The organism is Chitinimonas naiadis (assembly GCF_054780835.1).
Genome location: NZ_BAAGVO010000001.1, coordinates 400,750 through 455,687, shown reverse-complemented (window position 1 = coordinate 455,687; position 54,938 = coordinate 400,750). Strand labels below are relative to the sequence as shown.

Below are 54,938 nucleotides of genomic sequence, written 5' to 3'. Positions count from 1 at the left end.
CGTAGCCATGCCAGATATCGACCTCCCCCACGGTCAGGATATAGAGCCAGTGCGCCACCGCGCCTTCGCGGCTGATCACGTCGCCGGTTTCGAACGGGGCAAAACTCAATTGGGCTGCCAGATGCCGACGCTCTTCGTCGGTAAAATCGGCAAACAGGGGCACGGCCGCAAGTGCAGTCAGGCGCCGGCCGATGTCCTGCTCCTGGCGCTGCGCCGCAGTCTTGTCGTTGTCCTTGGTCATCAGCACATTGTGGCTGCTGCTGGCCAAGGGGATGCCGTGCCTGACCAGCGCGGTGACCAGATGAGCACGCACCTGGGAGTCGGTCGGATCATCGGCTGCAAAATCGGTCAGCCAGTATCGCAGGGCATAGCGCGCCACGCCGTTGTGCGCTTCCATCAGCACAGCCTGTGGTGCAGGCTCGCCCGATACCCCGCTGATACGGGCTTCGCGCACGGCCTGCTGCATCAGCTCGATCACCCGGCTGGGCGGATGCTCCCAAGCCACCTCCAGCCAGATCCAGCGCCGCCATTGCGGCGGACTGCCGTTGAAACGCTTGCCGATGATCTGGAAGTCGTTCTTCATCAGCCAAGCATTGGGCACGACCACCGTCTCGCCATTACGCGTCTCGATCAGCGTCGAACGCCAACCGATCTGCAGCACCTTGCCGGACACATCAGGCAGCTTGACCCACTGGCCCAGGTCCAACGAATCATCGAGCTGCAAGGCGATACCCGACAGGATGTTGCCCAGCGTGTCCTGCATGGCAAAGGCCAGCACCGCGGTGATGACGGCAGAGGTCGTCACGAGTTGCGACAGATCGAGGCCGGCATAGCGCAGACGCACCAGCCCCCAACCCAGATAGGCCAGCATCACCACCACATCCTCGAGTATCCGTGGTGCCTCCACCCCGATCGCCCCCAGCAGCAGTCGGAACAGTGCGAGGCCGAACAGCCGGATGATGACCAGCCCCAGCACGATGGTGAACACCTCGCGGATGACGGCCGCCGCTTCCGGCAAGCCGGCCACGCGGGCCAGCCCGCTAACCCACAGCCCGAGCACGCCCAACACAAGGAACAACAGGGTCAGCATGACATTGCGTCGTTCGGCGGGGCGGAATCGGTGCAGTGCCAGCAACAGGCCACCACAGATGATCAACAGGTAGGGCCACTCCTGGCGTGCAATGGTGTCGAAACTGGACATGGTGACAAACAGTGAGGGGACAGTTCACAGCATAGGCGAAGCCGCCCGCCAGGTGTGGCCCAGCAGGCTGCTCTCCGGCGGCCCCTGGCTCCAGAACTGGAATGGCACGGCGATTCGCCGCCGCTTTGCTACGATGAAATGAACCCCTGCGACAGAGCGGTCATGACCACCCCACAATTCTTTCTCGGGCGCCAACCCATCGTCGGCCGTCAGCGTGAACTGGTCGCCTATGAGCTGCTGTTCCGCACCAGCCAGGACAACCAGGCCAGCGTCAACGACGACGTCGCTGCGAGTGCTGCGGTCATGCAGCACGCCTTCTCCGGGCTGGGTCTCCAGTCAGTCCTGGAAGACAAGCTGGGCTTCATCAATCTATCGGAGCCGCTGCTGCACAGCGACGCCATCGAGATACTGCCGCGCGAGCGGGTAGTACTCGAGATACTGGAAACGGTGGAACTGAGCCCCGTGGTGATCGAGCGCTGTCGCGCGCTCAAGGCGGCCGGTTACCGGTTGGCGCTGGACGATGTCATCCGCTTCGACGAAGCGCAACGCGCCATCCTGCCGTTGCTGGAAGTCGTCAAGCTTGATGTGCTGGCCATGCAGCCCGAAGCAATCGCCGGCCTGGTCAAGGCGCTCAAGCCCTTTGACGTAAAGCTGCTGGCGGAAAAAGTGGATTCAGTCGCCCAGCGGGATTTTTGCCATGATCTGGGTTGCGACCTGTTCCAGGGCTACTACTTTGCCCGACCCACCATACTCAGCGGCAAGCCGGTGCAGCCTTCCGCCCTACTGCTGTTGCAATTGCTGGCCAAGGTCGCGGCCGACGCCGATACCGACGAGCTGGAGGAAACGCTCAAGCATGCGCCGGACCTTACCGTCCACCTGCTGAGGCTGGTCAACTCGGTGGCATTCGGCCTGCCGAACAAGATCGCCAGTGTGCGCACGGCACTCAACCTGCTCGGTCGAGCCCAATTGCATCGCTGGGTTCAGATCATGGTGTTCGCCAAGCAATCAGGCACGCAGTCTGCGGCCGACCCGCTGGTACAGACCGCCGCCGTACGCGGCCATCTGATGGAGAAACTCGCGCTATCGCAAAAGCCATCCGACCCGCTGCTGGCCGGACGCGCCTTTATGGTCGGGATGCTGAGCTTAGTCGACGCACTGTTCGGCAAACCCATGCAGGAGATCCTGGCGCCCCTGAATCTGGAGGACAGCGTGCAGGCAGCCCTGCTGGAGCGGGCCGGTTGGCTAGGTGCAGCGCTGCGCCTGGTGGAGGGGATCGAGCTTGCCGATCATGATGTCACATTGTCGCTGCTGGGCCAGTTTCCGAGCCTGACACCGGATCGGCTCAACTTGCTGCAGATCGAGGCCATGAGCTGGGCCGCCAAGCTGGGCCAGGACGAATCGTAAACGACAGACTGACCCGGGACGACGGTCCCGATCAAGGCGCAGGCGTGGCATTGGCCGGCGGCGTGTCGGTGCGACCGTTCTCGCGCAAGCGTTGCTCGCGCCAGCGCTCCAGACGCTCGCGACGGGCATCCAGCCGCTGTCTCAGCATATTGGCTTCGTTCGGTGTCAGGTCACCGCGTTCCAGGGCTTCGCGTATGCGCGCTTCCCTATGCTGGAATCGCTCGGCCGCCAGCGACTCGCGCGGCGCAAAGCGTGGCTCCGGTCGCAGTGGCAGCGGTCTGCTGCCAACGGGCCCGCCAGGACCTGGGCCCATGGGGCTGCCTGCCGGCGCAGCCGCAAGGGCAGGCAGGACGAGCAACAGGGCAATCAACCAGGACGGGCGGAACATAAACCGATGATGGACAGTCTTTGGACGGATTGAGGATACGCTGGCCATCTGGCCAATGTTCTGCGCAATTGTAAACGGCCTGCCTCACTCCGCGCCGCTGCAAAAGTTTTTTACATCTCTGCTGCGTAACCACGAACCGAATCGCTACACTCCGAACCATGAATACCACAACCACTCCCAAGAAAATCCTACTGATTGACGACGACCCGCGTCTGCGGGAGTTGGTACAACGCTATCTCAATGAACAAGGGTTCTCAGTCGACGCCTTCGAAGACGCCAGCAGGCTCGAGGCGCGGCTGCAGCGCAACCGGCCCCATCTAGTGCTGCTCGACCTGATGATGCCCGGCGAAGACGGGCTGTCCGTCTGCCGCAAGCTCAGGGCCATGGGGGACAATATCCCCATCATCATGCTGACCGCGCGTGGTGACGATATTGATCGCATCATTGGCCTGGAAATGGGCGCCGATGACTACCTGCCCAAGCCATTCAATCCGCGAGAACTGCTGGCGCGCATCAATGCCGTGCTGCGACGGCAGAAGGAACCTTCTGCGCTGGCGGCGCCACTGACGGAAGGCGAAACCTTCGAGTTCGGCCCCTACCGGCTGGAGATTTCCAATCGCAAGCTGCTCAAGGATGGCGAGATCATTCCGCTGACCAATGCGGAATTTGCCCTGCTACGCGTCTTTGCCGGCCACCCCCGCTCGCCGCTGTCGCGGGAACGCCTGATGGAACTGGCGCGCGGGCGCGAGCATGAAGCCTTCGACCGCAGCATCGACGTGCAGGTATCCCGCCTTCGCAAGCTGATCGAGGACAACTCTACCGAGCCACGCTACCTGCAAACCGTCTGGGGCTTTGGCTACGTGTTCGTGCCGGACGGCAGCGAGCGCTAAGGCTGTCATGCGGCTGGATCGTCTGCTACCCCAGACCATATTCTGGCGGCTGGCCTGGCTGACCGCGATTGCGCTGTTCATCAGCGTGGTGTTCGCGGTGTCCCTGTTCACCTATAACCGGCAGCAGATGATCGCGGCCCAGGTATCGGAACAGGTCAGCGAGGTCCTCGCCGACCTCGAAGGCCAGCTCGATGACATGACCCCGGCGGAGCGCGCCGAATGGCTGGCGATCAACCATCGCCCCTACGCCCCTCATCTCGTCAATATCAATACACCCGAAGCCCCGCCGGCCGCTGCGCCGCGCGGTCAGCAGACACGCGCGATTGCCGAGGCCCTGCGGACCAAGTTGGTTGGGGTCGGAGAAGTCCGCGAGGAACGCGACCCCAAGCGCCAGCTCTGGGTCAAGGTCAGCATGCTGGGGCAGCCCTGGTGGCTGGTCATCCCGCTGGGCCGCTTCAAGGGAGATCCGGTATGGACACTGGGTGCCAGCGTGACAGTATTTGCCCTGGCCGCCCTGGCGGTCGCCGCGCTCTTTGCCTGGCGTATCAACCAGCCACTGCGGGAACTGCGCGCCGCTGCCAACCAGCTGGGGCGCGGCGAACGACCACGGGCCCTTCCGGAAACCGGCCCGGTCGAGGTCAAGGACCTGTCTGCAAGCTTCAATCGCATGCTGGCGGATCTCGAGACCAACGAACGCGAACGCAACGTCATGCTGGCCGGCATCTCCCACGACCTGCGTACGCCGCTGGCGCGACTGAAGCTCGGCATCGAGATGATGCGGGACGATTCATTGCGCGAAGGCATGGACGAGGATGTCGAGGACATCGAACGCATCCTGGGCCAGTTTGTCGACTTCGTCCGCGGACTCGGCACGGAAGACATTGTCGAATGCGACCCGGCCGAACTGGCCCGTGGCGTCGTTGCCCGGTACGCCCGCACGGGTGAGCCGGTGGAGTTGCGGCTGGCCGACGATCTGCCGCTGACCCGCTTGCGCCCGCTGGCATTACGGCGTGCGCTGGCCAATCTGATCGACAATGCATTGCGCTACGGCGCGGCACCTTGGGCGCTCACCGTGCAGGCCGAGGCCGATCAGCTGCATTTCATTGTCAGCGACCGGGGGCCGGGCATACCCGAGGCTCAGCAACTGGATGCACGCAAGCCGTTCCATCGGCTCGATGCGGCCAGACGCGCCGACGGTGGTAGTGGCCTGGGTCTCGCCATCGTTGACCGGATTGCCCAGTCGCACGGAGGCGACCTGCTGTTGCACAACGACCCGGCCGGCGGCCTGGCCGCAACGCTGGCGATCCCGATTAGCCCGCACTGACGGGGCACCAGTACGGTGCGGGTCACGCACCGAAAGCTCGCCATCGCCCCCCGATACCTGGACTGAGAACCGGGGCTGAGCGTGCAGTACCGATCGCCAGCGCACCATGACATGCATGGCATGCCCCTTGCTGAAGCGCAGCCACCCCTACGCTTCCAACCGACGTCACGAGCGTCGCATCCATCATGTCAGCCACCCCTCAAGACCATCTCAACGGCCAATCCTGGTCAGGCATGCCCTGGTTGGGCAAGGCCGGCCGCCTACAACTGCGCTGGGCCACCTGGCTGAACCAGGGACGCAAGCGTGAAATCGAGCAGACCTTCGCCGGTATCGCCCATAGTCGTGCGCAACTGTTGCATACCTGGGCAGAGCAGCAGTGGACCCTGCTTGAACAGCTTGCCGGAGACTTTGCCAACGATTGGCCCAGGCTGGACCAGGCCAACCTGCAAGCTGCCCTCGCCCATTCGCCGGACCCCAGCGAGCTGCTACTGCTGGATACCGATGGTCTTGTACTGCTCAGCACGCACGCACCACATTGCGGAAAACGCATACTGCCGGCGGAGATACTGCAACGCGGCCTGAAGGCTCCGTTCCTGCACGGCCCTTATCTTGACCAGGCGACCGTGGGCATCGGCCCCAGCAGCTCCCGCTTCCACGATGCCGTGACCCTGATGTTCTATCAGCCCGTCCGCCTGGCAGGAAAGACGCTCGGTTGCCTGTGTGCCCGGGTGCCCAACGATGTGCTGGGCGATCTGATCCAGCGGGAAGCCGGGCACGTATTCCGGGACTCCGGCGACAATTACCTGTTCATGCTCAAGCCCGGGCTCGACACCCGCATCGCCCCCGGCACGGCCTTGTCACGCTCACGCTTCGAAGACGCCACCTTTACCGGCGGCGACAACCTGAAACAGGGCGTACCGACGGCCTACGGCGAAGTCAGGGTCAAGCAGCATACGGAGTTCGAACTGCGCTTCACCGACCCGGCCACCGGCAACCTCCATCCTGGCGTCGCCGCCACCATCGCGCACGGCAGCAACCTCTCGGTTGCTTATCCGGGCTATCCCGACTATCGACACATCCCGGTCATTGGCAGCGGCGTAACGCTGAGCCTGCCAGGGTCACCGGACCGCTGGGGCATGATGTGCGAAGCCGATCTCGAAGAGGTTTATCGACACCGGGCGTTATCGCTGGGCCTCGGGTTCTGGCAAATACTCAGCGGCCTCCTGGCCAGCTTGATGCTCTGCCTCTGGACGGGTGTCGGCATCGCCAGTCATGGCCTGGCGATCCTGACCACAGTCCTCGCCAGCAACCTGCTTTTCTGGCTCGTTGCCAGCAGGCCGCTGACGCAGCGTCTGCAACATCTGAACCGGTTCTTTCTGGATGTCGCGGAACGGGGCGCCCCTTTATCAGGCCGGCTGCAGCCGGCCGACTTCCCGCATGACGAGACCGGTGTCCAGGCCGGCTGGATCAACAGCTTTGTCGACAAGATGGATGAGACGCTGAAGAGCATGACGCGGGTCTCCAACGAGCTGGCGCAAGGCTCTCAGCGGCTGGGGCAAGTATCCGGCAGCGTACGGCAGGCGGCCCATACCCAGAACCTGGCGGCCGTCAGCGCCAGCGGGGCGGTGCACGAGATGGGACAGGCCATAGCCAGCGTGGCGGAAAACACCGCCCATACGGAAACAGCCTCGCACGAGACGGTCGCCCTCTCGGCAGAGGGGGAGCGGGTCATCCAGCAGACCGCAGCCGACATCAGCGCACTGACCCATGCCGTACGAGATTCTGCCGGGGCGTTGACCGCCCTGGGTGAGCGCGCCGGGGACATCGGCCGTATCGCCAATACCATCCGCGAAATTGCCGATCAAACCAATCTGCTGGCGCTCAATGCCGCCATTGAGGCGGCCCGGGCAGGGGAGTCCGGCCGCGGCTTTGCCGTGGTGGCCGACGAGGTACGCAAGCTGGCGGAACGAACCACCGCAGCCACCAGTGAAATCGGCGCCACGCTGAATGCCATCGAAAGCGATATGAGCGCCGCTAGTGTCGCGGTAGCCGCTTGCGAGACGACAGCCAGCCAAGGCCTGGAGCAGGCGGATTCGGCAAGCAAGGCCCTGCGCCGTATCAACGAAGGCGCCCGCGCCACCTTGTCCCGCATTGCCGACATCGGCGCGGCCATGCGCGAACAACAAGCCCGTACCAGCCATATCAACCATGAGGTCGGGCAAATCGGCATCGGCTCCGGCCAGAGCCTCGCCGCCGCACAGGAAGCCCAGTTGAGGGTGCAGCAACTCGGCCTGTTGGTACTGGACCTGCAGCGAACCTCGGCCCGGTTGCGCCAGCAACCCGTCCACGACCTGGGAAACTGAGTACCCGCCACCGCCGTTGCATGCTTGCCTTCCCGGCCCTGCCGCAAAACGATTTGCGGCAGGGCCGGGTGTCGTTTGCGCTATATTCCCGGCACAAACAACAAGGAGATCAACATGAAGCTGCTCAAACGCGTGGTGGTGTTCGTCGCCGGGCTGGTCGTGCTGCTGGTGATCATCGGTTTTCTGCTGCCCAGCCATTTTGCGGTACAGCGCAGCACCGTGATCCAGGCTCCGCCGGAAAAGATCTTCGCGCAGATCGATGCGCCCGCGGCATGGACGACCTGGACAGTCTGGAACCGGCGGGATCCGGCGATGAAAATCGAATACAGCGGCCCCAAGCAGGGGCTCAACGCCGCCTGGCGCTGGGAAAGCGCGACGGAAGGCAACGGCGGCATGACCTTTACCGCCATCGAGCCGGGACGGCAGCTGACCTATCGCCTTGAATTCCCCGACATGGGCATGGTGTCCACCGGCGTGCTGCGGCTGGAGCCGGAAGGCAGCGCCACCAAGGTCACCTGGACCAATGAGGGTGATATGGGTAACAACCCGATCAATCGCTACTTCGGGCTCATCATGGACAAGATGGTTGGGCCGGACTTTGCAGCGGGTCTCGCCAACCTCAAGGAAATCGTGGAAAAACAGGGCTGATCCGCCCGTCCCGGTCCGCCGGGTTAACTGATCGCGATCCAGCCGATCCTGGATCGCGATGTCTTTGCCTTTACAAAAACAGGAGACAGACTCAATGCACACCAATCAAAGCGTATTTCTGGTCAGCGGTGGCGCGTCCGGCCTCGGCGCCGCCGTGGTCCGCATGGCGGCAGCGCTCGGCAGCAAGGTGGTCATCGTTGACCGTAACGAAGCTGCCGGTAATGCGCTGGCGGAGGAACTGGGCGCCAGCGTCGCCTTTGCCGCAGCAGACGTCACCGACGAAGCCAGTTGCAAGGCCGCGATCGCCCTTGCTGGCGAACGCTTTGGCCGCCTGGATGTGCTGGTGAACTGCGCAGGCGTGGTCCATGGCGAAAAGGTGGTAGGCAAGGAAGCAGCCCATGCGCTCGACAGCTTCAAGCGCGTCGTCGACGTCAACCTGATCGGCAGCTTCAACCTGCTTCGCCTCGCTGCCGATGCCATGAGCAAGCAATCCGCCCATGACAGTGCCGAACGCGGGGTGATCATCAATACCGCCTCGGTCGCTGCCTTTGATGGCCAAATCGGGCAATGCGCCTATGCCGCCTCCAAGGCGGCCATCGTGGGTATGACACTACCCGCAGCCCGGGAACTGGCCCGCTTCGGCATCCGTGTCATGACCATCGCCCCCGGCATCTTCAAGACGCCGATGATGGCTGGTCTGCCGCAGGAGGTTCAGGATAGCCTTGGCGCCAATGTCCCCTTCCCTTCCCGGCTCGGCGAACCCGCAGAGTATGCGCAGTTGGTCATGGCCATCGTCAGCAACCCCATGCTGAACGGTGAGGTTATCCGGCTGGACGGTGCCTTGCGGATGCAACCCAAGTAGTCGACCAGTGCACTGACTGCGCCACCATGCAAAACGCCCCGATCAACGGGGCGTTTTGCATGAAGCGAAGGACTGAAATCAATCAGGCCGAGAACGAGGAACCACAACCGCAGGTCGAGGTGGCGTTCGGGTTCTTGATCGTGAACTGCGAGCCTTCGATGCTCTCGACGTAGTCAATCTCGGCACCGACCAGATACTGGTAGCTCATCGGATCCACCAGCAGGGTCACGCCATTCTTGCTGAACGGGGTGTCATCCTCGTTGGTGATCTCATCGAAAGTAAAGCCATACTGGAAGCCGGAACAGCCACCACCGGTCACGAACACGCGCAGCTTCAGGTCCGGGTTGCCTTCCTCGGCGATCAGCTCTGCCACCTTGGAGGCGGCATTGTCGGTAAACACAAAGGGGGTCGTGATGTCAGCAGGGGCGTTCATATTCGGGTACTCCAGACGATTCAATGATTTATGCGCCAATTATCCGCGCTTATCGGGCATTTGTTAACCCTTTACGTACCAGGGTCTTACCACCGGGACGGCACAGGCCGTCCACGGCGAGGAAACATCGGCCACCGCGTGATCTCGATAAACCATCCGCAGCCTGGACGCTCAACTGTCCTTCGATACTTCCTCTGCCTTTAGATGGGTCTGCTTGGCCGGAGTTTCAACCTTGGCCGCCAACAAGGGGACTTTGTCCTTGCCGCCACCGAGGTGTATCAGTTGACCGGATACCACGGCACCGGGGTGCATCTCCAGCGTCTGGTAGTGCACATCGCCCTGAACCCGGCATTTGGACTGCAGCTCAAGGTAGTGGGCAGCATAGATGGGGCCTTCCACCGCCCCATTCAGTACCAGGTGGGCAACCCGCACGGTGCCCTTGATGCGCGCCTTCTCACTGACGACCAGCGTGCTCTGCTTGTCATCGGCAGCGGTTACATCGCCGCAGATCTCGCCATCCACCCGCAAGCCGCCCGAGAAGGTCATATTGCCGACTATCTTGGTTTCCAGCCCAATCAGGCTGTCGATGCGGTTGCTGGCCTTCTGCTTGTCATTACCGAACACGGGTCATCCTTTCACATCATATGAGCGCGAGAGTTTCACGCGATTGTCGCCGTTGGCATAGATACGTATCTCTACCTGCCTGAGCTTGGTATCCGCCGCCAGTTCGGTCTCCCGCTCCAGGCGGGTGAATCGCGACACGGTCAAAGGCAGCCGCGCCGCAGGCCAGACCAGCGTCTCGCGTCGTCCAGCCCGCTCCACCACCAGCCGGAAATCCACCTCGCCCTTGAAAGCCTCCTGGCTGGATTGTCCCTGCACCAGCGTCGCTCGCAGGCGATAGTGGCCCGGCGTCAGCGGTTCGACCCGGAACTGGTCGATCGCCAGCGCGGGGGCGCGATCGGTCTTGGTCAGCAAGGACTCATAGAAGGCAATCTGCTCACGCAGGCCGCTATTGTCAGACTGCAGCTGCGACAACTGTTTGGAGAGGGTCTCTCGCGTCGCCCCCTCGAGCCGAAGTTGCTGCTCCAGTGTCTGCAGTTTTTGCCTGGACTCGCCGAGCTCGAGCAATAAACGACCATTCTGCACGGAGACGCCGTCAGCCGCCTGGCTGGATACCAGCCCGCGGCGTCCTTCCTGGGCGCCATAGTCATAGACGCCGTAGCCGACGCCCGCCAGGATCACCAGACCCAGCAGCAGCAAGCCCGCCCTGGCATACCAGGACAAATGCCGGCGTACCGCCAGCTTGGCGGTCGCCAGATGATTGCCGCGACGTTTCCAGCGCCCGATCATTAAGGCAGCAGGGGAACGATATCGAGCCCCTGGCCTTCCGGCAGACCAAAGAGCAGGTTCATGTTCTGTACCGCCTGGCCGGCGGCGCCCTTGACCAGATTGTCGATCACCGACAGAACGACGACCGTGTCCCCTCCCTGCGGACGTTGGACGGCAATACGGCAGGTATTGGCGCCGCGTACCGAACGGGTTTCCGGCGTACTGCCCGCGGGCATCACGTCGACAAAGTGTTCATTCGCGTAACGTTGTTCGAACAGCGCCTGCACATCCACGTCACGCGTCAAACGGGCGTAGAGGGTGGCGTGGATGCCGCGGATCAGTGGGGTCAGGTGCGGCACGAAGGTCAGGCCGATCGGCGCCTGACTGGCACGTGCCAAGCCTTGCTTGATCTCGGGTAGATGACGATGGCCACCGACGCCGTAAGCCTTGAAATTGTCCCCGGCTTCGGCAAACAGGGTATGGACCTCGGCCTTGCGCCCGGCGCCGGATACGCCCGACTTGCTGTCGGCAATCAGGCTGCCGGCATCGACCACGCCGGCCTCGATCAGTGGCAGGAAGCCAAGCTGTACGGCGGTCGGATAGCAACCCGGGTTGGCGATCAGGCGGGCGGAGCGGATCTGCTCCCGATTGACTTCAGGCAGGCCGTATACGGCTTCGGCAACCAATTGCGGGCTGGCGTGGCTCATGCCATACCATTTCTCCCACTCGGCCACGTCCTTGATGCGGAAGTCAGCCGCCAGGTCGATGACCTTGACCCCGGCAGCCAGCAGGTTGGCCGCCTCTTGCATGGCAATGCCGTTGGGCGTGGCGAAGAAGACCACGTCACAGGTTTCCAGCTGGGCATCGGCAGGCGTTGAGAAGGCGATGTCCACATGACCACGAAGGCTCGGGTACATCTCGGCCACCGGCATGCCGGCCTCTTTGCGCGAGGTGATCGCGTGCAGCTTGACGCCACCATGGCGCGCCAGCAAACGCATCAGCTCCACGCCCGTGTAACCCGTACCGCCGACTATGCCTACCTTGATCATGCTTGTATCCCAGACCAGTAAAAGCCCTAAGAAGGGCGATCATACAACGATTCGTTGATATGCCGGATAGATATAATCATGGCAAGAAAAAAGCCGCCAGTGAAAGCTGGCGGCTTCTTTCCGGCTTGCGCCGGCATACTCGAACGAATCTTCGCGTCGAATCTCTGGCGACTTAGCGCTTCGAGAACTGCTTGGCACGGCGAGCTTTACGCAGGCCGACCTTCTTACGTTCAACTTCACGAGCATCACGGGTAACCAGACCAGCCTTCGACAGCGTGGGCTTCAGCGCAGCATCGAATTCGATCAGGGCACGGGTGATACCGTGGCGCAGCGCGCCGGCTTGGCCGGTTTCGCCGCCGCCGGCAACATTCACCAGAATGTCGAAGGCTTCGAGGTTCTCGGTCAGCGTCAGCGGCTGACGAACGACCATACGGCCAGTTTCACGCGAGAAGTACTCATCCAACGGCTTGCCGTTGACGACGATCTTGCCAGTGCCCTTGGCCATGAACACGCGAGCTACCGAGCTCTTGCGACGGCCAGTGCCGTAGTAATACTTGCCAACCATGTTGTCAGTCCTTGTATCTGATTAGGTTAGATCTCGAGGACTTTAGGCTGTTGCGCAACGTGCGGATGCTCTGCGCTAGCGTAGACCTTGAGCTTCTTGATCATGGCGTAGCCGAGGGGACCCTTGGGCAGCATGCCCTTGACAGCCTTCTCGAGCACGCGCTCAGGGAAACGTTCCTGCATTTCGGTGAAGGAACGCTCATAGATACCGCCCGGGTAGCCCGAGTGGCGGAAATAAGTCTTCTGCTGTGCCTTGTCGCCGGTCACGCGCAGTTTGCCAGCGTTGACGACAACGATGAAATCACCGGTATCAACGTGGGGGGTGTAGATGGCTTTGTGCTTGCCACGCAGGCGGTGAGCGATTTCAGCGGCGAGGCGACCGAGTACTTTGTCGGTGGCGTCTACCACGAACCAGTCACGCTGTACCTCGTGCGGCTTTGCGGAGAAGGTTTTCATACGGCTCTTCCAGATTCGTTCGATTTACGGAAAGTCGCGCATTCTATTTGAAAAAACAACGCGATGTCAAACCAAACGATGGGATGATTAATGGGCGACCGTGTCTACAAGACAACACGCCCGCCGCGAACAAAAAAAAGCGCAAGCCATTCGGGCTTGCGCGTAATTCCACCAAAGAAGGAGGATGGAGGAGACAACATCAAAGCACACACATTGCGTGTACAGCCTCAATGCAGTTCGCATCCTACGCGAAGCTTACATTCCAGGCAAGTACTTTTTTGTGCAGTGCGCCATAAAACCGATGAACAGGAATAAAGTTACAAGAAATTTCGCTTAAAAAATCGCTTTTTCGGCCTCAAACTACAATTCTGTAAGCGTGGGGCCAAGTTTATGCAATCAGGCTTGCGCAATGCGACAAATTACCAAGCCAGCACACCAATCAGCCGGAAAGGGTCTCTCTTATGCGCGCGCGCATTAAATGGATAGAAAACGTCAGCTTCCTCGCTCAAAGCGAAACCGGTCACGCCGTACTCATGGACGGTGCGCCAGCTGCCGGCGGGCAGAATCTCGGGCCTCGCCCCATGGAAATGGTGCTCATGGGTACCGGCGGTTGTACCGCTTTCGACGTGGTGGCCATCCTGAAGAAGAGCCGCGCGGATATCGTGGACTGCGAGGTGCAACTGGAAGCAGACCGGGCCGAGACCGAGCCCAAGGTGTTCACCCGCATTCATATGCATTTTGTGGTGAAGGGTCGCAGCCTGAAGCCCGAACAGGTCAAGCGCGCGATCGACCTGTCGGCGGAGAAGTACTGCTCGGCCTCCATCATGCTGGGCAAGACGGCCGAGATCACCCATGACTTCGAGATCGTGGAAGTACCGTAAGGCCTGGCGCCCTTCCCGCATTATTCCGCCACGGCGCCCGGCTCGGCATGCTCTTCGATACGCTTGGGCAATACCCGTAGATGGCGAGCCGGCGAACGACGCAACGCATGCCAGGCCAGGGCGATGCCCAGCACCCCGATCACATGCAGGGCGCCTCGGAGGCCGAATGCCGTCGCCAGGGCGCCGCCGCATAGCGCGCCCAGCGGCGCCGGGGCGACTGTCAGGAAGCGCATGGTGGCGATCATCCGGCCCAGCAGCTCATCCGGCGTGACCGCCGCCCGGGCTGCCAGGTAGTTGATCGAGAACAGCGTGGCGCCAAACGAGAACAGGCCCTGGCAAAGGCTGAACCAGAGCATGGTCGGGCCGATATGGGTGGGAATCAAGCCAAAGCCGAGCCAGGCCAGCGACGTGGCGACAAAGCCCCACCCTACCGTCGGCCCGATACCCAGCCGGCCACCCAGCCACCCCGCACTCAGCGCAGCCGCCAGGCTACCCAAGCCACCCAGCATATAGCTGGCGCCCATGCGCCCGGCATCCAGCCCCAGTTCACGCGTGGCATACAGGACCAGCACGGCCGCCAGCATGTAGTTGAGCAATTGCCAGCACGCCGTCTGGATCGCAAACGCGCGCAGCAGTGGCATCTCCCATACCAGACGCAACCCGGCCTTGATCTCGGCCAGCACGGAGCTGTCGGCAGCCCTTGGTGCGGGTGCTGGCTCGGTGGCGCGTATGGTGCGCAAGATCAACGCCGACACAACAAACGAGCTTGCATTGAACAGGATGGCGACCGGGGCGCTCAGCCACTGGATCAATACCCCGGCAAGGCCAGGCGCCATGACCTGGGCGGTCGACGAGGTCGCCATGAACTTGCTGTGCGCCTCGACCAGCCTGTCCTTGCCGATCAGGGTCGCGACATAGCTCTGGTGGGCAGACCCTCCCACCACCTCGCCACTCAGCACCAGAAAGCCGACAACCCATAGCACCGGCATCGACAGGACGCCCAGCCCCGCTGCAATGGGCACGACCAGCAAGGCCATGGCGCAGCCGATATCACGCAGCATCATCAGCGGCATGCGTCGCACACGGTCGATCAAGACGCCGGCGTGCAGGCTGAATAGCGCGAAAGGGAGTACCTCGATCGCCGAGAGCACGCCCATCTCCATGGGCGTGGCGTGCAGCAGCACAGCCGCCGTGAGCGGCAGCGCGAGGTGCGATATATAAGAACCGAAATCGGAGATACCCTGCGCCAGCCACAGGCGCACAAAGTCGGAGTTTCGCCACAGCCCGGTGATCGGGATACGGAGCATGGATACAGCCCAGGTTATGCTGGTTTCGGATGGCGCCCCGACAGTCGTTCAGCGCCAGGCACCATCAGGACGGGGATGGCCGTGCTGCAGGCCGGCTAGATGCGGTAAGACAGAGAGGTCATCACCTTTGACATCGCGCGCATCGCCGCCTTGGCCGGCGGCGGCAGTTCAGCCGCGCCGAGCTCGATCGCCATCTCCGCATGCGCCGTCTCATCCGCGTGCATCTGCGTCACGATGGCCCGGCTGCGGGTATCGGCCTCGGGCAGGACATCCAGATGGCTGGCGAGATGCTCGCCTACCTGTCGTTCGGTTTCGGCCAGGAAACCCAGATTCCAGCGATCACCGATCAGGCCGGCGGCGACCCCCATCGCCAGGGAACCGGCATACCATAGCGGATTGAGCAGGCTCTGGCGCCCGCCCAGCTCCGCGATACGCTGCTCGGTCCAGGCCAGATGCTCGACCTCCTCGTGTGCGGCTTGCCGCAGGGCATCGCGCGCCTTGCTATCACGGGCGGTCAGCGCCTGCCCCTGGTACAGCGCCTGCGCACATACCTCGCCGCAATGGTTGACGCGCATCAGGCCCGCGGCGTGACGGCGCTGCGTGGCATCCAGCTCAGCCTCGGGCAGTTGCGCATCGGGGTGAGGACGCAGGCTTGCCGCTGGCGCGAAGACGGTACGCAAGGCGCGGTCGAATTCGGCAATCAGCTTGTCCATGGTCCACTCCCAAGTTTGAGGAAATCTATCAGCCTGCGATTGTAGAGCCTGCCATCAACTATTGCACCCTCCCGGCGCCCTTGGGCTTGATCGAACGCAAGCCCGGCCGGAGAAATGCCTATCCATGACAGGCCACCCCCGCGATGCCTGTCGCCGGCCGCCCGTTGACGCTGTGCTACCATTTCGGTCTGGTGCCAACGGATATAATCTTCGTCATCCATGAAAAAACTACTCTGCATACTCGCCATCGCCCTGGCGGCCCCCTTCTGCATGGCGGCCAACCCAGTGGTACGTCTCAGCACCAACGTGGGCGATATCGATCTCGAGCTTTACCCGGAAAAAGCGCCGATCACGGTCGAGAACTTCCTGCGCTACGTGAAAAAGAACTATTACAGCGGTACGGTCTTTCATCGCGTGATCCCCGGCTTTGTCGCCCAGGCAGGTGGCTATACCGCGGACATCAAGGACAAGCCTGCCGGCAAGACGATACAGAACGAGGCCGACAACGGCCTTTCCAACCAGTTGGGCACGGTCGCCATGGCCAGGCAGAACACGCCTCACTCCGCGACCTCGCAGTTCTTTATCAATCTGAACAACAATACCGGCCTCGACTATCGCGACAAGGAAACCGGCCGAGGCTGGGGCTACGCGGTATTTGGCAAGGTCGTACAGGGTATGGAGGTGGTGGAAAAGATCGCCGCCACCCCGACCAGTCGTATCAACAACATGAGCGACGTCCCGACCATGCCTATCGTCATCAAGTCGGCCCGCCTGCTCCCTGAGGCCAAGGCCGCCGATGTCGTGGCCGAGCCTGCCAAACCCTGATCACCCAGTCATCCAAGTCTGTCTAAGAAAGGACCTCCCCATGCGCGTTAACCTGCATACCAATCACGGCCTGATCGGCATCGAACTCGACGAAGCCCGTGCCCCGAAAACCGTTGCCAATTTCGTGCAATATGTTCAGGACGGCCACTACAGCGGCACCGTCTTCCACCGCGTGATCAATGACTTCATGATCCAGGGTGGCGGCTTTGAAGCCGGCATGAAGCAGAAGCCGACCCGCGATCCGGTCGAGAACGAAGCCGCCAACGGCCTCAAGAACGACAAGTACACCATCGCCATGGCGCGCACCCCGGATCCGCATTCGGCCAGTGCCCAGTTCTTCATCAACGTCAGCAACAACAGCTTCCTGAACTACACCGCCGCCAATGCTCAGGGCTTTGGCTACTGCGTATTCGGCAAGGTCGTGGAAGGCACCGAAGTCGTTGACGCCATCAAGCAGGTCAAGACCGGCTCCAAGAGCATGCACCAGGACGTGCCGCTGGAAGACGTCGTGATCGAGAAGGCCGAACTGGTCTGATCGTTACGATTCAATACTACGGCGCGGGCAACCGCGCCGTTTTACATTGTTGCTGCCATGCCTAAACCGTTACTGTTTGCCTCCGACCTGCACCTGTCCGATAGCGACCCCGCTACCGTCCAGGCCTTTCTCGCTTTCCTGCAAGGTCCCGTCCGGGAGGCCGGCGCCCTCTACCTGCTGGGCGACATCTTTGAATACTGGGCCGGTGATGACGACGATGACGCGCTCAACCTCGACGTTGCCGCCGCGCTGAAATCTACCGCCGAGCGCGGTATCGATATTTTCCTGATGCACGGCAACCGCGACTTCCTGCTCGGTGACGCCTACGCCGCTCGTGCCGGCGCCCGGCTGCTGCCGGACCCCACCCTCATCGATGCTTTCGGCCGACCACTGCTGCTCAGCCATGGCGACGTACTGTGTACCGATGACGCCGCCTATCAGCAGTTCCGCATTACGGTGCGGCAACCTGCCTGGCAGGCTGCGTTTCTCGCCAACCCGCTCGCGGCGCGCAAGGCCGAGATCGCCCGCATACGGGCAGCGAGCGAGATGGCCAAACAGGGCAAGGCCAGCGAGATCATGGATGTGAATACCTATGCGGTATCGCGCCTGCTGGCGCAATACCCCGGCGCCCATCTGATACATGGCCACACGCACCGGCCACAACGCCACGAGCATGAAGTGCGGCATGCGCTTCGTCAGCGCTGGGTGTTGCCGGATTGGTACGGTGGCAAAGGGGGCTACCTGCAGGCGGATGAAAATGGCCTCAGATACGTCGGCATCAATCAGGAGGCGGCCTGGGGCTGAACTCGGCGCCAAGCCATTGTCATTATTCACATCACGCCCGTTGACTTCCACGGCCAGCGGCCTAGACTGCGCGCCTTATTGCGGCGCAACATCGGCCTACAAGACCGAATAATCAGGAAGTTAACTCCCCAATGAACGCTCCTACCGCTGGCTGGGCCCTACCGGGCCTCGAGCAACAATTCGATTTTCTGAGCGAAGGTGCTGACCTCGCCAACCGTAACTTCGAGCGGCTGATTGCCACCCAGTCCGACGGTTGTCGCGACTGGTTCAAGGCCGTCACCGGGCAGACCAGCCCGAATGCTCGCCTGGAACAACATCTGGACCAGTCATTGCATCTGGGCTGCGCCATGTTCGTCGCCCAGGTATCGGCGTTCACCGACGCCATGCAACTGGTGGAGAAAAGCTGGGCGGAGCAGCAGCGCAGCCTCCTGAACCAGCTGGGCAGCCAGCCCGAAAGCGTCAGCGAGCCGCTCAAGAAGGCCGTCTGCGTGAGCAGCTGCGCTTTCGACTCCATGTCCAAGGCAACGCGCCAGGTGGCCAATTTCGCCAGCAACCGCTTTGCCGCCGCGGCGGTCAGTGCCTTCCAGCAGGCCAAGGACAAGATCGCCGAAACTGCCTGATCAAAGGCAGTTTCGCACACCGGAGCGGGCTTCGTGCCGCCTTGGCGGCGCAGGTCTGCCCTCACCTTCACGCTGCCTGCGTGAAATAGTGCCCAACAGCCTCTACAGTGAAGTTGTCACCACGCTTGAATGGAACGCGTTCGCGTGCCTGCCGCCATGCTCAGCTTTACACAACTCAGTCTCAACCGCGATGGCCGCAGGGTGCTGCATCAGCTCACTGCGACAGCCCCTGTCGGCCGGCTGACAGCGCTGCTTGGCCCCAATGGTGCCGGCAAGTCCAGCCTGCTGGCGGTTGCCGCCGGCGAGTTGGCGCCCGATGAGGGCGAGTGTGAGTTCGACGAGCTGCCGCTGGCCCGCACCCATGCCAGCACGCTGGCACGCAAAAGGGCGCTGTTGCCGCAAAGCAGTCCGCTGGATTTCGACTTCGCCGTGCGTGAGGTTGCCCGCCTGGGTGGTACGCCTTTTCCGGATATCCCGACCGGCGAACTGGATGGGTTGATCGACAGCGTACTGAGGCTGACAGATTGCGAGCCCCTCTCCAGTCGTCGTTATCTCAGCCTGTCCGGCGGCGAAAAACAGCGGGTGCAGCTGGCACGGGTGCTGGTGCAAGCCTGCGCCGCCGCAGCACAAGGCCCTGCCCTGCTGCTGCTGGACGAACCGACAGCCAGCCTGGACCCGCGCCATCAGCACATGCTGCTGGCCGGTTTGCATGAACTCGCGCGCAAGCTGCCGCTGGCGGTGATTGCCAGCCTGCACGACGTCAACCTGGCCCTGACCTACGCTGATCATGCCTGGCTACTGCAGCAGGGCCGCCTGGTCGCCGCCGGCCCGCCTCGGGATGCCTTGACGCCGGAACGCCTGACCCAGGTGTTCCAGTTGCCGGTCAGGCGTGTCGAGGACCAGTTGGTCTTCGGTTTGCCGCGCAACTAAAGCGCGCCAATGGCGGGGCGAATACGAATGCTGCAGTGCACTAGGAACAACAAAAAGGGCCAGCGATGGATTGAGGATTGCATGGTGACGATTAAGCGGTAAAAATCGACCTGGGTTCTCCCCCATGACCTCACCCGGCCCCGATCACCTCGTCCCGGTCGCTATCACGGTCTCCGCCAGCAGCCCGGTGTGATCCACCCCGTTGCTGGCGACTTTGCAATGGATAGCGATGGTCATTCGGTATTAACGCATCCTGCAGCACGGTTTTTGCTGCCCGCAACGCCACCCATTGGTTCCCTGCCTATGAAGCTGATTGCCTCGCTGACCAGCCCCTACGCCCGCAAGGTGCGCATCGTCCTGCACGAGAAGAAGATCGAATGCCCGCTGACGGTGGACAGCCCCTGGGAGGAAAATACCCTGGTCCCCCAGGTCAATCCACTGGGGAAGGTACCGGTGCTGGTACTGGATGATGGCTCCACGCTGTTTGACTCTCGGGTCATCGTCGACTATCTCGACCATGTATCACCGGTCGGACGACTGATCCCCAGCGAACATCGGCAGGCGGTGCAAGTCAAGCGCTGGGAAGCCCTGGCCGACGGTATCTGCGACGCGGCCGTTGCCATCGTGGTGGAGCGGCGGCGTCCTGCAGCACAACAGAGCCCGGACTGGATCAAGCGGCAGCAAGGCAAGGTCGACGCCGGCCTGCAGGCGCTGGCCGAGGACCTGCACCAGCGCAGCTGGTGCAATGGCGAAAGCTATGGGCTGGCTGACATTGCGGTGGGTGTGTGCCTGGGTTATCTGGATTTCCGCTTTGCGGAGATAGACTGGCGCGGGCAATATCCGAATCTCGCCAAACTGGCGGAAAGACTGGCGCAGCGACCGGCGTTTGCCGATACCGTACCGCCTACTTGAATCAGGCTACCCGATTAGCGTATAAGACCATCTGAACACAGCAGGGCCGTACCCCATTGGAGGTACGGCCCTGCGCTTTTCTCTACGCAACCAGCAAGGGCGTGTCACAAGCGCGTCGTGTTTGACCCAGAAGATGCGGCATAGAAAGGCCGCACCGGAGAACCAACGATGAAATTCCGTTTCCCCGTCATCATCATCGATGAAGACTTCCGCGCCGAAAATTCCAGCGGCTTGGGCATACGCGCCCTTGCCAAGGCCATTGAGGAAGAGGGTTTTGAAGTCCTGGGCGTAACCAGTTACGGCGACGTGACCGGTTTTGCCCAGCAGCAAAGCCGGGCTTCCAGCTTCATTCTGTCGATCGATGACGAGGAATTCATCGGAGAACCGGGCGTCGAGACCGCCGCGATCCAGAACCTGCGGGCATTTGTCGCCGAGATACGCTATAAGAACGCCGATATCCCGATCTTCCTGTATGGCGAGACCCGTACCAGCCGCCACATCCCCAACGATGTGCTGCGCGAGCTGCACGGCTTCATCCATATGTTCGAGGACACCCCCGAGTTCGTCGCCCGCAGCATCGTGCGCGAAGCCCGCGGTTACCTGGACACGCTGGCCCCACCGTTCTTCCGCGCCCTGCTGCACTACGCACAGGACGGTTCCTACAGCTGGCACTGCCCCGGCCACTCCGGTGGCGTCGCCTTCCTGAAGAGCCCGGTTGGCCAGATGTTCCACCAGTTCTTCGGCGAAAACATGCTGCGGGCCGACGTCTGCAACTCGGTCGACGAGCTGGGCCAGTTGCTGGACCACACCGGCCCGGTCGCCGACTCGGAGCGCAACGCGGCCCGTATCTTCGGCTCGGACCATCTGTTCTTCGTCACCAACGGCACCTCGACCTCCAACAAGATGGTCTGGCACGCGACCGTTGCGCCGGGCGATATCGTGGTGGTCGATCGTAACTGCCACAAGTCCATCCTGCATTCGATCATGATGTGCGGTGCTATCCCGGTCTTTCTGATGCCGACCCGTAACCACTACGGCATCATCGGCCCGATCCCGCTGGACGAGTTCCGCCCGGAGACCATCCAGAAGAAGATCGAGGCCAACCCGTTTGCCAAGGAAGCCCTGGCCAAGCGCCCTGGCAGCAAGCCGCGCATCCTGACCATCACCCAGTCGACCTACGACGGGGTGCTGTACAACGTGGAAATGATCAAGGAAGTGCTCGGGGATACCATCGATACCCTGCACTTCGACGAAGCCTGGCTGCCGCATGCCGCCTTCCACGACTTCTACAAGAACATGCACGCCATCGGCCGCGACCGTCCGCGCTCGAAGGAAGCGATGGTGTTTGCCACCCAGTCCACGCACAAGCTGCTGGCCGGTCTGTCGCAGGCATCGCAGATCCTGGTGCAGGAATCGGAAACCCGTCAGCTTGATCGGCATCGTTTCAACGAAGCCTATCTGATGCATACCTCGACCTCGCCGCAGTACTCCATCATCGCCAGTTGCGACGTCGCCGCCGCCATGATGGAAGCACCAGGCGGTACCGCCCTGGTCGAGGAATCCATCTTCGAAGCACTGGACTTCCGTCGCGCCATGCGCAAGGTCGGCGCCGAGTACGGCGACAGCTGGTGGTTCAAGGTCTGGGGGCCGGACAATCTGGCGGAAGAAGGCATCGGCGAGCGCGCCGACTGGGAGCTGCACGCCAACGAGCACTGGCATGGCTTTGGTGCCCTGGCCGAAGGTTTCAACCTGCTCGACCCGATCAAGGCCACGGTGATCACCCCGGGCCTCGACGTCGACGGTCGCTTCGATGATAACGGCATCCCTGCCGCCATCCTGACCAAGTATCTGTCCGAGCACGGCATCATCGTCGAGAAGACCGGCCTCTACAGCTTCTTCATCATGTTCACCATCGGCATCACCAAGGGCCGCTGGAACACGCTGGTGACCGAGTTGCAGCAGTTCAAGGATGCCTACGACGCCAACTCGCCGTTGTGGCGCATCATGCCGGAGTTCAGCGCCAAGAATCCGCGTTATGAGCGCATCGGCCTGCGTGACCTGTGCCAGCAGATTCATGAGGTCTATCGCGACAATGACGTGGCCCGACTGACGACGGAGATGTATCTCAGCGACATGGTGCCTGCCCTGAAGCCCGCCAAGGCCTTTAGCAAGATGGCACACCGCGAGATCGAGCGGGTCTCGCTCGACCAGTTGGAAGGCCGCATCACGGCCATCCTGCTGACGCCCTACCCGCCGGGCATTCCGTTGCTGATCCCGGGTGAGCGCTTCAACCGTACCATCGTGGACTACCTGCGCTTCGCACGCGCCTTCAACGAGCGCTTCCCAGGCTTTGAGACCGATATCCACGGCCTGGTGAAGGATGAGCAGACCGGTGAGTACTATGTCGACTGCGTCATGCAGTAAGTAGCTGACGTATCAACGACAACGCCGCATCGATTGGATGCGGCGTTGTCGTTTCAGGCTCGCGGTGAAGGCAGCGTGACTCAGTCCGCCAGCAAGGCCTTTTCATTGGCCAGCAGTTCATCCAGCGTCTCGCGACGGCGAACCAGGCGCGTCTGCCCCCCGCTGACCATGACTTCGGCGGCACGCGGCCGGGTGTTGTAGTTGGAGCTCATGGTCATGCCATAAGCACCCGCCGACAGGACTGCCAGCAGGTCACCCTGGCGGACGGCCAATTGCCGGGACTTCCCGAGGAAGTCGCTGCTCTCGCATACCGGCCCGACCACATCGTATTCACGCTTGGGCTCGTCGGCCGCAGGCGCCACGGCCACGATGTCGTGGTAGGCCTCGTACAGGGCGGGACGCAGCAGGTCATTCATGGCCGCGTCGATAATGGCGAAATGCTTGGTCTCACCCGGCTTGACGAACTCTACCCGGGTTAGCAACAGCCCGGCGTTACCCACCAGCGAGCGGCCCGGCTCCAGCACGATCTTGAGCTTGCGGGTACCAATACGGGCGAACAGGGCTTGGGCGTAATCGGCCACCTTGGGCGGCACTTCGTCGGTGTAGCAGATGCCAAGGCCCCCGCCCATGTCGACATGCTCAAGCACGATACCATCGGCGGCCAATTGGTCGACCAGCGACAGGAGGCGGTCCAGCGCGTCCACAAAGGGGGCAATCTCGGTCAGCTGAGAGCCGATATGGCAATCGATGCCAACCACGCGCAAGGCAGGCAGACCCGCAGCCACGCCATAGACCCGGCGGGCATCTTCATGGGCAATCCCGAACTTGTTGTCCTTCAGGCCGGTGGAAATATAGGGATGGGTGCCCGCATCCACGTCCGGATTCACCCGCAGGCTGACCGCCGCGGACTTGCCCAGCCGGCTGGCCACGGCACTGAGGCGATACAGTTCGGTCTCGGACTCCACGTTGAAGCAGTGAATGCCGACCTCCAGCGCCTGCTGCATCTCGGCTTCCGTCTTGCCTACTCCGGAGAACACGATCTTCTCCGGCGACACGCCAGCGGCCAAAGCTCGGGCCAGCTCCCCGCCTGACACAATGTCGCAGCCCGCACCCAACCTGGCGAAGGTACGCAATACCGACAGGTTGGAATTGGCCTTCATGGCGTAGCAGATCAATGTATCGGTCCCGGCGAAGGCCTGGCGATACTCCTCGTAGGTTGCAATCAGCTGTGCTTCGGAATAGACGTAGCAAGGTGTACCGAATTCAGCGGCAATGGCGGACAGCGCCACGCCATCCAGCGCGAGGCCGGCTTGGGAGGAAGTGAGATTCATCATTTCTTCTGGGGATCGGCCGAGGTCTTGGCCGCGTCGGGCAGGTACAGCGGCCCCTTGTAACCGCAGGCGGAAACAAGAAAGACAGCGATCAGGCTTAAGACGACAAGGCGCATGGCAGTGGGCACGGGTAAAATAGCAATACTACACAATGCACGGCAGGACCGGCCAATGACTGAAAGTGAATTTCTTAATGCCAGCGATCAAGTCTTCGATCGCATCGAGTCGGCACTGGATGATGGCGAGTTTGATGTCGACCTGAACCGCAACGGCAATGTGCTCGAAATCGAGTTCGACGATGGCGCCAAGATCGTGGTGAACCGGCATGTGCCCAATCAGGAGCTGTGGCTGGCTGCCCGCACCGGCGGCTTCCATTATCGCTGGCAAGACGATGGCTGGCGCAGTACCCGCGAAAGCGGCGAATTCTTCAGTCAGCTGGCTGAACTGATTTTCCTGAACGCCCAGCGCCGCCCGCAATTCTGACCATGCCCGACTGGCTCGTGCAGGTTCCGGCTGAATACGGCCTGGCGGGCCTCTTCCTGTCCGCCTTCCTGTCCGCCACCTTGCTACCGGGCAATTCGGAGTTGGCCCTGGCAGGTTGGCTGTACCTCCACCCGGCGACCATCTGGCCAGCGATTGCCTGGGCGACGCTCGGCAATATGCTGGGGGGCATGACCACCTATTGGCTGGGACGCCGCCTTGGCCGCATTTCGGGACACAAGGTGGAAGGCAAATTGTCCCCGCGGGCCATGGGCTGGTTACGGCGCTTTGGAAGCGGAGCGCTGCTACTCAGCTGGCTACCGCTATTGGGTGACGGGCTATGCTTCGCGGCCGGCTGGCTCGGTCTGTCGTGGCGCGCCAGCGCCCTGTGCATGCTGCTCGGCAAAGGCCTGCGCTACCTGCTGATCGCCAGCCCATTCCTGTTGCGCTAGTGACACGCAATGGCCTGAACAACACGCCCAGCCTGCGATTGCGTCGTTTTTCCAGCCTATCGTGCACACGCTTTGTTGCATTGCCGCAACCCGTCAAGTATTCACAACACCAAAATATTATCTTTAATAACAAATACTTAAACAACATCACCCTGCCCACACAAATAAATTCAGCGTTTACTTAAGCGGGGGATTCCGTTGCCTAGGGCGACACACGCCGCCTATTATGCGCTTGTAATGTTAAGCCCACCCCTCAGGGCCGCATCTTGCAATATCGTTATTCCAACCTTTGAACAAGGAAGACGCAATGAATAAGAAACTCATCGCTTTGGCCGTGTCTGCAGCTGTGATGGCACCGGCAGCCTTCGCCGCCGAGAACCAGGTCACCCTGTACGGCCAAATGAACCTGGCCCTGCAAGCCACCAAGACGCCTGGCGGCAGCGACCAGTTCGGCGTGGGCAACCTGTCTTCGCGCGTTGGCTTCAAGGGCCAGGAAGACCTGGGCGGCGGCAGCCTTGCTTTCTTCCAGATCGAAACCGGCGTGGCACCTGACGACGCCAGCCAATCGCGCTGGGCGAGCCGTGAAGGCTGGCTGGGCCTGAAGGGCGACTTCGGCTCGATCAAGCTGGGTCGTGGCAAGAGCCTCTACACCCTGGCTACCGAAGAATTCGATCCCTGGTACCAGGATCAGTCGCTGGGCCTGACCGCCAACAGCATCAACTACCGCGTTGACAACACCATTCGCTACGAATTCGCCTCCGGCCCGTGGAGCGCTGGTCTGGAAAACTCGTTCGGTGAGAACAAGAACACCCCGGCCAGCACCCGCGCTACCAATGCACTCGGCGCATCCGCCAAGTACACCGGTGAAAGCTTCTTCGTGGTTGGTGCCGTGGACTCCTACAAGGCAAAGACCGGCCCGCAACAGAAGCGTTACTACCTGGGTGGTAGCGTCGCACTGGGCAGCTTCACTGCCGGTCTGGCCGCTCAACGCCGTGATGGTGGCGAAGACCAGAAGTTCACCGATCCGCTGGTGTCCTTCGGCTACACCGACGGCAACCTGAGCCTGATCCTCGGCGCCATCGTCTGGGACAAGGACAGCTTCAAGACCCGTGATGCCCAAGGCAACCTGGTTGGCGAAAAGGCCAAGACCCAAGGCAACTTCGCTGGCTACTACGCCCTGTCCAAGCGCACCACCGCGCTGGTCGAGTACTCGAACAGCTACGCTGGTCAGAAGAACAACAACGTGCTGTCGGTTGGCCTGGCCCACCTGTTCTAAGCAACGTTTGTTCGGCATGAAGAAAAAAGGCAGCCCAGGCTGCCTTTTTTCTTTGTGGTGCGCCGCCGGCTTGACGATCGCGGTGGCGGCACCTACCGTTGCTCAATACCAACGTTCATATCGAGAGGAGAGCACCATGCTCAAGGAGTTCCGGGAATTTGCCATGCGTGGCAACGTGGTCGACCTCGCGGTCGGTGTCATTATCGGCGCCGCCTTCGGCAAGATCGTCGACTCGCTGGTCAAAGACGTGATCATGCCGCCGATAGGCTATTTGCTTGGCAATGTGGATTTTTCCAACCTCTTCGTCGTCCTCAAGCAAGGTGTCAAGGCACCAGGGCCCTACGAGACCTTGAAGCTGGCGCAGGATGCCGGCGCTGTCACGATCAATCTGGGCCTGTTCTTCAATGCCGTGATCAGCTTTGTCATCGTGGCCTTCTCGGTGTTCATGCTGATCCGTGTGCTGAACAAGCTCAAACGCGAAGAGGCTCCCGTCGCGGCCGAGGTCACGACCAAGGAATGCAGCTTCTGCTACAGCACCATACCGCTCAAGGCGGTGCGCTGCCCATGCTGCACCTCGCAACTGGGCTGATGACCTCGTAGCACCCAGCCCGGTTCGCCGGGCAATTCATGGCAGGAGCCTGGCACCATGCAGCAGTTGATCGTTCTGGGCGGTGGCGGCTTTTCCATGGAGAAGACACCGGCACTGGACCGCTACTTTCTCGCGGCAACCGGTAAGGCAAGGCCTCGGGTGTGCTTTCTACCGACGGCCAGTGGGGACGCCGAGAGCTATCTGCTGAAGTTCTACGCCAGCCATGCGCAATACGACTGCATCCCCAGCCACCTGTCCCTGTTCCGGCCATCGTGCCGGGATCTGGCAGGCCTGCTATTGCAGCAGGACGCCATCTTCGTGGGTGGTGGCAATACCCGATCGATGCTGGCGCTATGGCAGGAGTGGGGGCTGCCCCAGGCCTTGCGGGCGGCCTATGAGGCCGGTGTCGTACTAGGGGGCATCAGCGCGGGCATGATTTGCTGGTTCGAAACCGGCCTGACCGACTCGAACCCCGGCCCGCTCAGCCCCTTAGCGGGCCTGGGCTGGCTGGCCGGGGGCGCCTGCCCCCATTTCGATGGTGAACCCGAGCGACGGCCCCGTCTGCATGAGCTGGTACAGCAAGGCATCATGCCGGCCAGCTGGGCGCTGGACGACGGCGCGGCCCTGCACTTTATCGACGGTGACCTGCATCGGGCGGTCAGCTCACGGCAAAACGCGAAAGCGTGGCGACTGGGCCTCTCGCGGCAAGGCCTGGTGCAGGAGACGGCCCACGAGACGCACTATCTGGGCGAGGACCGCGCGTAGCTTGCGACTATGCGCTGTTGGACGAATTCGACCCAGGTCGTGACGGCGAGCGTACGGCGATAGCGTCCCGGGTAAACGATATGGACACCACCCAGATCCTGCTGATACTGCGGCAGTACCCGTTCCAGGCGCCCACCGACGATATCGCCTCCCGCAACCACCGAGGGTAGCAGGGCGATGCCCAAACCGGCCCTTACCGCCCGCAACACGCTTTGCGCGGTATTGCTGGCCAGCCGACCAACGACCTTCACTTCCTCCGGTCCCGTCGGGCCTTGCAGCCGCCACACAACCCGGCTGCCCACGCTGGCGACCACCAGGCAGTCATGCTCGGCCAAGGCCGCCATATTCGCCGGATGACCCCGCCGCTGCAGATAGTCGGGGCTGGCGACCAGCAGCAGGACACTCTCCGCCATCTTGCGCGCCACCATGGTGGCATCGTTGATGACGCCGGCACGAAAGGCAACATCCACTCCCTCCGCAATCAGGTCTATGCGGGTATCGCTGAGCAGGAATTCCAGTTGCACCTGCGGGTGCAAGGCCATGAATTCGGCGACGTGTTCCATGGCAAAGTGATCGAAGAAATCGGCAGGTGCGGCGACCCTGACCACGCCTTTGGGCGTATCGCTCTCCAGCAAGGCCAGCCTCGCCTGCTCGATGCCGGCGATACCCGATGCGCTGCGCTCGAAGAACTCCCGCCCCGCCGGCGTGAGACTGAGCTTGCGGGTGGAGCGCAATAACAGGCGGGTGCCTAGCGCAGCCTCCAGCATTTGCAGGCGACGACTCAAGGTATTGGCAGGTATGCCCAGGCGGCGCCCCGCGGCAGCAAAGCTGCCTTCGCGCACCACTTGCACGAAGATTGCGACGTCGTTGAGATCAAGCATGGAATCACCGTTGTACCGGATGACGGTGGCGCCATCCCCAGCGGCAATCATAGCAATGAAGCCATCGGGACAGGCGGGAGCCGGCCTGCGCCCAAGAGGCAGGTCGGCATGACCTGCTACCCCGGAAATGAAAAAAGCTTAGGCCGGTCATAAAGACCGGCCTAAGCTTTTAATTCTACTGGCGCGCCCGACAGGGATCGAACCTGTGACCTTCAGCTTCGGAAACTGACACTCTATCCAACTGAGCTACGGACGCATCACAAGAGGCGGGCAGGATATCGGTTTTGCGGCGCAACGTCCAGCGGCGACGGCCGATACCGCCATCGGGCAACCCCTGAATTGTCGCTAGGCCGCCCCGGACTGGCAGGCAAACGGGCTTGTCCATTGGTTGCGGAGGATAATCCCCGCTATAATCGCGTGGTTTTTCCCGTACCGTGTTCAAGACACACAGCGCAAATAAAAAGGATGGCAGCATGAGCGAAGCGCAAGCCGAATCCCCGATGTCGGCCAAAGCCCTGATAGGCATTGTACTCGCCGCGATTATTGGCATTCCGGTGTTCATTATCCTGGTCGTCAAGCTATTTACCGGCGGCATGGCCATTGAGCCGGGCAATCCCAGCATGACCAACGAAGCCATTGTGGCTCGTGTACAGCCGGTTGGCTTTGCCAAGCTGGATGACTCCGGCCCTCCCGGCAGCCGTAACGGCAAGGCCGTTTACGAGAACGTCTGTATTTCCTGCCACGGTGCAGGTCTGGCAGGTTCGCCCAAGTTTGCCGACGCTGGCGCCTGGGGTTCGCGTATCAGCAAGGGCTTTGCCCAACTGGTCGAACACGCCGTCAAGGGCTTCAATGCCATGCCGGCCAAGGGTGGCGCGGCCGACCTGACCGACGACGAAGTCGCGCGTGCAGTCGCCTACATGGGCAACGCAAGCGGTGCCAAGTTCACCGAACCCGCTGTCCAGGGCGCCGGCGCTGCAGCCGCAGGTGGCAAGGTGGACCCGGCCGTCAAGGGCAAGGAAATTTATGAAGCCATCTGCGTGGCCTGCCACGGCACAGGTGCGGCCGGTGCGCCGAAGTTTGGCGACAAGGCTGCCTGGGCGCCGCGCCTGAAGGGTGGCGTGGAAGAAGCGATCAAGATCGCCGTCGCCGGCAAGGGCGCCATGCCGCCCAAGGGTGGCTACACCGGTTCGGACGCCGAGTTCCATGCGGCCGCCGAGTACCTGATCGGCGCTGCCAAGTAAGCAGCCTCGCACTACCGAAAAAATGGCGCATCGACTGATGCGCCATTTTTTTATCCGGCCGTAATGCCCAACTAGATCAGGATGGGCAAGGGGCTATATCGCCCCCCAAGCGTCGCCACCCCATCGCTTTGCCAGCAGAAACGACAGGCGGCGGCGTAAAGCTCGCGGAAATCCGGACCGAACTGCAGGTTCCCTCCCTCCAGTCGCCCGAGTTCCGGCGCCCTGCCATACAGCCCGCCCCTGACCTGACCGCCCAGCACAAAATGCACATTGGCGGTGCCGTGGTCCGTACCGGCCGAACGATTCTCCTGCGGCCGTCGCCCGAATTCTGCATAGCTGAAAACCAGGGTATCGTCCCAACGTGCCAGCTCGGTCAATGCCGCCTGCAATGCAACCAGCCCTTCAGCCAGCTCCTTGAGCAGACGATCCTGCTGGCCACGCTGGCCGACATGGGTATCGAAGCTGCCCAATGTCAGACGCAAGACACCGATATGACGATTGGCCGCCAAGGCCTCCATCGCCGTCTTCACCGTACGGCCGAAGCCATGATCGGGGAAAGCGGTGGTCAACGCCCCTCCTGTTGCCAACCCCCTGGCGGCGGTGCGGATATCGTCTTCTACCTTGTAGAGATGGGCCAGGGCGGCATTGCTGTGCCCCTCTCCCATGTCGACGGCCAGACGCGCCTGCCGTACGAATGCATCGGGGCTTTGCAGCACCAGTGCACGCGCGCCCCCATCCAGCGGCCCGAGGTCGGCGCTACCCACCACGATGCCGTCACTGATATAGGTCGAAGGCAGCGGTTGCGCCATGAACTGTCGAGTCAGCCAGCCGCTCTGCAGCACCGTATCGCTATCGGACGCCGTATCCCAGATCTCGATCGAGCGAAAATGGGACAGATTAGGCTTGGGATAGCCCAAACCCTGCACCACCGCCAATCGTCCAGCCTGCCACAGTGGCATGAGCGACTGCATCGCGGGATTGAGGCCGCAATGCTGATCAAGCTGGAGGACCTGCTCCCGGGCAATGGCGATCTTGGGTCGCAGGGCGTAATAGCGCTCATCGGCATAGGGCACGACGGTATTGAGCCCGTCGTTACCTCCTTTGAGCTCAATCATGATCAGCAACCGCGGCAAGGCCTGCGCTGTGACAGCGTAGGCCACCGTGGGCGCCAAGGTCGCCAGCGCGGCGACACCGCCCAGCTTCAGGAATGCTCTTCGTTCCATGGCGGTGTCCTTATTTCAGCTGGTAGAGCGGATTCATGATCAGTTGTCCTATCGCTTCCGCCGGCGCTCCATCAGGCAGGCTGTCCGGCAGCAGGGGCAACAGCAGCACCGCAGACCGCCCCAGCCCACCCGCATCGGCCAGCCAGCGATCCAGGTAGAGGTCATAAGCCTTGCGGCCACCGATCCGCATCGTGGCCTTCTCCATCTTGCCGGCCACCGCCATATCCGTCGGCCCTGCGCTATCGGCAGCCCGGAAGACGCGCGCCAGCTGTTGCTTGCGACTCAGCAGGCTCTGCGTGTTGATCCAATCCGTATAGCCGGGCCAGCCCTTGACGTTGGGTGGATTGAACAGGTCCTGGCCCAGGGCACGATTCACGGCCAGCAATGGCCGCCAGTCAGGCGGGGTGATGCCAAATTGGCGAAAGGTACCAATCGTCAATTCCACCGGGGATTTCACCAGCACACCGCGGTTGGCGGCGGCATAGAAGGCATCGGAGGTCAGCATGGCCTGCAGCAAGGGGCGTAGCTCATAGTCCCTATCCCGAAAAAGCTTGGCCCAGCGCTTTACCAGTACCGGGTCCGGCTCGGGCGAAATGAATTCCCGCCACAGCTTGCTGGTCAGAAATTCGGCCGTCTCGGGCCGGCTCAATAGCAGACCCAGGAAGCCGTCCGGATCAAAGTTGCCTTGCCGGCCCAGGATGGTCTTGCCGCCATCGTCGTGCAGGGCGGGGCGGAACTGGTAGCTGCCCGTTGCCCTATCGATACTCATGCCGGTGAGCGCCCTCGCCGCTTCGCGAATATCCTGCTCGCTGTAGTGGCCTTCGCCGAGCGTGAACAGCTCCATGACCTCACGCGCAAAGTTCTCGTTAGGCTGACCCTTGCGGTTCTGCACGCCATCGAGATAGACCAGCATGGCGGGATCCTTCGCCACCGCATGTAGCAAGCGGCCAAAATTACCCAGGGCCTCTCGCCGCAACAGCACGTTCTGCTGGTACATGAGCGTCGGCAGTTTCACCTTCTGCAAGGCCGAGACGAAGTGGTTGTGCCAGAACAGCGTCATCCGCTCCGTCAGCGGTGAGGGCGTCGTCAACAACTCGCTGTACCACCACTGCCGCAGTTCGATGCCCAGGTCCCGCTGCTGCTCTCTCAGCGCTTTCCTCTCTTCATCACTCAGGTCGCGATAGGGACGATCGGCAATCGGCTGAGAGGCCCAGGCCGGCGGTGGCGTCAGCGCCGTATCACGCACCTGATCGAGCAAGCGCCTTACCGCTACCGCACGTTCCAGCCGGGCGTAGTCCGCCAGTTCCGCTGGCGTGGGGCCAAAACCGGTGCGAGCGAGCAGGTGGCGGGCATCGGCCTCTCCCATCGGGGCGGCGGAGGCCAGGCTGGTGACCAGCAGCAGGAGCAGGGTAAGCAAGATGCGCATGGGCAAGTCCGAATGGCGGGTTGCCACAGACTAGACCCGCATACCGGCCATCTGCCAGCCGGAAACTTTGCTTCGATCGGGAATTTACATCTGGAAACAAGCACTAAGCTTTGTAATGCAGCAATGATAGAATCCGCACCCGATTGCCCCAGCCGAGATACCACCATGGCCCTGATGATTACCGACGAATGTATCAATTGCGACGTGTGCGAGCCGGAATGCCCGAACCACGCCATTTCGCAGGGTGCGGAAATCTATGAGATCGACCCTGGCCTGTGTACCGAGTGCGTGGGGCATTTCGATGCACCGCAATGCCAGCAGGTCTGCCCGGTCGACTGTATCCCGCTCGATCCGGACCGCAAGGAAACGCAGGACGAACTGATGCAGAAGTACCAGATCATCATCGCGCGCGGCTGAGTGAGTGCCGCCAGATGCAGCAAGGCCCGCCTCGGCGGGCCTTTGTTTTGTCCGTTGTTCTCGGCAGGCATGGCTATTGCAAAGATTGCGGGCCATGCGCGCCCATCCCATCGATTCCAGCCAGGCCTTGCCCACCAGTACGCCGCAAGCCGAGCCCAAGCCCCTAGGCCAAGCGCCACCGGGGTTTGAGGCGTGGTACGCCCAAGCGCTGGCGGTCTCGTCGTTACGGCCGGACCCCGAACTTGAAAGCGGCCCGGCAGATTTCGGCCTCTGGGGTGCCTCACCAGATAGCAATGGCCGACTGGAACTGGATGAAGTGGCCGGCAATCTGCGGGCGACACTACCAACCTTTGCCGCCAACCTCGGCAGGATTTGCCGCGGGGCAGGCATTGTCACGCCACCGTTATTGCGATTGGAGGCCGGTAGCGATATCCAGCCCGCCCTGCCCTTCGATGTCCGGGCCACCGCCGTACAACAGCTGTTCGACGACAGCCCTGGGCTGGCCCGACAATTCCGGCGGCTGATGGCCGGCTTTGGCTTTGTCCGTTGCAGTGACGCCCTGCGGGCTTATCAGCGTGCCATCGCCCGGGTTGGCCCCAGCCGACTCGCGGCCATCATGGCCAGACAGGGCGATGCCCATGCATCGCCCCATCTCGCCCTGGTCTTCGACGGCTCCGCAGCCTGGCCGGAAGAAGCCGCCGGCGAGCGCTGGCGCCCGCTGGCTGGGCTGGAGCAACTGAGCCGCGAACTGATGGACTCCGCCATGGCGCCACTACCCAAAGCTGCTGAAAAATCACTGCCCATCGATCAGGTATTCGACCCGATCGGCGCGCGTCTGCGTGCTGCACGGCAACGCTGATACGCACCAAATCCTGAAATCGGATATAGCTTCGTTCGGTAGACGGGGCTATCGGCGCCGGGTTTGCTAAACTTGCGTCATTTCCCCAGACTCGAAGAACCCCATGGCCCAATATGTAATGTCCATGCTCCGCGTGAGCAAGGTCGTGCCGCCCAAGCGGCAAATCATCAAAGACATCTCGCTGAGCTTCTTCCCTGGCGCCAAGATCGGTCTGCTGGGTCTTAACGGTTCCGGCAAATCCACCGTGCTCAAGATCATGGCCGGTGAGGACAAGGAATTCGAAGGCGAAGTACAGCACCTGGCCGGTATCAAGGTGGGCTATCTGGCCCAGGAGCCCCAACTCAACCCGGCCAATACCGTGCGCGAGGAAGTGGAATCGGGCATGGGCGAGATCTTCGAAGCCAAGCAAAGGCTCGAAGCGGTCTACGCCGCCTATGCCGAGCCGGATGCCGACTTCGACAAGCTGGCAGAAGAACAGGCCCGCTGCGAAGCCATCCTCTCCACCGCCGGTCAGGATCTGGAAACCCAGATGGAGATCGCCGCCGATGCGCTGCGTCTGCCGCCTTGGGATGCCAACGTCGGCGTACTGTCCGGCGGTGAGAAGCGTCGCGTTGCCCTGTGCAAGCTGCTGATGTCTCACCCTGACATGCTGTTGCTCGACGAGCCCACCAACCACTTGGACGCCGAATCGGTAGATTGGCTGGAGCAGTTCCTGGTGCGCTTTCCCGGCACCGTGGTGGCCGTTACCCATGATCGTTACTTCCTCGACAACGCTGCCGAATGGATACTGGAACTCGACCGTGGCCATGGCATCCCCTGGAAGGGTAACTACTCGAGCTGGCTGGAACAGAAGGAAGCACGTCTCAAGCAGGAAGAGTCGAGCGAGTCCGCCCGCCAGAAGGCCCTGAACAAGGAACTGGAATGGGTACGCCAGAACCCCAAGGCACGTCAGGCCAAGTCCAAGGCGCGGATTGCCCGTTTCGAGGAACTGAACTCGCAGGAATACCAGAAGCGTAACGAGACCCAGGAAATCTTCATCCCCATCGCCGAGCGACTGGGTAATGAAGTGGTCGAGTTCGAGAACGTCAGCAAGGCGTTTGGTGATCGCCTGCTGATCGACGATCTGAGCTTCAAGGTGCCGCCTGGCGCCATCGTCGGCATCATCGGCCCCAACGGCGCCGGTAAGTCGACCCTGTTCCGTATGCTGTCGGGTCAGGAGCAACCGGATAGCGGCACGGTCAAGATCGGTAATACCGTGAAGATGGCCTACGTGGACCAGAGCCGCGGCGCGCTTTCCAGCGACAAGACGGTGTTCGATGAGATCGCCGAAGGTCGCGATATCCTGCAGGTCGGGCGGTATGAAACCCCTAGCCGCGCCTATATCGGCCGCTTCAATTTCAAGGGTGGCGACCAGCAAAAGCTGGTCGGCAATCTGTCCGGCGGTGAGCGCGGTCGTCTGCATCTGGCCAAGACCTTGATCGCCGGCGGCAACGTCCTGCTGCTGGATGAACCGTCCAACGATCTGGACGTGGAAACCCTGCGCGCCCTGGAAGACGCCCTGCTGGAGTTTGCCGGCAGCGTCATGGTGATCTCGCATGATCGCTGGTTCCTGGACCGTATCGCGACCCACATCCTGGCCTGCGAAGGCGATTCGAAGTGGACCTTCTTCGACGGCAACTACCAGGAGTACGAAGCCGACAAGAAGCGTCGCCTCGGTGAGGATGGCGCCAAGCCCAAGCGTATCCGCTATAAGCCGATTACGCGCTAAGCCAGCCAAGACCCCGCCCTGTGCGGGGTTTTTTGTGGCCGTCGCGGCGTGCTGGGCGCCTGCTCACCACCCTCTGGCTTACAATCAGCCGCTATGGAAAAGCGCGACTACGAAATGCTGGTATGGAGCCTGGAGGCCGAGGCACGGGATACGCCCGGCCTGTTCCGGCTCAAGGTCATCCTGATCAGTCTCTCGGCCTATCTGCTGCTGTTTGGCCTGCTGGCGCTGGCGGGCCTGATAAGTTGGTGGCTGCTTGGCTGGGCCCTGCATAGCCACCGGCTATTTCCCAAGCTGGCGTGCGGCGCCTGGCTGCTGACCGTCCTGCCGGTGCTGTTCCTGAGCTTGCGCATGATGTTCACGCGTCTCAGCACACCCGAAGGTCGCATCCTGCAGCAGCAGGAAGCGCCGCGGCTGTTCAAGCTGATAGACCGGCTGCGCAAGCAGCTGGATGCCCCGCCGATCCATACCGTATTGCTGACGCGTGAGTTCAACGCTGCCATCGCCCAGATACCCCGCTTCGGCCTGATGGGGGGGCACCGCAACTACCTGATCCTCGGCCTGCCTTTCCTGAATGCCATGGCACCCAAGGAAATGATGGCAGTACTGGCCCACGAATACGGCCATCTGGCTGGCAGCCACGGCAAGTTGAGTGCCTGGATATACCGACAACGTCGCACCTTTGCCAGCCTGCACGAGCACGCCAGCCAGCGGCGGGAAGGCGATCTGGTCAATGGCATCTTTGCCACGCTGCTTGATCAGTTCGCGCCCTACTACAATGCCTACACCTTTGTGCTGTCGCGCCAGAACGAGTATGAGGCCGACGCCATATCCGGCAGATTGGCTGGCGCGGAAGCCAGCGCAGCCGGTCTTGTCCGTAGCGAACTGCTGGCGGGATGGCTGCAGCAGCAATTCTGGCCCAAGCTCTATCAGCAGGCCGCACAGCGTGCCGCACCGAGCTACATGCCCTTTAGCGCCATGCGCAAGATCGTCGGCGCCACCATGCCGGAATGGGCTACCAAGGAAGCCTTGCAGGCGGCATGGAAGGTGGATTCTGGCGTGCATGACACCCACCCCTGCCTGCGCGAGCGCCTGCAGGCACTGGATCAGGCCTGCGCCCTGCCGCCCGATGTCAGCGTCAGCGCCGCCGATGCCCTGCTGGGTGAACAGGCATCCATCCTGGCCAAGGAGTTTGACCTGCGCTGGTGGGACGAGGAGCGAGCCAACTGGCAGGACTACCATCGCCGCTACAGCAGGGCAGGCAGCCGCATCGACGAACTGTCGGCACGATCGCTGGAAAGCCTGGATGCGTCGGAAGCCCAGGAGTTTGCACTGCTGCTGGCGGAATATCGCGGTACCGCAGCAGCCAAGCCGGTGCTGGCGCACCTGCTGGGACGCAGCGGCGAACGCTATCCCAAGTCCATCTATTACTATGGGCGTGTGCTGCTTGATGAGGGCGACGCCCAGGGGCTCGATTATCTGGAAGAGGCCGCGCGGCTATCGCCAGGGCTGGGGGACGACTGCCTGCGAGCGGGCGGCGAGTGGCTCTACGCCCAGCAGGGGGAGGATGCCGCCGAACGCTGGCTACAAAAACTGAGCAGTTTCCTGCGATAGCGAATGGACCCTCATGCATATCCTGATCCCCGACGATTATCAGCACGCCAGTCGGCAACTGGCTGAGTTGCAGCTGCTGGCAGATCACACGTTGACCGTGCTGGCCGACCTTCAGCGCGATCCGGGTGCCGACGCCGTTCTGGCCGGGACCGAGTGCCTGGTGCTGATACGTGAACGCACCGTGGTGGACGAAGCCTTTCTGCGCAGGACACCGAAGCTCAGGTTGATCAGCCAGACCGGCAAACTGGCACGCAATGTGGATCTGGCTGCCTGTACCGCTGCCGGCGTCGCAGTGGTCGAGGGTTCAGGATCGCCCATCGCCCCGGCGGAGCTGACCTGGCTCTTGATGATGGCGGCGCGCCGGCAACTGGTCGCCAGCGTCAATGGTCTCTATGGGGGCCACTGGCAAACCCATATCGGCACCGCCATGGCGGGCCAGAAGCTGGGCATCCTGGGCTACGGCAAGATAGGCCAACTGGTGGCGGGCTATGGCCGCGCCTTCGGGATGCCGGTCCAGGTATGGGGCAGCGAGCGCGCGCTGGCGGCGGCCAGGGCGGATGGCTTGCAGGCCTGCGCGAGCCGCGAGCAGTTCTTTGCCAGTAGCGATATCGTCTCGGTCCATCTGCGACTGGTCGCCGCCACAGAAGGCGGCATCAGCGCGGCGGACCTGGGTGTCATGAAGCCGGATGCACTCTTCGTCAATACCAGCCGGGCCGAACTGGTAGCGCCGGGAGCGCTGGAAGAAGCCCTGGACAAGGGTCGCCCCGGCTACGCCGCGCTGGATGTCTTCGAGCAGGAACCGATCTACGACCGGCAGCACCCCTTGCTGCAAAACCCGCGTGTGCTGTGCACGCCACACCTGGGCTATGTCGAACAAGGTAGCTACGCGCTGTATTTCCGCATCGCCTTCGACAATGTCCTGCGCTTTGCCGCGGGAGAATACGGCCATGTGCTCAATCCCGAAGCACTATCGAAGCAACAGCGGAACGCTTGACCGGTAGACACGCCGCAGGTTGGCTATGATCTATACATCCCCCTGCGCCGGAGACGTTCATGCACGTGGCTCAGATGCCCAGCCTGTTGGAGCGCCTGGGCTCCCTGACTTCGATACGCGATACCGAACTACTGGAACAGAGTCTGTTGAAGACCGTCCTGTCCACGCTCAATATCGCCGACTGTTCGCTTTACCGCCTGAATGACCGGCAGGACTTCCTGCGCGTGGTCCATCTGCATCGATCCAGCAAACGATCGGAGGCAGAAGGTGATAGCGTGCTGGAGCGGGCAGAGATCGAATACAGCAATATCGTACTTAGCGATGATCTGCTGGAGCTGATCGATACCGTCAAGCTGACCCTGCACCAGGCCAGCCGCAAGATCGGCAGCAAGGTCCTCAACGTCTACCCCTTGTTTGGCCGGGCCGGCATGAATGGCTACCTGGCCTTTGAATCCCGCCAGGCCATCTCCCTGAGCCACGCCTCCATCCTGAAAGGCGTACTGCAACTCTATCGAAATTACTACACCCTGCTCGACGAAAGCCAGCGGGACAAGCTGACCGGATTGCTGAACCGGCACGCGCTGGACCAGGGCCTGGACCGCATGCTGGCAGCGCTGTCCAACCGCCAACTGCAACCCACCTCCAGTGCTGAATATGGTGGCGACAAGGCTGGTGAAGACCAGCGCAAGGCAGACGACCGCCAGTACTGGCTGGCGGTGATCGACGTCGACCATTTCAAGCCGATCAACGACAACTACGGCCATATCGTCGGGGATGAAATCCTGCTGCTGATCGCCCAGACCATGCATCGCAGCCTGCGGGAGGGCGATCTGCTATATCGCTATGGTGGCGAGGAATTCGTGGTCATCACCACGACCGATAACACCAGCCGGGAACCGGAACAACTGGAGCGGTTGCGCGCCAAAGTCGAGCAACGGGATTTTCCGCAGGTCGGCCGGGTGACGGTCAGCATCGGCTACTGCCGGTTTGACAGCCTGCACTCCGCCAGTACCCTGATCGCCCACGCCGACAAGGCGCTCTATGAGGCCAAGCGCGGTGGGCGCAACCAGGTGGCCAACTATGGCGCGCTGGTGGAGTCGGGCGTGATCAAGCAGGATGCCTACGGCAGTGTGGAACTGTTCTAGCGCGGCGGCTCGTCAGTGTCGAAACGCGTATCGTGCAAGTGCCGCGCGCTGGTAAATTCACGTCGCTCGCCGCTGATCGGGTCCAGAAAGCGTATTGACCGGGCCAGCAATTGCAGGGGCTGGCTGAAGTCATCCCCCTTGTCGGGCAGGACCTCGGGATAGAACGGATCGTTCAGGATCGGTATGCCCAGACTGGCGAGATGCAGGCGCAACTGGTGCTTCCGCCCGGTATGCGGCTCCAGTCGATAGCGCGCCAGGCCGTTGCGCTGTTCCAGCAGCTCGATACGTGTCTCGCTATTGGGCTCTCCTGCCTCTTCCACCATCGTAAAGAAGCTTGCGCCTTCAACCATGCGGCTGCGGTACACCATGGGCAGGGTCAGTTCAGGGCGGTAAGCCGCGATGGCTTCATAGGTCTTGCTCACCTCCCTCCGCTCAAACAGGCTCTGGTAGGCGCCTCGGCTGGCCGGGTCCAGGCAGAACAGCACCACGCCCGCCGTCTCCCTGTCCAGCCGGTGTATGGGGGTCAGCTGCGGCAGGTCCAGTTGCTTGCGCAGACGGATCAGCAGGGTTTCCTGCAAGTAGCGGCCGGCCGGGCTCATGGGCAGGAAATGCGGTTTATCGACCACCAGCAGACGCGCATCCCGATGCAGTATCTTTTCGGCAAAGGGAATCGGCGTCTCAGTCGCCACCTCGCGGTAGTACCAGATCCTGCCGCCTTGCCGGTACGGGCTGGCAGGTGTCAGCGGGCGTCCCTGCTCATCCACCAGCTCACCCCGCGCCATCCGGTCGAGCAGTACCTGCTCCCCCAGGTGCGGGAAGCGCTGGATCAGAAACACCAGCAGGTTGGGCCAGTCGCCCTCGGGCAACCACAGATAACTGGGGGCGATACCGTCGCGGATGGGCAGGGGAGCAGACAAAAGGATGCAACTTCGTGGACCGATGGTCTGTCAGTGTACCGCCAGGCACGCGCATTGCCGATTAGAATGCCGCACTATCGAACGACCCACAGGATGCAACCATGCCGATCTTCGGCCTCGGGCTACACGTCATCGTCGCCCTCTACTTTGCCATTCACGCCTTGCGCCACAGCCAGAACATGACCTGGCTATTCGTGCTGTTCGCGTTCCCACTCCTGGGCAGCATTGTCTATTTTGCCGTTGTCTACCTGCCCGAACTGCGGCAAAGCCGGGGTGGCGTAGTCGCCAAGCGCGCGATCAGCAAACTGGTCGACCCGCAGCGCACGCTACGGGAAGCCCGGCAGGCTTTCGAGCTGACGCCGACGCTGGACAAGCGGCTCAAACTGGCCGCAGCACTGTTGGAAAACCAGAACACCGCCGAAGCGCTGAAACTCTACGAGGAGGCCGCAAACGGCCCCTTCGCCCGTGATCCGGCACTGCTGGCAGGGCTCGCCGAAGCACGTCTGAGCCAGCAGGATACCGCCGGTGCCTTGCAGGCGCTGGAACAACTGTTCGACAGCAAGCCCGAATCCCGCCGCCAGCCGGAACTGGCATTGCTGCATGCCCGCAGCCTGGCGGCCACTGGCCACGCACAGGCACGTACCGCCTTCGAAGCCGCGCTGACAGTTGCGAGCGGGGCCGAAGCCAAATGCCATTACGCCGACTGGTTGCAGACCCAATCGCAGCCAGGTGACCTGCAACGCGCCACAGCCCTGTACCAGGAGATCATCCAGGACAGCCGGCACTGGCACAGCCACGCGAAAGCGATCAACAAGCCCTGGCTGCGCCGGGCCGAGACCGCGCTCAGCCAGATGGGTCAATCAGCATGAGTGAACAACAAGCCAACAACCCCAGCCATGGCATCACGCTGGAAAAGATGCTGACCAGCCTGGTCGAACACTATGGCTGGCCGGAACTCGGCAAGCGGATCGCCATCCGCTGCTTCCTCTCCGATCCCAATATCAAGTCCAGCCTGACCTTTCTGCGGCGCACTCCCTGGGCGCGCGAAAAGGTAGAGCAGCTCTACGCCAAGTACCAGCGCAGCCAGGCCAGACAAAAGCCGCCCGCCAGCGAGGATTGAACAGGCATTAAAAAAGGGGCGTCCAGGACGCCCCTTTTTCATGCATCACACCCGCTTCAGGTGTTCTGCTCGATACCGGCCACGACCCAGCCAGCACGACCATCGTTGGCCTTGGTCAGATGCCAGGTTTCATCGAATCGCTCGGCGCTGCCCTCGGCCGTCTCGCGGATCAGACCGTGGAAGCGGACGCTGGCGACATCACGGCGTGCTTCGACCGTATAGTCCAGCACCACCGCCTCGACGTTGACCACGTCGGTATGGTTGGCAGTTCCCTTGCGCTCACCGATCTGCAACTTGATCTCGGCAAACATTTCCGGCGAGGTGAATTCGCGTAGGTCATCCAGGTCGGCCGCATCATAGGCTGCCTGCAGACGGACGAAATTGAGCTTGGCGGTACGCTCGAAAGCAGCCGCGTCAAAATCCGCCGGGAATGCGGGTGCTGCCGGCACATCGTTGGCAGGCGAGTTGACCGAGCCATAGCTGGCATTCGACTGGAACGCTGCCGGCGTAGCAGCAGGGGCTGGCGCCGGTGAGCCGGCGTACTGGGCCGCCTGAGCCGGTTGTGCCGGCTTCATGCGGCGCATCACCCAGCCGATAACCACGAAAGCCACCACGGCCAACAAGGCCAGCATCATGAAGTTGGCCATGCCTTCACCCATGCCCAGATGGGAAAACAAGGCAGCCAGGCCGATACCGGCAGCCAGGCCAGCCAAGGGGCCCAGCCAGTTACGCTTGGGTTGGGCAGGTGCGGCGGCCGGTTGCTGCTGGTTCTGGGCCGGACGATCAGCCTGGCGCTGGGGGCTGGCATCACGCGTGGGCACGCTACGCTGCATGCCGGAGGACTTACCGCCGCCAAAACGCTTGGCCTCTGCGTCCGGCACCAGGATGCCGACACTGAGGAATACGGCGAACAGGGAGTACAGAATGCGTTTCATGCGTGTGCTTGCTCCAGTGGATAACGCCCATCAGACTACCGGAAACACCGCGAGTTCCCCAAGGCCCCTCATGCGTTTATTTGGCATCGACTTCACCAGCCGTCCTACCCGCAGAAAGCCGATCACCGTGGCGGAGGGGCACGTGGACGGCGACGGTCTTTGCCTTGAGCGGGTTAGCCTGCTGGAAAGTTTTGCCGAGTTCGATGCCCTGCTGCAGCGAGCTGGCCCGTGGTTGGCGGCGTGTGATTTTCCTTTCGGCCTGCCGCGTGAGCTGGTGGAAACGCTGGGCTGGCCGCTGGAGTGGCCCGCCCTGATGACCTATCTCCATACGCTCGACCGTGGCACGCTGACAAACATGCTGCGCTCGTTCTGCGCCCAACGGCCCGTCGGCGGCAAGTTTGCCCATCGGGCCGTCGATAGCCTGGCGCGCTCCAGCCCCTCGATGAAATGGGTCAACCCGCCGGTCGCCTATATGCTGCACGAAGGCGCTACCCGCCTGCAGGCAGCGGGCCTTAGCTTGCCCGGCCTGCAGGATGGCGACCCCCTGCGCGTGGCCATCGAGGCCTATCCGGCACTTGCGGCACGTGCGGTTATCGGCAACGCCAGTTACAAGAGCGATGACAAAGCCAGGCAGACTCCGGAAAGACGCGAACGCCGGGCGCGTATTGTCGGCGCGCTGCGGGCAGGTGAGCACCCACTCGGGATAAGGCTGAAGATGGATGACCATCTGGCGGACCGCCTGATTGACGATGCCTCTGCCGACACACTGGATGCCGTGCTATGCCTGCTGCAGGCAGCCTGGGCCACCAGGCAAATCGGCTACGGCCTGCCGACGGACATGGACCCGCTGGAGGGTTGGATCGTCACTGTCGTCGCGACACCCCCAATCAGCAATACCAACTGAAAATAATGTCCAGGGCATGTAAACGACCGTAAATCGGGTCGACCACCTGCCCGCACCTTGCGTTTTATCGCTTGCAGGCCGCGACTGCGGCCAAAAAACACAAGGAGCCCTAACCATGCAACCCTCCCCTTACACCCTGATCGCCGCCGCACTGATCGGTACCGCCGCCTACGCAGCCAGCCCTGCGGAGGTCGTACAGCGCGATGCCAACCAGCAGCAGCGCATTGAACAAGGCCTCAAATCCGGGCAGTTGAACACCCGGGAGGCCGCGCGCCTAGAAGGAGAAGAAACCCATGTCGAAAAGCTCGAGGCCGGCGCACTCAAGGATGGCCATCTGAGCCAGCGTGAACAGGCACGGATCAACCGGGCCGAAAACCGGGTCAGTGCCGACATCAGCCGGGAAAAGCATGATGCCCAGCATGGCAATCCGAACTCGGCGTCTTCCCGGCGCATGCAGGCCGACGTACAGCGCAATCTCAACCAGCAGCAACGCATCGCACAAGGCGTGCAAAGTGGTCAGTTGAGCAACCGCGAAGTCGCCCGTACCGAACAGAGTGAAGCCCGCGATACCCGACGTGAAGCAGTAGCAGGACGTGATGGCCACGTGGGTGCCGCCGAGCAGCGGCAGGTTCAGCACGATGAGAATGTCACCAGCCGACAGATCTGGCGCAAGAAGCATAACGGCTGAGCGCTACCTTGCCCCGGCCAGACCGCATCCGGGGCAATGCAATTATTTTTTCACCGTCGCGAATCCGTTCGGCAACGATGCGCCTCTTAGTGAGCGAGGATGTCCTCTGTCTAACTAAGGAGTTGCACCATGCTGTATGTCAAGAATGTACCGAACTGGGAACGTGTCGTGCGTGTCGTGATTGGTCTGGCCGTCGTCGTTGCCGCCCTGACAAGTTTACCGGGCGTGATCGGCGCCCTGGTGGCAGTCTCGGCCGCGGGTATCGTGGTCTCGGGCCTGCTCGGCTTCTGTCCTGCTTGCGCCCTGGCTGGCCGTCGCCTTGCCAAGCAGGCCGGCAAGTAAGCTTTGGGTGGACCTGGCACTGTGCGAGCCTGCCAAGGCAGGCCGCGCCGTAGCCGGGAGCTCAGGGGCTGGCCTGGCGTGTCGTGCGCAATAGCGCCAGATCGAAGCCCTGCGCCATCGCTGCCGCCCGCGCGGCATCAAGCTGCTGCGGTTCCAGCTGCGGGGTCCGCGACAGTATCCACAGATACTCCCGGTTAGGATTGCCCACGACTGCCCAGCTGTAATCCGGCGCCAGCCCGATAACCCAGTAGGGGGCGGAAAACGGCCAGAAAAAGCTGACCTTGAGTTGGGCACTGCCTGTTCCCGGTACAACACGGGCCTTGCCATTCGCTTCGGCAAAGCTGCCGTCGTCGCGTCGGCAACGGTTCTTGACCATGACGGCCCCATCCTTCCCCAGACTGTATTCTGCCGTGGTATCGGCAACGCACATGCGCTGGAAAAACATCGGGAAGCTCGCTATCTCATACCACTTGCCAAGATAGCGATCGAGCTCGACCACCGGTACGGACTGGACCGGCGCAGCCCAGGCCTTTACCAGACCGAGCAACAAGATGAGCAAAGCAATACGGATACGCATACGAGACCCCAGTATTTTGTCTTGTACAAATATGGGACATATTGCATGATTTGAAAGTTGCACGCCACTTGCGGGCGCCTTGAATGAAAAACGCCGCATCGATGATGCGGCGTCGATCAGCCCCAATCCATCACGGAGCGATGATCAGGCAGTAAGGGCAAGCGGCTCCGCATTCGATAGCGCCAGTTTTGCACGATAGACCTCGCCGATCAGCAGGATGGCCGGGCCTTGCAGCTGCCAGTCGGCAACCTGCGGCAAATCCGCCAGGCTCAAGGCAAACTCCTTGCGCTGCGGCAGGGAAGCATTCTCGATGATCAGCAGCGGCGTCTGCGCGGACATGCCGCCAGCCAGCAGTGTCCTGGCTACCTCCGCCGCCTGGCGTACCCCCATATAGAGCACCGTGGTGTCTGCGGCCAGTACCGGCTTCACCCAGTCGCTTCCGGCTTCGCCTTCACCAACCCGTGCCGTGGCAAACAGGACATTGCGAGCCAGCCCACGGCTGGTCAGGGAGACTCCGGCATCGGCCGATGCAGCCAGCGCCGCGGTAATGCCCGGTACCACCTCATAGGCGATACCGGCTTCGTCCAGCGCCCCCATCTCCTCCTGGGCGCGACCGAACAGCATGGGATCGCCCCCCTTCAGGCGGACTACCGTGCCGTACTTGCCCGCCGCATCGAGCAGCATCTTGTTGATGAACCGCTGGGCGGTAGAGGCCTGTGCACAACGCTTGCCGACCGGGATCAATACCGCCTGCGGACAATAGGCCAGCATCTCGGGCTGCACCAGGGCGTCGTAGAGCACTGCATCAGCAGCCTGCAAGAGACGCATGCCCCTTACCGTGATCAAGTCGGCTGCGCCAGGACCTGCACCGATCAGATAGACCTTGCCCGCCATGCTCAGGCGCTCCGGCGACGGAACAGCGGCTGCGGCTGATCCACCGCGGCTTGATAAAACTCGCTGAAGTCGTCCAGGCCCTTGGCGGCCTCGACGATGTCCTTGTCGGCGCGAACCGCGTAGGCATTGAAACCGCAGCGCTGCAGAAACAGCAGGGTGTCCTTGAAGACATCACCCACCGCACGCAACTGTCCCTTGAAGCCATAGCGTTCCCGCAACAGGCGACCGGTCGAGAATCCGCGGCCGTCGGTGAACACCGGAAAGTCGACTGCGATCAACGGCAGCCTGGCGACATCCGCCGCCAGTTGCTCGACCTCCTCGTCCGGCGCAATCCAGACACCGACCTCGCCACGCGCCAACAAGGCGGCGCGCTGTGCCAGCCAGACTTTCAAGGGCACGATCACCGGGCCGACGGCCGGCACTTCGCTACCATCAAGCCATTGCCAGCTGTCGTCGACGATCTGCCGGTCGACAATGATGCGCTGCTTCGCATCGGTACAGTGCGGATGGGGCTGCTGCGCCTCGGCCCCGTCGGCCGGATCCTGCTCGGCGGGATAGATATGCTCAGCCATGGACGCTTTCCTTCTGATAGATACGCGCCTTGAAGGGATCGATACCGACACGGTCCACGACATCCAGGAAGCGCTCGTCATCGTGCCGGTGCGCGACATAGACCTCGATGACCTGGCTGATCACTTCCGCCATGTCGTCCTGCGCAAACGAGGGGCCGATCACCTTGCCCAGGCTGGCGCCATGGCCCTGGCGGCCACCCAGCGATACCTGGTACCACTCGGAACCATTCTTGTCGACGCCCAGGATGCCGATATGGCCGACATGATGGTGGCCACAGGCATTCATGCAGCCGGAGATATTGATGTCGATCTCACCCAGGTCGAACAGGTAGTCAAGATCATCGAAGCGACGCTGGATCGCTTCCGCAATCGGGATGGACTTGGCATTGGCCAGCGAGCAGAAGTCGCCACCGGGACAGCAGATGATGTCGGTCAGGAGGCCGATATTCGGCGTCGCAAAGCCCAGTGCCTTGGCAGCTTCCCAGACGGCGGCCAGATCGCGCTGCTTCACGTCGGCCAGGATCAGGTTCTGCTCATGGCTGACGCGGACTTCGCCATAGCTGTACTGGTCGGCAAGGTCCGCCACGCCATCGAGCTGCGCGCCGCTGGCATCACCCGGGGGAATGCCGGTCGGCTTGAGCGAGAGTGTCACTGCCGCATAGCCCGGTACCTTGTGAGCGAACACGTTGCGCTCGACCCAGCGGGCAAAGCCCTTGTTGCTGGCCTTGAGCGCCAGGTAGCCGGCGTCATCGCCCGGCAACGCTTCGTAGGCCGGTGCGGTGAAATGGCTGGCCACGCGGTCTATTTCGGCCTGGGTCAGGGTCATCGGGCCATCCTTCAGATGGACCCACTCTGCCTCGACCTTGGCGGCGAACGCCTCGGGCGTCATCGCCTTGACCAGGATCTTGATACGGGCCTTGTACTTGTTGTCGCGACGGCCATAGCGGTTGTAAACCCGCAGGATGGCGTCGAAGTAGCTCAGCAGATGCTCCTTGGGCAGGAACTCACGGATCACGCTACCCACGATAGGCGTACGGCCCAGGCCGCCGCCGACGATGACCTTGAAGCCAACCTCTCCCGCGGCGTCATGCACCACGTGCACGCCTATATCGTGCACCCAGGTGGCAGCCCGATCCTGGACCGAGCCACTGACAGCGATCTTGAACTTGCGTGGCAGGTGGGCGAATTCGGGATGGAAGGTGCTCCATTGCCGGATCAGCTCGCACCAGGGACGCGGGTCAATGATCTCGTCGTGTGCCACACCGGCAAACTGGTCGCTGGTGGTATTGCGCACGCAATTGCCCGAGGTCTGCACTGCGTGCATCTGCACTTCGGCCAGCTCGGCCAGTATCTTGGGGACGTCTTCGAGCTTGGGCCAGTTGTACTGCAGGTTCTGGCGGGTGGTGAAATGGGCGTAGTCGCGATCGTAGCGGCGGGCGATGCTCGCCAGCTTGCGCACCTGGTCGCTGCGCAGATGTCCATAGGGTATCGCCACGCGCAACATGGGCGCATGGCGCTGGATGTAGAGTCCGTTCTGCAGCCGCAGGGGACGGAATTCATCCTCGGTCAGTTCTCCGGCAAGATAGCGGCGGGTCTGGTCGCCAAACTGGGCAACGCGCTGGTCAACTATCTGCTGGTCGTAATCGTCGTAAACATACATGGTGCGGCCAATCGGGAAGCTGGCGGGAGTCTTGCAGAATAACAGTGCAGCCTTATGCGAAAAACGAACCTTTGCGTCTATTTATATCGCGCCACCCACATATAGCGCAGTTCCACGCCATCGTTGCCGGACTCCGGGCGGCGCATCCACATCCGAAGCTGCATAAGCAAACGCTAAGTCATTGATCCGATGGCCCACCATTCGGAACGACCAGAACCGATTCAGCTAGTCCTTAGCCTGCAGCACAGGTTTATAATCGGACGTTTACCTCACATGCACCAAGGCAAGACGCAGCGATCCTGCCGCCCTGCCACAGCCAGAGAAAAGACGCACCATGGCCAAACTCGACGCCAATACGCCCCAGCCTATCCAACTTAAGGACTATACGCCCCCAGCCTTCCTGATCGACAAGGTCGACCTGACCTTTGATCTGGAAGAACAGCAGAGCCGTGTCAGTTCGCGCCTGGTACTGCATCGCAACCCGGCGCACCCGGACAGCCGGGCGCCCTTGAAGCTGGACGGCAAGGAACTGGAGCTCGAGTCGATCAAGCTCGATGGCGAGGCATTGAGCGCCAGCTGCTACGAGATCGATGCCGAATCGCTGACCATTACCGTCATGCCGGACAATGCGATCCTCGAGATCGTCACCATCATCCACCCCGAGACCAATACCAGCCTCAACGGCCTGTATCGCTCGGGTGCGAATTTCTACAGCCAGTGCGAAGCCGAAGGCTTTCGCAAGATCACCTACTACCTGGACCGCCCGGACGTCATGGCGCGCTTCACCACCACCGTGGTGGCCGACAAATCCAAGTGGCCGGTACTGCTCTCCAATGGCAACAAGGTCGGCGAAGGTACGCTCGACAAGAACCGCCACTGGGTGAAGTGGGTCGACCCGTTCAAGAAGCCCGCCTATCTGTTCGCGCTAGTCGCTGGCAAGCTGTCCAAGCTGGCCGACAAGTTCACGACCACCTCCGGTCGTGAAGTAGCACTGGAAATCTTTGTCGACGCCGCTGACCTCGACAAGTGCGATCACGCCATGTCCTCGGTCAAGAAATCCATGGCCTGGGACGAACAGCGCTTCGGCCTGGAATACGACCTCGACACCTACATGATCGTCGCCGTTGGCGACTTCAACATGGGTGCCATGGAGAACAAGGGCCTCAACATCTTCAATACCAAGTTCGTGCTGGCCCGGCCCGATACCGCGACCGATGTGGATTTCGACGGCATCGAGGCGGTCATCGCCCATGAATACTTCCACAACTGGACCGGCAATCGCGTGACCTGTCGCGACTGGTTCCAGCTATCGCTCAAGGAAGGCCTGACGGTATTCCGCGACCAGGAGTTCTCGGCTGACATGGGTAGCCCCGAGGTCAACCGCATCGAGGCGGTACGCACGCTGCGTACCCACCAGTTTGCCGAGGATGCAGGCCCCATGGCCCATCCGGTGCGCCCCGAGAGCTATATCGAGATCAACAACTTCTATACCGTGACCGTGTACGAGAAGGGCGCCGAAGTCGTGCGCATGTACCAGACCCTGCTGGGCCGGGATGGCTTCCGCAAGGGTATCGACCTTTACTTCAAGCGCCACGACGGCCAGGCCGTGACCTGCGACGACTTCCGCGCCGCGATGGCCGACGCCAACGACTACGATTTCAGCCAGTTCGTCCGCTGGTACTCGCAGGCAGGCACCCCTGTGCTCAGCGTGCAAGGTCAGTATGACGCCGCCAAGCAGACCTACACGCTGGATATCGCGCAAAGCTGCCCCGCCACGCCGGGTCAGAGCGAAAAGCTGCCGTTCCATATTCCGCTGGCGCTGGGCCTGGTCGGCCCAGATGGCGCCGACCTGCCCTTGCAGCTGCAGGGTGAACCGGAAGCTGCCTACGGTACCCGCGTCCTGTCGGTCAAGAACGCCCAGGAGACGCTCGTCTTCGTCAACGTCGCGGCCGAGCCGGTACCGTCGCTGCTGCGCAATTTCTCGGCCCCGGTGAAGCTCGACTTTGCCTGGACCCGCCCACAGCTGGTTCATCTGCTGGCCCATGACAGCGATGCCTTCTGCCGCTGGGAAGCCAGCCAGACCTTGATGCTGCAGGATCTGCAAGGCCTGATCGACGCCGCACGCCAGGGCCAGCCGCTGGCATTGAAGGATGACTTCGTCGCCGCCATGCGCCGCGTGCTGACCGACGAGAACCTGGACCCGGCCCTGGTGGCGCTGATGCTGACGCTGCCGGCCGAAACCTATCTGGCCGACCAGCAGGCAGAGATTGATCCGGATGCCATCCGTGCCGCCCGCGAAGCCATGAAGCTCGGCCTGGCACAAGCCCTGCGCGCCGAATTCAAGGCCGCCTTTGGTCGCCTGCAGGACACCGGCCCCTATCGCTACGAGGCGCAGGCTGTTGCGGCCCGTTCGCTGAAGAACATCGCCCTGTCCTACCTGGCTGAACTCGACGAAGCCAGCTTCATCGAGCTGGCCGAGAAGCAGTACGGCACGGCCAACAACATGACCGACGCCCAGGCTGCGCTGATGGCCCTGGTGAATTGGCCGCAGGGTGACGCTGCCGTCGCCGCCTTTGCGACCAAATGGGCCAATGAAGCCCTGGTCATGGACAAGTGGTTCACCCTGCAGGCGCTCAGCCGCCGGCTGGGTACGGTCGACCAGGTGAAGGCGCTGATGGCGCATCCGGCCTTCGCCCTGACCAATCCCAACAAGGTCCGGGCGCTGGTGGGTGCCTTCGTGCACAACAACCTCGCGGGCTTTCATGCCGTGGACGGATCGGGCTACGAGTTCGCCGCCGACACCATCCTGGCGGTCGACAAGCTCAACCCGCAGGTGGCTGCACGCCTGGCAGGCAGCTTCAACCGCTGGAAGAAACTGGAACCCAACCGCCGCGCCCGCATGGAAGCGGCGTTGCGCCGGGTTGCCGCCCACAGCGGCTTGTCACGCGATGTTTATGAAATCGTCTCCAAGAACCTGCAATGACTTGTTAGGATAGGGGGCCTACGCCGCACCAGTGCTTGCTTGGCGGGTTCGGCGTAGTTTGGAGACAGTTGGTGAACTATCCGCTAGGTAAAGTGGCAATAGTTCACCGCAAGCTCTAGTGTTTAAGCGAATTGATACCCGGCGGCCCCGGCCTCCCCCAGGAAAGACGCATGCACACCCCTATACTCTTGGTCGAAGACAATCCGGATGACGAAGCGCTCACCATCCGTGCCTTTGGCAAGAACGGCATACAGAACCCTATCGTCGTAGCGAGAGATGGCCAGGAAGCCATCGACTATCTCTATGCACAGGGCAGCCATGCCGGCCGGGACCTGAGCGAGCGGCCCATCCTGATCCTCCTGGATATCAAGCTGCCCAAGCTCAACGGCATCGAGGTGCTGCGGCAAATCCGCAGCAGCGAACCCACCAAGCTGATTCCCGTCGTGGTCCTGACCACCTCCAAGGAAGAAGACGACCTGGTGAAGAGCTACAGCCTGGGCGCCAATAGTTACATCCGCAAACCCGTCGACTTCATGCAGTTCATGGAAGTGGTACGCCAGGTTGGCATCTACTGGCTGATGCTGAACGAGCCTGTCCAGAGCTGACCTCCAATGGACGAAATCACCCTCATCCAGAAAACGCTCAGGGTATTGGTCGTCGACGACTCCGAAGACGACGCACTATTGAATATCCTCGCCCTGCGCCGACAGGGCTTCGAGGTGGAATATCAGCGCGTGGATGCCCCCGAGGCCATGCACGCCGCACTCAACACCGGCAGCTGGGACCTTGTCCTTTCCGATTACTCCATGCCGCAGTTCTCGGCCCAGGAAGCACTGCGCGTGTTCCGGGAGTATGGCCAGGTCGTCCCCTTCATCGTCGTGACCGGTACCATCGGCGAGGAATCCGCCGTGGCCATGATGAAAGCCGGCGTCAATGACTTCATCCTCAAGACACACCTGAAACGCCTGGCCAGCGTGGTGGAGCGCGAACTGCGCGAAACCGGCAATCGCCGCGCCAAGCGCCAGGCCGAGCTGGCCCTGCGCGAGAGCCAGGAGCGCTATGAACTGGCCATCCGCGGTGCCAATGACGGCCTGTGGGACTGGGACATCCGCGACGACAGCATTTATTTTTCGCCGCGCTGGAAAGCCATGCTCGGCTACGCTGAGGATGAACTGCTCGATCCGGTACCGGAGACCTGGCTGGCACTGACCCACCCCGACGAAGGCGAAGGCCTGCGGTTGCAGTTGATCCAGCACTTGAAGGGCGAGACCCCGCACTTCGAGGCGGAACATCGCATGCGCCACAAGGATGGCAGCTGGCGCTGGATGCTGACCCGCGGCATGGCGATGATCGATACGGACACCGGCCTGGCCTTCCGCATGGCAGGCTCGCTGACCGACATCACCGAGCGCAAGCGGGCCGAAGAGCAGATGCTGTACGACGCCCTGCACGACAGCCTGACCGGACTCGCCAATCGCGCGATGTTTACCGACTTCCTCGGCTTCGCGCTCGGGCATGCCACCCGTGATCCGGACTATCTGTGCGCGGTGCTGTGCCTGAACTTGGAACGGTTCCGCTATATCAACGACAGCTTTGGCCATACGACCGGCGACCGCATCCTGCGCGTCACCGCTGAACGCCTGGCCCAGGTGCAGCGCCCGGGCGACGTCGTGGCTCGTTTCGGTGGTGACGAGTTCGCCATCCTGCTCGACGCGATCAGCGACCCCAACGAAGCCATCCGCTTTACCGAATCCATGCTGACCGAGCTCGCCAAGCCGATCGACCTCGAAGGCCATGAGGTCTATCCCGGCGCGCGGGTGGGGATTGCGCTTTCTTCGGGTGGCTATGCCCACCCCGAGGAAATGATACGTGACGCCGACACCGCCATGCACCGTGCCAAGCAACGCAAGGGCGGCAAGATGGAGGTGTTCGATCGCGCCATGCAGGGCACCATGCTGCGTGCGCTGAAGATGGAGCAGGAGATGCGCCGGGCGCTGGCCGCCCAGGAGTTCCTACCCTACTTCCAACCCATCGTGGATCTCGAAACCGGCCAGATCGCCGCCTTCGAAGCCCTGGTGCGCTGGCAGCAGCCCGAAGGCAAGCTGATCAGCCCGGCGGAATTCATCCCGCTGGCCGAGGAGATCGGCCTGATCAACGAGATCGGCCGGCAGATGCTGGAGAATTCAGCCTGCCAGGTGGCCAAGTGGCAAACCGCCTTCCCGGACCGCATGCTGCGGATCAGCGTCAACCTCTCGGGCAAACAGTTCAACCAGCTCGACCTGGTCGAGCAGATCGACACCGCCATCGCGAAGGCGGGGATCGAAGCCAGCCGGCTGGAACTGGAGATCACCGAGAGCATCCTGATGGACAACACCGACGCCATCATCGCCATGCTGCAGGCGATCCGGGCGCGCGGCATCCAGATACTGATGGACGACTTCGGCACCGGTTACTCTTCCCTGTCCTATCTGCACCGCTTCCCGTCTAACGTGCTGAAAATCGACGGCTCGTTCGTGCGGCAGATCACCGAAGACCATTTCAGCCGTGAAATCGTCCGCGCCATCATCCTCTTGGCGCGTAGCCTGGGGATGGCCGTGATCGCCGAAGGCGTCGAGACCGCCGAGCAGCTGGATGCCCTGCGTGAGATGTCCTGCCACTTTGCGCAGGGTTATTACTTTGCCAAGCCCCTGCCCGCCGATCAGGCCACCGCGCTGATTGCTTCGCGTCAGCAGTGGTGAGCTCGGATTAGTTGCACTCAATGCTGTAACTGATGTTCAACACCCGGCAAAGCCGGGTGCTAACCGGCATATGATGTGCACGCGCGCTTTGCTTTTTCACCCCCACATCCCCGCCCTCGCCACCGCGAGGGAGCCTCGCTACGCTCGTGGGTGACTTCGATCATCTGTGGCGCGCTTTCGATGCGGGCGGAGCTACGTTAGCCCTTCTGTGGTGCAGCCCTCATTTCAAAAGTGTCCGACTCCCCCACGGACCGTAGCGTGGATGAACCGAAGGCGTTATCCGCCGAATGTTGATGAGCAAGGCGGGATTGCCGGACGCCGACGGATTTCGCTAGCCGTCGGGGAGCCCTAGGATCCGGCTTGTCTGAACTGGCGCGCGGCCGTGGTCCTTAGCCCCACGGCCGGGCCAGCCTACGTGTCAGTAGCGGATATGCCAGCGGCGGTAGATGAAGCCCAGTAGCCAGGCCGGGCCGATCAGCAGGAACTTGATGTCGTCGAAAAACGAGGGCTTCTTGCCTTCGACCTTGTGGCCGATGAACTGGCCTATCCAGGCCAGCACGAAGATCGCGATGCTGCTGATCAGCAGCGAGGGCAGGACCGAGGCGATGCCCAGCATGGCGGCGGAAAGCAGCAGCATCCCGAGGGCGATGGGGAGCGACAGGCGCAGGTAGTAGCCCAGTGCAAAGATCACGAAACCGACGGCGAGCCACGGGGTGGCGGCCCATAGCATGCCCAGCAAACTGAAGGTGATCAGCGGGACGCAGATCCAGTGGACGCGCTTGTTGAAGGGGTTCTGGTGGCTTTCGCCGTATCGCTCGAACAGGTTGTCGATCGTGCTCATGACGTGTCTCCTTGTTGTCTCGCCAGTCTCGTTTCCCGGACTGGAGTAGACACTCTAACGCCACTCGCGAATCACGCGCTTGAACGATTCCACTGTCCTGTCAGCTCGTGATCGCAAGTCGGCTCAAGGTGGACGGCACCACACCGAAGGTGGCATGGAATACCCGGCTCATGTGGGCGAGATCGGCAAAACCGGCCGCATGTGCGGCGGTGGTGAGATTGGCCCCAGCCGCTAGCCGGTCGACGGCCGCCAGCAGGCGCATCCACAACTGGTAGCGACGGAACGGCAGGCCGGTATGCAGGCTGAACAGATGGCTGAAGCGGCTTTTGGAGAGGGCGACCGAAGCCGCGAGGGCATCGGAATCGAGTTCCGGCTCGACCGCGAGCTGGTCCAGCACCCGTGCAATGCGGGCATCCAGCACGGGGGCGCGATCAAAACCAGGCAGCC

Annotated in this window: 57 protein-coding genes and 1 tRNA gene (2 of these 58 only partly in view); 34 read left to right on the top strand and 24 right to left on the bottom strand. The window is 62.0% G+C overall.

What is annotated here, in order from left to right; translation table 11 throughout:
• Positions 1–1,201, bottom strand: partial view of a cyclic nucleotide-binding domain-containing protein gene (locus ACYVHK_RS02070; RefSeq protein ID WP_460527073.1) — the 5' portion only. The gene continues 308 nt to the left of window position 1, outside the view; only the first 1,201 of its 1,509 coding nucleotides appear in the window; it begins with the start codon at positions 1,199–1,201; its stop codon lies off the left edge, out of view.
• Positions 1,202–1,363: 162 nt separating this feature from the next.
• Between ACYVHK_RS02070 and ACYVHK_RS02065 the strand changes: the two genes are divergently transcribed.
• Complete coding sequence (locus ACYVHK_RS02065) at positions 1,364–2,605, top strand: EAL and HDOD domain-containing protein (protein WP_460527071.1); 1,242 nt, start codon at positions 1,364–1,366, stop codon at positions 2,603–2,605.
• A 31-nt stretch (positions 2,606–2,636) separates the two neighbouring features.
• Here the strand turns inward: ACYVHK_RS02065 and ACYVHK_RS02060 are convergent, their stop codons facing one another.
• A complete protein-coding gene (locus tag ACYVHK_RS02060) occupies positions 2,637–2,993 on the bottom strand; it encodes a hypothetical protein (protein WP_460527069.1) in 357 nt (118 codons plus the stop codon).
• A 158-nt stretch (positions 2,994–3,151) separates the two neighbouring features.
• On the opposite strand from ACYVHK_RS02060, the gene ompR reads away from it, so the two are divergent.
• The 5 genes from ompR (at position 3,152) to ACYVHK_RS02035 (ending at position 9,080) form a co-directional block, all read left to right on the top strand.
• Entirely contained in the window at positions 3,152–3,883 is a 732-nt protein-coding gene (gene ompR, locus ACYVHK_RS02055) for a response regulator transcription factor family protein (RefSeq protein WP_460527067.1), read from the top strand.
• Positions 3,884–3,890: 7 nt separating this feature from the next.
• The gene (locus ACYVHK_RS02050) at positions 3,891–5,207 is read left to right on the top strand and encodes a two-component system sensor histidine kinase family protein (protein ID WP_460527065.1); all 1,317 of its coding nucleotides are present in this window, start codon (positions 3,891–3,893) and stop codon (positions 5,205–5,207) included.
• A gap of 185 nt (positions 5,208–5,392) precedes the next feature.
• Positions 5,393–7,570: a methyl-accepting chemotaxis protein gene (locus tag ACYVHK_RS02045; protein WP_460527063.1), complete on the top strand. Its 2,178-nt coding sequence runs from the start codon at positions 5,393–5,395 to the stop codon at positions 7,568–7,570.
• A gap of 114 nt (positions 7,571–7,684) precedes the next feature.
• Positions 7,685–8,218, top strand: a complete 534-nt coding sequence (locus ACYVHK_RS02040) for an SRPBCC family protein (RefSeq protein WP_460527061.1) — start codon at positions 7,685–7,687, stop codon at positions 8,216–8,218.
• 94 nt (positions 8,219–8,312) lie between these two features.
• The gene (locus ACYVHK_RS02035; RefSeq protein ID WP_460527059.1) at positions 8,313–9,080 is read left to right on the top strand and encodes a 3-hydroxyacyl-CoA dehydrogenase; all 768 of its coding nucleotides are present in this window, start codon (positions 8,313–8,315) and stop codon (positions 9,078–9,080) included.
• Positions 9,081–9,162: 82 nt separating this feature from the next.
• On the opposite strand, the gene erpA is transcribed toward ACYVHK_RS02035, so the two are convergent.
• The 6 genes from erpA to rplM form a co-directional block, all read right to left on the bottom strand.
• Entirely contained in the window at positions 9,163–9,513 is a 351-nt protein-coding gene (erpA, locus tag ACYVHK_RS02030) for an iron-sulfur cluster insertion protein ErpA (RefSeq protein WP_460527057.1), read from the bottom strand.
• Positions 9,514–9,684: 171 nt separating this feature from the next.
• Positions 9,685–10,137, bottom strand: coding sequence for a bactofilin family protein (locus ACYVHK_RS02025; protein ID WP_460527055.1), 453 nt, complete (start codon positions 10,135–10,137; stop codon positions 9,685–9,687).
• A gap of 3 nt (positions 10,138–10,140) precedes the next feature.
• Positions 10,141–10,863 carry a DUF6776 family protein gene (locus ACYVHK_RS02020; RefSeq protein WP_460527053.1) on the bottom strand — a complete coding sequence of 241 codons (723 nt, stop codon included), beginning with the start codon at positions 10,861–10,863 and terminating at the stop codon, positions 10,141–10,143.
• A complete protein-coding gene (argC, locus tag ACYVHK_RS02015) occupies positions 10,863–11,891 on the bottom strand; it encodes an N-acetyl-gamma-glutamyl-phosphate reductase (RefSeq protein WP_460527051.1) in 1,029 nt (342 codons plus the stop codon). The genes ACYVHK_RS02020 and argC overlap by 1 nt, the downstream gene beginning before the upstream one ends.
• Positions 11,892–12,063: 172 nt before the next feature.
• A complete protein-coding gene (gene rpsI, locus ACYVHK_RS02010; RefSeq protein ID WP_460527049.1) occupies positions 12,064–12,456 on the bottom strand; it encodes a 30S ribosomal protein S9 in 393 nt (130 codons plus the stop codon).
• Positions 12,457–12,482: 26 nt separating this feature from the next.
• Positions 12,483–12,911: a 50S ribosomal protein L13 gene (rplM, locus tag ACYVHK_RS02005; RefSeq protein WP_284194469.1), complete on the bottom strand. Its 429-nt coding sequence runs from the start codon at positions 12,909–12,911 to the stop codon at positions 12,483–12,485.
• Between the two features lie 461 nt (positions 12,912–13,372).
• Between rplM and ACYVHK_RS02000 the strand changes: the two genes are divergently transcribed.
• On the top strand, positions 13,373–13,792 hold the full coding sequence (locus tag ACYVHK_RS02000) for an OsmC family protein (protein ID WP_460527047.1): 420 nt from the start codon (positions 13,373–13,375) through the stop codon (positions 13,790–13,792).
• Positions 13,793–13,812: 20 nt separating this feature from the next.
• Here ACYVHK_RS02000 and ACYVHK_RS01995 read toward each other — a convergent pair whose 3' ends face one another.
• Together ACYVHK_RS01995 and coq7 are read right to left on the bottom strand one after the other, a co-directional pair.
• Entirely contained in the window at positions 13,813–15,099 is a 1,287-nt protein-coding gene (locus ACYVHK_RS01995; protein WP_460527045.1) for an MFS transporter, read from the bottom strand.
• A gap of 95 nt (positions 15,100–15,194) precedes the next feature.
• Complete coding sequence (coq7, locus tag ACYVHK_RS01990; protein WP_460527043.1) at positions 15,195–15,812, bottom strand: 3-demethoxyubiquinol 3-hydroxylase; 618 nt, start codon at positions 15,810–15,812, stop codon at positions 15,195–15,197.
• Positions 15,813–16,031: 219 nt separating this feature from the next.
• On the opposite strand from coq7, the gene ACYVHK_RS01985 reads away from it, so the two are divergent.
• The 7 genes from ACYVHK_RS01985 to ACYVHK_RS01955 all read left to right on the top strand — a co-directional run bounded on the left by ACYVHK_RS01985 (position 16,032) and on the right by ACYVHK_RS01955 (position 22,862).
• Positions 16,032–16,637, top strand: coding sequence for a peptidylprolyl isomerase (locus ACYVHK_RS01985; protein ID WP_460527041.1), 606 nt, complete (start codon positions 16,032–16,034; stop codon positions 16,635–16,637).
• Between the two features lie 40 nt (positions 16,638–16,677).
• Positions 16,678–17,172: a peptidylprolyl isomerase gene (locus ACYVHK_RS01980; RefSeq protein ID WP_460527039.1), complete on the top strand. Its 495-nt coding sequence runs from the start codon at positions 16,678–16,680 to the stop codon at positions 17,170–17,172.
• Positions 17,173–17,229: 57 nt separating this feature from the next.
• Positions 17,230–17,976, top strand: a complete 747-nt coding sequence (locus ACYVHK_RS01975; protein WP_460527037.1) for a UDP-2,3-diacylglucosamine diphosphatase — start codon at positions 17,230–17,232, stop codon at positions 17,974–17,976.
• Between the two features lie 131 nt (positions 17,977–18,107).
• Positions 18,108–18,596, top strand: a complete 489-nt coding sequence (locus ACYVHK_RS01970) for a hypothetical protein (protein ID WP_460527035.1) — start codon at positions 18,108–18,110, stop codon at positions 18,594–18,596.
• A gap of 129 nt (positions 18,597–18,725) precedes the next feature.
• Positions 18,726–19,526, top strand: a complete 801-nt coding sequence (locus tag ACYVHK_RS01965) for an ATP-binding cassette domain-containing protein (RefSeq protein WP_460527033.1) — start codon at positions 18,726–18,728, stop codon at positions 19,524–19,526.
• A 303-nt stretch (positions 19,527–19,829) separates the two neighbouring features.
• Positions 19,830–20,438 carry a glutathione S-transferase gene (locus ACYVHK_RS01960; RefSeq protein WP_460527031.1) on the top strand — a complete coding sequence of 203 codons (609 nt, stop codon included), beginning with the start codon at positions 19,830–19,832 and terminating at the stop codon, positions 20,436–20,438.
• Positions 20,439–20,606: 168 nt separating this feature from the next.
• On the top strand, positions 20,607–22,862 hold the full coding sequence (locus ACYVHK_RS01955) for an Orn/Lys/Arg family decarboxylase (RefSeq protein ID WP_460527029.1): 2,256 nt from the start codon (positions 20,607–20,609) through the stop codon (positions 22,860–22,862).
• A gap of 80 nt (positions 22,863–22,942) precedes the next feature.
• Here ACYVHK_RS01955 and lysA read toward each other — a convergent pair whose 3' ends face one another.
• Positions 22,943–24,193: a diaminopimelate decarboxylase family protein gene (lysA, locus tag ACYVHK_RS01950; RefSeq protein ID WP_460527027.1), complete on the bottom strand. Its 1,251-nt coding sequence runs from the start codon at positions 24,191–24,193 to the stop codon at positions 22,943–22,945.
• Positions 24,193–24,309, bottom strand: coding sequence for an LPS translocon maturation chaperone LptM (gene lptM, locus ACYVHK_RS01945; protein WP_460527025.1), 117 nt, complete (start codon positions 24,307–24,309; stop codon positions 24,193–24,195). Before lptM ends, lysA begins: the two co-directional genes overlap by 1 nt.
• 55 nt (positions 24,310–24,364) lie before the next feature.
• Here lptM and cyaY point away from each other — a divergent pair, with 55 nt between their 5' ends.
• The 5 genes from cyaY (at position 24,365) to ACYVHK_RS01920 (ending at position 27,755) form a co-directional block, all read left to right on the top strand.
• Positions 24,365–24,676, top strand: coding sequence for an iron donor protein CyaY (cyaY, locus tag ACYVHK_RS01940; protein ID WP_460527023.1), 312 nt, complete (start codon positions 24,365–24,367; stop codon positions 24,674–24,676).
• Between the two features lie 2 nt (positions 24,677–24,678).
• Positions 24,679–25,125, top strand: coding sequence for a YqaA family protein (locus tag ACYVHK_RS01935; protein ID WP_460527021.1), 447 nt, complete (start codon positions 24,679–24,681; stop codon positions 25,123–25,125).
• A gap of 307 nt (positions 25,126–25,432) precedes the next feature.
• Positions 25,433–26,401: a porin gene (locus ACYVHK_RS01930; protein ID WP_460527019.1), complete on the top strand. Its 969-nt coding sequence runs from the start codon at positions 25,433–25,435 to the stop codon at positions 26,399–26,401.
• Between the two features lie 136 nt (positions 26,402–26,537).
• Positions 26,538–26,990: a large-conductance mechanosensitive channel protein MscL gene (mscL, locus tag ACYVHK_RS01925; RefSeq protein ID WP_460527017.1), complete on the top strand. Its 453-nt coding sequence runs from the start codon at positions 26,538–26,540 to the stop codon at positions 26,988–26,990.
• A 57-nt stretch (positions 26,991–27,047) separates the two neighbouring features.
• Complete coding sequence (locus ACYVHK_RS01920; protein WP_460527015.1) at positions 27,048–27,755, top strand: Type 1 glutamine amidotransferase-like domain-containing protein; 708 nt, start codon at positions 27,048–27,050, stop codon at positions 27,753–27,755.
• Here ACYVHK_RS01920 and ACYVHK_RS01915 read toward each other — a convergent pair.
• Positions 27,731–28,636: a LysR family transcriptional regulator gene (locus ACYVHK_RS01915; protein ID WP_460527013.1), complete on the bottom strand. Its 906-nt coding sequence runs from the start codon at positions 28,634–28,636 to the stop codon at positions 27,731–27,733. The genes ACYVHK_RS01920 and ACYVHK_RS01915 overlap by 25 nt on opposite strands.
• Before the next feature lie 179 nt (positions 28,637–28,815).
• Positions 28,816–28,892 (bottom strand) — tRNA-Arg (locus tag ACYVHK_RS01910).
• A 217-nt stretch (positions 28,893–29,109) separates the two neighbouring features.
• On the opposite strand from ACYVHK_RS01910, the gene ACYVHK_RS01905 reads away from it, so the two are divergent.
• Positions 29,110–29,877 carry a c-type cytochrome gene (locus ACYVHK_RS01905; protein WP_460527011.1) on the top strand — a complete coding sequence of 256 codons (768 nt, stop codon included), beginning with the start codon at positions 29,110–29,112 and terminating at the stop codon, positions 29,875–29,877.
• 71 nt (positions 29,878–29,948) lie between these two features.
• Here ACYVHK_RS01905 and ACYVHK_RS01900 read toward each other — a convergent pair whose 3' ends face one another.
• Entirely contained in the window at positions 29,949–31,100 is a 1,152-nt protein-coding gene (locus tag ACYVHK_RS01900) for a DUF1501 domain-containing protein (RefSeq protein WP_460527009.1), read from the bottom strand.
• Between the two features lie 10 nt (positions 31,101–31,110).
• Positions 31,111–32,526, bottom strand: coding sequence for a DUF1800 domain-containing protein (locus ACYVHK_RS01895; protein ID WP_460527007.1), 1,416 nt, complete (start codon positions 32,524–32,526; stop codon positions 31,111–31,113).
• 165 nt (positions 32,527–32,691) lie between these two features.
• Between ACYVHK_RS01895 and ACYVHK_RS01890 the strand changes: the two genes are divergently transcribed.
• The 6 genes from ACYVHK_RS01890 to ACYVHK_RS01865 all read left to right on the top strand — a co-directional run bounded on the left by ACYVHK_RS01890 (position 32,692) and on the right by ACYVHK_RS01865 (position 39,320).
• Positions 32,692–32,943 (top strand): YfhL family 4Fe-4S dicluster ferredoxin, encoded by a 252-nt coding sequence (locus ACYVHK_RS01890; RefSeq protein WP_460527005.1) that lies wholly within the window; start codon positions 32,692–32,694, stop codon positions 32,941–32,943.
• 94 nt (positions 32,944–33,037) lie between these two features.
• Positions 33,038–33,802: a hypothetical protein gene (locus ACYVHK_RS01885; protein WP_460527003.1), complete on the top strand. Its 765-nt coding sequence runs from the start codon at positions 33,038–33,040 to the stop codon at positions 33,800–33,802.
• Between the two features lie 103 nt (positions 33,803–33,905).
• Complete coding sequence (gene ettA / locus ACYVHK_RS01880; protein WP_460527000.1) at positions 33,906–35,570, top strand: ABC transporter ATP-binding protein; 1,665 nt, start codon at positions 33,906–33,908, stop codon at positions 35,568–35,570.
• A 93-nt stretch (positions 35,571–35,663) separates the two neighbouring features.
• Entirely contained in the window at positions 35,664–37,181 is a 1,518-nt protein-coding gene (locus tag ACYVHK_RS01875) for a M48 family metallopeptidase (RefSeq protein WP_460526997.1), read from the top strand.
• Between the two features lie 13 nt (positions 37,182–37,194).
• Entirely contained in the window at positions 37,195–38,175 is a 981-nt protein-coding gene (locus tag ACYVHK_RS01870; RefSeq protein ID WP_460526994.1) for a D-2-hydroxyacid dehydrogenase family protein, read from the top strand.
• A gap of 59 nt (positions 38,176–38,234) precedes the next feature.
• Positions 38,235–39,320 (top strand): GGDEF domain-containing protein, encoded by a 1,086-nt coding sequence (locus ACYVHK_RS01865; protein WP_460526992.1) that lies wholly within the window; start codon positions 38,235–38,237, stop codon positions 39,318–39,320.
• Here the strand turns inward: ACYVHK_RS01865 and ACYVHK_RS01860 are convergent.
• Positions 39,317–40,237: an RluA family pseudouridine synthase gene (locus ACYVHK_RS01860; protein WP_460526990.1), complete on the bottom strand. Its 921-nt coding sequence runs from the start codon at positions 40,235–40,237 to the stop codon at positions 39,317–39,319. The genes ACYVHK_RS01865 and ACYVHK_RS01860 overlap by 4 nt on opposite strands.
• A 101-nt stretch (positions 40,238–40,338) precedes the next feature.
• On the opposite strand from ACYVHK_RS01860, the gene ACYVHK_RS01855 reads away from it, so the two are divergent.
• A complete protein-coding gene (locus ACYVHK_RS01855) occupies positions 40,339–41,106 on the top strand; it encodes a hypothetical protein (protein WP_460526988.1) in 768 nt (255 codons plus the stop codon).
• Entirely contained in the window at positions 41,103–41,357 is a 255-nt protein-coding gene (locus tag ACYVHK_RS01850) for a VF530 family protein (protein WP_460526986.1), read from the top strand. The genes ACYVHK_RS01855 and ACYVHK_RS01850 overlap by 4 nt, the downstream gene beginning before the upstream one ends.
• A 56-nt stretch (positions 41,358–41,413) precedes the next feature.
• Here the strand turns inward: ACYVHK_RS01850 and ACYVHK_RS01845 are convergent, their stop codons facing one another.
• Positions 41,414–42,292, bottom strand: coding sequence for a Tim44 domain-containing protein (locus ACYVHK_RS01845; RefSeq protein WP_460526984.1), 879 nt, complete (start codon positions 42,290–42,292; stop codon positions 41,414–41,416).
• Positions 42,293–42,362: 70 nt separating this feature from the next.
• Between ACYVHK_RS01845 and ACYVHK_RS01840 the strand changes: the two genes are divergently transcribed.
• From ACYVHK_RS01840 to ACYVHK_RS01830, 3 genes are all read left to right on the top strand, one after another.
• Positions 42,363–43,196: a DUF429 domain-containing protein gene (locus ACYVHK_RS01840; RefSeq protein ID WP_460526982.1), complete on the top strand. Its 834-nt coding sequence runs from the start codon at positions 42,363–42,365 to the stop codon at positions 43,194–43,196.
• 115 nt (positions 43,197–43,311) lie between these two features.
• On the top strand, positions 43,312–43,884 hold the full coding sequence (locus tag ACYVHK_RS01835) for a hypothetical protein (RefSeq protein WP_460526980.1): 573 nt from the start codon (positions 43,312–43,314) through the stop codon (positions 43,882–43,884).
• A 129-nt stretch (positions 43,885–44,013) separates the two neighbouring features.
• On the top strand, positions 44,014–44,226 hold the full coding sequence (locus tag ACYVHK_RS01830; protein ID WP_460526978.1) for a YgaP family membrane protein: 213 nt from the start codon (positions 44,014–44,016) through the stop codon (positions 44,224–44,226).
• Positions 44,227–44,287: 61 nt separating this feature from the next.
• Here the strand turns inward: ACYVHK_RS01830 and ACYVHK_RS01825 are convergent, their stop codons facing one another.
• The 4 genes from ACYVHK_RS01825 to ACYVHK_RS01810 all read right to left on the bottom strand — a co-directional run bounded on the left by ACYVHK_RS01825 (position 44,288) and on the right by ACYVHK_RS01810 (position 47,929).
• Entirely contained in the window at positions 44,288–44,803 is a 516-nt protein-coding gene (locus ACYVHK_RS01825; protein ID WP_460526976.1) for a lipocalin family protein, read from the bottom strand.
• 144 nt (positions 44,804–44,947) lie between these two features.
• Positions 44,948–45,697, bottom strand: coding sequence for a uroporphyrinogen-III C-methyltransferase (gene cobA, locus ACYVHK_RS01820; RefSeq protein WP_460526974.1), 750 nt, complete (start codon positions 45,695–45,697; stop codon positions 44,948–44,950).
• Positions 45,698–45,699: 2 nt separating this feature from the next.
• Positions 45,700–46,269, bottom strand: coding sequence for a DUF934 domain-containing protein (locus tag ACYVHK_RS01815; RefSeq protein WP_460526972.1), 570 nt, complete (start codon positions 46,267–46,269; stop codon positions 45,700–45,702).
• Positions 46,262–47,929, bottom strand: coding sequence for a nitrite/sulfite reductase (locus ACYVHK_RS01810; protein ID WP_460526970.1), 1,668 nt, complete (start codon positions 47,927–47,929; stop codon positions 46,262–46,264). The genes ACYVHK_RS01815 and ACYVHK_RS01810 overlap by 8 nt, the downstream gene beginning before the upstream one ends.
• 334 nt (positions 47,930–48,263) lie before the next feature.
• On the opposite strand from ACYVHK_RS01810, the gene pepN reads away from it, so the two are divergent.
• From pepN to ACYVHK_RS01795, 3 genes are all read left to right on the top strand, one after another.
• A complete protein-coding gene (gene pepN / locus ACYVHK_RS01805) occupies positions 48,264–50,912 on the top strand; it encodes a M1 family metallopeptidase (RefSeq protein ID WP_460526968.1) in 2,649 nt (882 codons plus the stop codon).
• A gap of 170 nt (positions 50,913–51,082) precedes the next feature.
• A complete protein-coding gene (locus tag ACYVHK_RS01800; protein WP_460526966.1) occupies positions 51,083–51,517 on the top strand; it encodes a response regulator in 435 nt (144 codons plus the stop codon).
• Between the two features lie 6 nt (positions 51,518–51,523).
• The gene (locus ACYVHK_RS01795; protein WP_460526964.1) at positions 51,524–53,650 is read left to right on the top strand and encodes a putative bifunctional diguanylate cyclase/phosphodiesterase; all 2,127 of its coding nucleotides are present in this window, start codon (positions 51,524–51,526) and stop codon (positions 53,648–53,650) included.
• Positions 53,651–54,068: 418 nt separating this feature from the next.
• On the opposite strand, the gene ACYVHK_RS01790 is transcribed toward ACYVHK_RS01795, so the two are convergent.
• Entirely contained in the window at positions 54,069–54,491 is a 423-nt protein-coding gene (locus ACYVHK_RS01790) for an Mpo1 family 2-hydroxy fatty acid dioxygenase (protein ID WP_460526962.1), read from the bottom strand.
• Between the two features lie 100 nt (positions 54,492–54,591).
• Positions 54,592–54,938 carry the 3' portion of an AraC family transcriptional regulator gene (locus ACYVHK_RS01785; protein ID WP_460526960.1) on the bottom strand. Its footprint extends 382 nt past the window's final position, so 347 of the gene's 729 nt are visible here — the last part of the coding sequence; the start codon falls outside the window, past its right edge — the gene reads right to left on this strand; the stop codon is at positions 54,592–54,594.

What these genes read in the sequence shown, in the direction of transcription:
- ACYVHK_RS02065 (WP_460527071.1), top strand. Translation starts at nt 1,364, where the DNA reads ATGACCACCCCACAATTCTTTCTCGGGCGCCAACCCATCGTCGGCCGT.
- ACYVHK_RS02060 (WP_460527069.1), bottom strand. Translation starts at nt 2,993, where the DNA reads ATGTTCCGCCCGTCCTGGTTGATTGCCCTGTTGCTCGTCCTGCCTGCC.
- ompR (WP_460527067.1), top strand. Translation starts at nt 3,152, where the DNA reads ATGAATACCACAACCACTCCCAAGAAAATCCTACTGATTGACGACGAC.
- ACYVHK_RS02050 (WP_460527065.1), top strand. Translation starts at nt 3,891, where the DNA reads ATGCGGCTGGATCGTCTGCTACCCCAGACCATATTCTGGCGGCTGGCC.
- ACYVHK_RS02045 (WP_460527063.1), top strand. Translation starts at nt 5,393, where the DNA reads ATGTCAGCCACCCCTCAAGACCATCTCAACGGCCAATCCTGGTCAGGC.
- ACYVHK_RS02040 (WP_460527061.1), top strand. Translation starts at nt 7,685, where the DNA reads ATGAAGCTGCTCAAACGCGTGGTGGTGTTCGTCGCCGGGCTGGTCGTG.
- ACYVHK_RS02035 (WP_460527059.1), top strand. Translation starts at nt 8,313, where the DNA reads ATGCACACCAATCAAAGCGTATTTCTGGTCAGCGGTGGCGCGTCCGGC.
- erpA (WP_460527057.1), bottom strand. Translation starts at nt 9,513, where the DNA reads ATGAACGCCCCTGCTGACATCACGACCCCCTTTGTGTTTACCGACAAT.
- ACYVHK_RS02020 (WP_460527053.1), bottom strand. Translation starts at nt 10,863, where the DNA reads ATGATCGGGCGCTGGAAACGTCGCGGCAATCATCTGGCGACCGCCAAG.
- argC (WP_460527051.1), bottom strand. Translation starts at nt 11,891, where the DNA reads ATGATCAAGGTAGGCATAGTCGGCGGTACGGGTTACACGGGCGTGGAG.
- rpsI (WP_460527049.1), bottom strand. Translation starts at nt 12,456, where the DNA reads ATGGTTGGCAAGTATTACTACGGCACTGGCCGTCGCAAGAGCTCGGTA.
- rplM (WP_284194469.1), bottom strand. Translation starts at nt 12,911, where the DNA reads ATGAAAACCTTCTCCGCAAAGCCGCACGAGGTACAGCGTGACTGGTTC.
- ACYVHK_RS02000 (WP_460527047.1), top strand. Translation starts at nt 13,373, where the DNA reads ATGCGCGCGCGCATTAAATGGATAGAAAACGTCAGCTTCCTCGCTCAA.
- ACYVHK_RS01995 (WP_460527045.1), bottom strand. Translation starts at nt 15,099, where the DNA reads ATGCTCCGTATCCCGATCACCGGGCTGTGGCGAAACTCCGACTTTGTG.
- coq7 (WP_460527043.1), bottom strand. Translation starts at nt 15,812, where the DNA reads ATGGACAAGCTGATTGCCGAATTCGACCGCGCCTTGCGTACCGTCTTC.
- ACYVHK_RS01985 (WP_460527041.1), top strand. Translation starts at nt 16,032, where the DNA reads ATGAAAAAACTACTCTGCATACTCGCCATCGCCCTGGCGGCCCCCTTC.
- ACYVHK_RS01980 (WP_460527039.1), top strand. Translation starts at nt 16,678, where the DNA reads ATGCGCGTTAACCTGCATACCAATCACGGCCTGATCGGCATCGAACTC.
- ACYVHK_RS01975 (WP_460527037.1), top strand. Translation starts at nt 17,230, where the DNA reads ATGCCTAAACCGTTACTGTTTGCCTCCGACCTGCACCTGTCCGATAGC.
- ACYVHK_RS01970 (WP_460527035.1), top strand. Translation starts at nt 18,108, where the DNA reads ATGAACGCTCCTACCGCTGGCTGGGCCCTACCGGGCCTCGAGCAACAA.
- ACYVHK_RS01965 (WP_460527033.1), top strand. Translation starts at nt 18,726, where the DNA reads ATGGAACGCGTTCGCGTGCCTGCCGCCATGCTCAGCTTTACACAACTC.
- ACYVHK_RS01960 (WP_460527031.1), top strand. Translation starts at nt 19,830, where the DNA reads ATGAAGCTGATTGCCTCGCTGACCAGCCCCTACGCCCGCAAGGTGCGC.
- ACYVHK_RS01955 (WP_460527029.1), top strand. Translation starts at nt 20,607, where the DNA reads ATGAAATTCCGTTTCCCCGTCATCATCATCGATGAAGACTTCCGCGCC.
- lysA (WP_460527027.1), bottom strand. Translation starts at nt 24,193, where the DNA reads ATGAATCTCACTTCCTCCCAAGCCGGCCTCGCGCTGGATGGCGTGGCG.
- lptM (WP_460527025.1), bottom strand. Translation starts at nt 24,309, where the DNA reads ATGCGCCTTGTCGTCTTAAGCCTGATCGCTGTCTTTCTTGTTTCCGCC.
- cyaY (WP_460527023.1), top strand. Translation starts at nt 24,365, where the DNA reads ATGACTGAAAGTGAATTTCTTAATGCCAGCGATCAAGTCTTCGATCGC.
- ACYVHK_RS01935 (WP_460527021.1), top strand. Translation starts at nt 24,679, where the DNA reads ATGCCCGACTGGCTCGTGCAGGTTCCGGCTGAATACGGCCTGGCGGGC.
- ACYVHK_RS01930 (WP_460527019.1), top strand. Translation starts at nt 25,433, where the DNA reads ATGAATAAGAAACTCATCGCTTTGGCCGTGTCTGCAGCTGTGATGGCA.
- mscL (WP_460527017.1), top strand. Translation starts at nt 26,538, where the DNA reads ATGCTCAAGGAGTTCCGGGAATTTGCCATGCGTGGCAACGTGGTCGAC.
- ACYVHK_RS01920 (WP_460527015.1), top strand. Translation starts at nt 27,048, where the DNA reads ATGCAGCAGTTGATCGTTCTGGGCGGTGGCGGCTTTTCCATGGAGAAG.
- ACYVHK_RS01915 (WP_460527013.1), bottom strand. Translation starts at nt 28,636, where the DNA reads ATGCTTGATCTCAACGACGTCGCAATCTTCGTGCAAGTGGTGCGCGAA.
- ACYVHK_RS01905 (WP_460527011.1), top strand. Translation starts at nt 29,110, where the DNA reads ATGAGCGAAGCGCAAGCCGAATCCCCGATGTCGGCCAAAGCCCTGATA.
- ACYVHK_RS01900 (WP_460527009.1), bottom strand. Translation starts at nt 31,100, where the DNA reads ATGGAACGAAGAGCATTCCTGAAGCTGGGCGGTGTCGCCGCGCTGGCG.
- ACYVHK_RS01895 (WP_460527007.1), bottom strand. Translation starts at nt 32,526, where the DNA reads ATGCGCATCTTGCTTACCCTGCTCCTGCTGCTGGTCACCAGCCTGGCC.
- ACYVHK_RS01890 (WP_460527005.1), top strand. Translation starts at nt 32,692, where the DNA reads ATGGCCCTGATGATTACCGACGAATGTATCAATTGCGACGTGTGCGAG.
- ACYVHK_RS01885 (WP_460527003.1), top strand. Translation starts at nt 33,038, where the DNA reads ATGCGCGCCCATCCCATCGATTCCAGCCAGGCCTTGCCCACCAGTACG.
- ettA (WP_460527000.1), top strand. Translation starts at nt 33,906, where the DNA reads ATGGCCCAATATGTAATGTCCATGCTCCGCGTGAGCAAGGTCGTGCCG.
- ACYVHK_RS01875 (WP_460526997.1), top strand. Translation starts at nt 35,664, where the DNA reads ATGGAAAAGCGCGACTACGAAATGCTGGTATGGAGCCTGGAGGCCGAG.
- ACYVHK_RS01870 (WP_460526994.1), top strand. Translation starts at nt 37,195, where the DNA reads ATGCATATCCTGATCCCCGACGATTATCAGCACGCCAGTCGGCAACTG.
- ACYVHK_RS01865 (WP_460526992.1), top strand. Translation starts at nt 38,235, where the DNA reads ATGCACGTGGCTCAGATGCCCAGCCTGTTGGAGCGCCTGGGCTCCCTG.
- ACYVHK_RS01855 (WP_460526988.1), top strand. Translation starts at nt 40,339, where the DNA reads ATGCCGATCTTCGGCCTCGGGCTACACGTCATCGTCGCCCTCTACTTT.
- ACYVHK_RS01850 (WP_460526986.1), top strand. Translation starts at nt 41,103, where the DNA reads ATGAGTGAACAACAAGCCAACAACCCCAGCCATGGCATCACGCTGGAA.
- ACYVHK_RS01845 (WP_460526984.1), bottom strand. Translation starts at nt 42,292, where the DNA reads ATGAAACGCATTCTGTACTCCCTGTTCGCCGTATTCCTCAGTGTCGGC.
- ACYVHK_RS01840 (WP_460526982.1), top strand. Translation starts at nt 42,363, where the DNA reads ATGCGTTTATTTGGCATCGACTTCACCAGCCGTCCTACCCGCAGAAAG.
- ACYVHK_RS01835 (WP_460526980.1), top strand. Translation starts at nt 43,312, where the DNA reads ATGCAACCCTCCCCTTACACCCTGATCGCCGCCGCACTGATCGGTACC.
- ACYVHK_RS01830 (WP_460526978.1), top strand. Translation starts at nt 44,014, where the DNA reads ATGCTGTATGTCAAGAATGTACCGAACTGGGAACGTGTCGTGCGTGTC.
- ACYVHK_RS01825 (WP_460526976.1), bottom strand. Translation starts at nt 44,803, where the DNA reads ATGCGTATCCGTATTGCTTTGCTCATCTTGTTGCTCGGTCTGGTAAAG.
- cobA (WP_460526974.1), bottom strand. Translation starts at nt 45,697, where the DNA reads ATGGCGGGCAAGGTCTATCTGATCGGTGCAGGTCCTGGCGCAGCCGAC.
- ACYVHK_RS01815 (WP_460526972.1), bottom strand. Translation starts at nt 46,269, where the DNA reads ATGGCTGAGCATATCTATCCCGCCGAGCAGGATCCGGCCGACGGGGCC.
- ACYVHK_RS01810 (WP_460526970.1), bottom strand. Translation starts at nt 47,929, where the DNA reads ATGTATGTTTACGACGATTACGACCAGCAGATAGTTGACCAGCGCGTT.
- pepN (WP_460526968.1), top strand. Translation starts at nt 48,264, where the DNA reads ATGGCCAAACTCGACGCCAATACGCCCCAGCCTATCCAACTTAAGGAC.
- ACYVHK_RS01800 (WP_460526966.1), top strand. Translation starts at nt 51,083, where the DNA reads ATGCACACCCCTATACTCTTGGTCGAAGACAATCCGGATGACGAAGCG.
- ACYVHK_RS01795 (WP_460526964.1), top strand. Translation starts at nt 51,524, where the DNA reads ATGGACGAAATCACCCTCATCCAGAAAACGCTCAGGGTATTGGTCGTC.
- ACYVHK_RS01790 (WP_460526962.1), bottom strand. Translation starts at nt 54,491, where the DNA reads ATGAGCACGATCGACAACCTGTTCGAGCGATACGGCGAAAGCCACCAG.